The 56,159-nt window shown below is 71.7% G+C and carries 47 protein-coding genes, 1 tRNA gene and 2 pseudogenes (2 of these 50 only partly in view); 27 read left to right on the top strand and 23 right to left on the bottom strand.

What is annotated here, in order from left to right:
• Window positions 1-956: the 3' portion of a lysylphosphatidylglycerol synthase domain-containing protein gene (locus tag ACYVD5_RS08235; protein WP_461000333.1), read on the top strand. 73 nt of this gene lie to the left of the window's left edge; only the last 956 of its 1,029 coding nucleotides appear in the window; the start codon falls outside the window, past its left edge; its stop codon occupies window positions 954-956.
• A gap of 187 nt (window positions 957-1,143) precedes the next feature.
• Here ACYVD5_RS08235 and ACYVD5_RS08230 read toward each other — a convergent pair whose 3' ends face one another.
• The 3 genes from ACYVD5_RS08230 to ACYVD5_RS08220 form a co-directional block, all read right to left on the bottom strand.
• Window positions 1,144-1,776: a class I SAM-dependent methyltransferase gene (locus ACYVD5_RS08230; protein ID WP_461000332.1), complete on the bottom strand. Its 633-nt coding sequence runs from the start codon at window positions 1,774-1,776 to the stop codon at window positions 1,144-1,146.
• A 245-nt stretch (window positions 1,777-2,021) separates the two neighbouring features.
• A complete protein-coding gene (locus ACYVD5_RS08225; RefSeq protein ID WP_461000331.1) occupies window positions 2,022-2,348 on the bottom strand; it encodes a winged helix-turn-helix domain-containing protein in 327 nt (108 codons plus the stop codon).
• Window positions 2,345-2,782, bottom strand: a complete 438-nt coding sequence (locus ACYVD5_RS08220; RefSeq protein WP_461000330.1) for a hypothetical protein — start codon at window positions 2,780-2,782, stop codon at window positions 2,345-2,347. Before ACYVD5_RS08220 ends, ACYVD5_RS08225 begins: the two co-directional genes overlap by 4 nt.
• 998 nt (window positions 2,783-3,780) lie before the next feature.
• Between ACYVD5_RS08220 and ACYVD5_RS08215 the strand changes: the two genes are divergently transcribed.
• Window positions 3,781-4,563: a hypothetical protein gene (locus ACYVD5_RS08215; protein WP_461000350.1), complete on the top strand. Its 783-nt coding sequence runs from the start codon at window positions 3,781-3,783 to the stop codon at window positions 4,561-4,563.
• 369 nt (window positions 4,564-4,932) lie between these two features.
• Entirely contained in the window at window positions 4,933-6,093 is a 1,161-nt protein-coding gene (locus ACYVD5_RS08210) for a macrolide family glycosyltransferase (protein ID WP_461000349.1), read from the top strand.
• A 273-nt stretch (window positions 6,094-6,366) separates the two neighbouring features.
• On the opposite strand, the gene ACYVD5_RS08205 is transcribed toward ACYVD5_RS08210, so the two are convergent.
• Window positions 6,367-7,488, bottom strand: coding sequence for a S1 family peptidase (locus ACYVD5_RS08205; protein ID WP_461000329.1), 1,122 nt, complete (start codon window positions 7,486-7,488; stop codon window positions 6,367-6,369).
• 620 nt (window positions 7,489-8,108) lie between these two features.
• Between ACYVD5_RS08205 and ACYVD5_RS08200 the strand changes: the two genes are divergently transcribed.
• Entirely contained in the window at window positions 8,109-8,378 is a 270-nt protein-coding gene (locus ACYVD5_RS08200; protein ID WP_461000328.1) for a GlsB/YeaQ/YmgE family stress response membrane protein, read from the top strand.
• Window positions 8,379-8,731: 353 nt separating this feature from the next.
• On the opposite strand, the gene ACYVD5_RS08195 is transcribed toward ACYVD5_RS08200, so the two are convergent.
• Both ACYVD5_RS08195 and ACYVD5_RS08190 read right to left on the bottom strand, forming a co-directional pair.
• Window positions 8,732-9,292, bottom strand: coding sequence for a TetR/AcrR family transcriptional regulator (locus ACYVD5_RS08195; protein WP_461000327.1), 561 nt, complete (start codon window positions 9,290-9,292; stop codon window positions 8,732-8,734).
• A gap of 123 nt (window positions 9,293-9,415) precedes the next feature.
• The gene (locus tag ACYVD5_RS08190; RefSeq protein ID WP_461000326.1) at window positions 9,416-9,709 is read right to left on the bottom strand and encodes a hypothetical protein; all 294 of its coding nucleotides are present in this window, start codon (window positions 9,707-9,709) and stop codon (window positions 9,416-9,418) included.
• A gap of 808 nt (window positions 9,710-10,517) precedes the next feature.
• Here ACYVD5_RS08190 and ACYVD5_RS08185 point away from each other — a divergent pair.
• Together ACYVD5_RS08185 and ACYVD5_RS08180 are read left to right on the top strand one after the other, a co-directional pair.
• Complete coding sequence (locus ACYVD5_RS08185) at window positions 10,518-12,068, top strand: LCP family protein (RefSeq protein ID WP_461000325.1); 1,551 nt, start codon at window positions 10,518-10,520, stop codon at window positions 12,066-12,068.
• Window positions 12,069-12,369: 301 nt separating this feature from the next.
• Window positions 12,370-13,632, top strand: a complete 1,263-nt coding sequence (locus tag ACYVD5_RS08180; RefSeq protein WP_461000324.1) for a L,D-transpeptidase — start codon at window positions 12,370-12,372, stop codon at window positions 13,630-13,632.
• A gap of 653 nt (window positions 13,633-14,285) precedes the next feature.
• Here ACYVD5_RS08180 and ACYVD5_RS08175 read toward each other — a convergent pair.
• Together ACYVD5_RS08175 and ACYVD5_RS08170 are read right to left on the bottom strand one after the other, a co-directional pair.
• Complete coding sequence (locus ACYVD5_RS08175; RefSeq protein WP_461000323.1) at window positions 14,286-15,443, bottom strand: hypothetical protein; 1,158 nt, start codon at window positions 15,441-15,443, stop codon at window positions 14,286-14,288.
• 400 nt (window positions 15,444-15,843) lie between these two features.
• Complete coding sequence (locus ACYVD5_RS08170) at window positions 15,844-17,028, bottom strand: hypothetical protein (protein WP_461000322.1); 1,185 nt, start codon at window positions 17,026-17,028, stop codon at window positions 15,844-15,846.
• A 549-nt stretch (window positions 17,029-17,577) separates the two neighbouring features.
• Between ACYVD5_RS08170 and ACYVD5_RS08165 the strand changes: the two genes are divergently transcribed.
• On the top strand, window positions 17,578-19,302 hold the full coding sequence (locus ACYVD5_RS08165) for a sensor histidine kinase (RefSeq protein ID WP_461000321.1): 1,725 nt from the start codon (window positions 17,578-17,580) through the stop codon (window positions 19,300-19,302).
• A 75-nt stretch (window positions 19,303-19,377) separates the two neighbouring features.
• On the opposite strand, the gene ACYVD5_RS08160 is transcribed toward ACYVD5_RS08165, so the two are convergent.
• The 3 genes from ACYVD5_RS08160 to ACYVD5_RS08150 form a co-directional block, all read right to left on the bottom strand.
• Window positions 19,378-20,064 carry a response regulator gene (locus tag ACYVD5_RS08160; RefSeq protein WP_461000320.1) on the bottom strand — a complete coding sequence of 229 codons (687 nt, stop codon included), beginning with the start codon at window positions 20,062-20,064 and terminating at the stop codon, window positions 19,378-19,380.
• Between the two features lie 169 nt (window positions 20,065-20,233).
• Window positions 20,234-21,712: an amidase gene (locus ACYVD5_RS08155; RefSeq protein WP_461000319.1), complete on the bottom strand. Its 1,479-nt coding sequence runs from the start codon at window positions 21,710-21,712 to the stop codon at window positions 20,234-20,236.
• Between the two features lie 107 nt (window positions 21,713-21,819).
• Window positions 21,820-22,833 carry a D-2-hydroxyacid dehydrogenase gene (locus tag ACYVD5_RS08150; RefSeq protein ID WP_461000318.1) on the bottom strand — a complete coding sequence of 338 codons (1,014 nt, stop codon included), beginning with the start codon at window positions 22,831-22,833 and terminating at the stop codon, window positions 21,820-21,822.
• Between the two features lie 493 nt (window positions 22,834-23,326).
• On the opposite strand from ACYVD5_RS08150, the gene ACYVD5_RS08145 reads away from it, so the two are divergent.
• The 8 genes and pseudogenes from ACYVD5_RS08145 to ACYVD5_RS08110 all read left to right on the top strand — a co-directional run bounded on the left by ACYVD5_RS08145 (window position 23,327) and on the right by ACYVD5_RS08110 (window position 31,715).
• Window positions 23,327-23,809 carry a DUF3830 family protein gene (locus ACYVD5_RS08145; protein ID WP_461000317.1) on the top strand — a complete coding sequence of 161 codons (483 nt, stop codon included), beginning with the start codon at window positions 23,327-23,329 and terminating at the stop codon, window positions 23,807-23,809.
• A gap of 102 nt (window positions 23,810-23,911) precedes the next feature.
• The gene (locus ACYVD5_RS08140) at window positions 23,912-24,802 is read left to right on the top strand and encodes a maleate cis-trans isomerase family protein (RefSeq protein ID WP_461000316.1); all 891 of its coding nucleotides are present in this window, start codon (window positions 23,912-23,914) and stop codon (window positions 24,800-24,802) included.
• Window positions 24,803-24,929: 127 nt separating this feature from the next.
• On the top strand, window positions 24,930-25,685 hold the full coding sequence (locus ACYVD5_RS08135; protein ID WP_461000315.1) for a maleate cis-trans isomerase family protein: 756 nt from the start codon (window positions 24,930-24,932) through the stop codon (window positions 25,683-25,685).
• Between the two features lie 112 nt (window positions 25,686-25,797).
• Window positions 25,798-26,448: pseudogene (locus ACYVD5_RS08130) on the top strand (GntR family transcriptional regulator); the annotation flags it as partial.
• Between the two features lie 743 nt (window positions 26,449-27,191).
• A complete protein-coding gene (locus ACYVD5_RS08125) occupies window positions 27,192-28,265 on the top strand; it encodes a 2-keto-3-deoxygluconate permease (protein ID WP_461000314.1) in 1,074 nt (357 codons plus the stop codon).
• A 32-nt stretch (window positions 28,266-28,297) separates the two neighbouring features.
• Entirely contained in the window at window positions 28,298-29,482 is a 1,185-nt protein-coding gene (locus ACYVD5_RS08120) for a four-carbon acid sugar kinase family protein (protein WP_461000348.1), read from the top strand.
• On the top strand, window positions 29,479-30,507 hold the full coding sequence (gene pdxA / locus ACYVD5_RS08115; protein ID WP_461000313.1) for a 4-hydroxythreonine-4-phosphate dehydrogenase PdxA: 1,029 nt from the start codon (window positions 29,479-29,481) through the stop codon (window positions 30,505-30,507). Before ACYVD5_RS08120 ends, pdxA begins: the two co-directional genes overlap by 4 nt.
• 209 nt (window positions 30,508-30,716) lie before the next feature.
• Window positions 30,717-31,715, top strand: coding sequence for a GntR family transcriptional regulator (locus ACYVD5_RS08110; RefSeq protein ID WP_461000312.1), 999 nt, complete (start codon window positions 30,717-30,719; stop codon window positions 31,713-31,715).
• A gap of 100 nt (window positions 31,716-31,815) precedes the next feature.
• Here ACYVD5_RS08110 and ACYVD5_RS08105 read toward each other — a convergent pair whose 3' ends face one another.
• Window positions 31,816-33,285, bottom strand: coding sequence for an NAD-dependent succinate-semialdehyde dehydrogenase (locus ACYVD5_RS08105; protein WP_461000311.1), 1,470 nt, complete (start codon window positions 33,283-33,285; stop codon window positions 31,816-31,818).
• Window positions 33,286-33,668: 383 nt separating this feature from the next.
• Between ACYVD5_RS08105 and ACYVD5_RS08100 the strand changes: the two genes are divergently transcribed.
• From ACYVD5_RS08100 to ACYVD5_RS08090, 3 genes are all read left to right on the top strand, one after another.
• Entirely contained in the window at window positions 33,669-34,934 is a 1,266-nt protein-coding gene (locus ACYVD5_RS08100) for an aspartate aminotransferase family protein (RefSeq protein WP_461000310.1), read from the top strand.
• A gap of 361 nt (window positions 34,935-35,295) precedes the next feature.
• Window positions 35,296-35,371, top strand: a tRNA-Arg gene (locus ACYVD5_RS08095).
• A 308-nt stretch (window positions 35,372-35,679) separates the two neighbouring features.
• Window positions 35,680-35,802, top strand: a complete 123-nt coding sequence (locus ACYVD5_RS08090; RefSeq protein WP_461000309.1) for a hypothetical protein — start codon at window positions 35,680-35,682, stop codon at window positions 35,800-35,802.
• A gap of 122 nt (window positions 35,803-35,924) precedes the next feature.
• Here the strand turns inward: ACYVD5_RS08090 and ACYVD5_RS08085 are convergent, their stop codons facing one another.
• From ACYVD5_RS08085 to ACYVD5_RS08070, 4 genes are all read right to left on the bottom strand, one after another.
• Window positions 35,925-36,623, bottom strand: a complete 699-nt coding sequence (locus ACYVD5_RS08085; protein ID WP_461000308.1) for a type 1 glutamine amidotransferase domain-containing protein — start codon at window positions 36,621-36,623, stop codon at window positions 35,925-35,927.
• Between the two features lie 119 nt (window positions 36,624-36,742).
• On the bottom strand, window positions 36,743-37,330 hold the full coding sequence (locus tag ACYVD5_RS08080; RefSeq protein WP_461000307.1) for a TetR/AcrR family transcriptional regulator: 588 nt from the start codon (window positions 37,328-37,330) through the stop codon (window positions 36,743-36,745).
• Window positions 37,331-37,393: 63 nt separating this feature from the next.
• Window positions 37,394-38,230 carry an alpha/beta fold hydrolase gene (locus ACYVD5_RS08075; protein ID WP_461000306.1) on the bottom strand — a complete coding sequence of 279 codons (837 nt, stop codon included), beginning with the start codon at window positions 38,228-38,230 and terminating at the stop codon, window positions 37,394-37,396.
• 192 nt (window positions 38,231-38,422) lie between these two features.
• The gene (locus ACYVD5_RS08070) at window positions 38,423-38,971 is read right to left on the bottom strand and encodes a TetR/AcrR family transcriptional regulator (protein WP_461000305.1); all 549 of its coding nucleotides are present in this window, start codon (window positions 38,969-38,971) and stop codon (window positions 38,423-38,425) included.
• Between the two features lie 106 nt (window positions 38,972-39,077).
• On the opposite strand from ACYVD5_RS08070, the gene ACYVD5_RS08065 reads away from it, so the two are divergent.
• From ACYVD5_RS08065 to ACYVD5_RS08055, 3 genes are all read left to right on the top strand, one after another.
• The gene (locus ACYVD5_RS08065) at window positions 39,078-39,938 is read left to right on the top strand and encodes an enoyl-CoA hydratase/isomerase family protein (RefSeq protein WP_461000304.1); all 861 of its coding nucleotides are present in this window, start codon (window positions 39,078-39,080) and stop codon (window positions 39,936-39,938) included.
• A gap of 284 nt (window positions 39,939-40,222) precedes the next feature.
• Window positions 40,223-40,660 (top strand): HIT family protein, encoded by a 438-nt coding sequence (locus ACYVD5_RS08060; protein ID WP_461000303.1) that lies wholly within the window; start codon window positions 40,223-40,225, stop codon window positions 40,658-40,660.
• A gap of 406 nt (window positions 40,661-41,066) precedes the next feature.
• Complete coding sequence (locus tag ACYVD5_RS08055; RefSeq protein WP_461000302.1) at window positions 41,067-42,068, top strand: sporulation protein; 1,002 nt, start codon at window positions 41,067-41,069, stop codon at window positions 42,066-42,068.
• Between the two features lie 214 nt (window positions 42,069-42,282).
• On the opposite strand, the pseudogene ACYVD5_RS08050 reads toward ACYVD5_RS08055, so the two are convergent.
• Window positions 42,283-42,465: pseudogene (locus tag ACYVD5_RS08050) on the bottom strand (hypothetical protein); the annotation flags it as partial.
• Between the two features lie 21 nt (window positions 42,466-42,486).
• On the bottom strand, window positions 42,487-43,326 hold the full coding sequence (locus tag ACYVD5_RS08045) for an aldo/keto reductase (protein WP_461000301.1): 840 nt from the start codon (window positions 43,324-43,326) through the stop codon (window positions 42,487-42,489).
• Window positions 43,327-43,585: 259 nt separating this feature from the next.
• Between ACYVD5_RS08045 and ACYVD5_RS08040 the strand changes: the two genes are divergently transcribed.
• Both ACYVD5_RS08040 and ACYVD5_RS08035 read left to right on the top strand, forming a co-directional pair.
• Window positions 43,586-43,951: an ArsR/SmtB family transcription factor gene (locus ACYVD5_RS08040; protein WP_461000300.1), complete on the top strand. Its 366-nt coding sequence runs from the start codon at window positions 43,586-43,588 to the stop codon at window positions 43,949-43,951.
• Window positions 43,948-44,436, top strand: a complete 489-nt coding sequence (locus tag ACYVD5_RS08035; protein WP_461000299.1) for an SRPBCC family protein — start codon at window positions 43,948-43,950, stop codon at window positions 44,434-44,436. Before ACYVD5_RS08040 ends, ACYVD5_RS08035 begins: the two co-directional genes overlap by 4 nt.
• A 180-nt stretch (window positions 44,437-44,616) precedes the next feature.
• Here the strand turns inward: ACYVD5_RS08035 and ACYVD5_RS08030 are convergent, their stop codons facing one another.
• Window positions 44,617-45,315, bottom strand: a complete 699-nt coding sequence (locus ACYVD5_RS08030) for a TetR/AcrR family transcriptional regulator (RefSeq protein WP_461000298.1) — start codon at window positions 45,313-45,315, stop codon at window positions 44,617-44,619.
• 296 nt (window positions 45,316-45,611) lie between these two features.
• Here ACYVD5_RS08030 and ACYVD5_RS08025 point away from each other — a divergent pair, with 296 nt between their 5' ends.
• The 4 genes from ACYVD5_RS08025 to ACYVD5_RS08010 all read left to right on the top strand — a co-directional run bounded on the left by ACYVD5_RS08025 (window position 45,612) and on the right by ACYVD5_RS08010 (window position 50,802).
• The gene (locus tag ACYVD5_RS08025; RefSeq protein ID WP_461000297.1) at window positions 45,612-46,760 is read left to right on the top strand and encodes a PQQ-dependent sugar dehydrogenase; all 1,149 of its coding nucleotides are present in this window, start codon (window positions 45,612-45,614) and stop codon (window positions 46,758-46,760) included.
• Between the two features lie 387 nt (window positions 46,761-47,147).
• A complete protein-coding gene (locus ACYVD5_RS08020) occupies window positions 47,148-47,597 on the top strand; it encodes a (2Fe-2S)-binding protein (RefSeq protein ID WP_461000347.1) in 450 nt (149 codons plus the stop codon).
• A complete protein-coding gene (locus ACYVD5_RS08015; RefSeq protein WP_461000296.1) occupies window positions 47,597-48,574 on the top strand; it encodes an FAD binding domain-containing protein in 978 nt (325 codons plus the stop codon). Before ACYVD5_RS08020 ends, ACYVD5_RS08015 begins: the two co-directional genes overlap by 1 nt.
• Window positions 48,571-50,802, top strand: a complete 2,232-nt coding sequence (locus tag ACYVD5_RS08010) for a xanthine dehydrogenase family protein molybdopterin-binding subunit (RefSeq protein WP_461000295.1) — start codon at window positions 48,571-48,573, stop codon at window positions 50,800-50,802. The genes ACYVD5_RS08015 and ACYVD5_RS08010 overlap by 4 nt, the downstream gene beginning before the upstream one ends.
• Before the next feature lie 160 nt (window positions 50,803-50,962).
• On the opposite strand, the gene ACYVD5_RS08005 is transcribed toward ACYVD5_RS08010, so the two are convergent.
• The 4 genes from ACYVD5_RS08005 to mpaP all read right to left on the bottom strand — a co-directional run.
• Window positions 50,963-51,250, bottom strand: a complete 288-nt coding sequence (locus ACYVD5_RS08005) for a hypothetical protein (protein WP_461000294.1) — start codon at window positions 51,248-51,250, stop codon at window positions 50,963-50,965.
• Between the two features lie 265 nt (window positions 51,251-51,515).
• Window positions 51,516-52,799: a YcaO-like family protein gene (locus ACYVD5_RS08000; protein ID WP_461000293.1), complete on the bottom strand. Its 1,284-nt coding sequence runs from the start codon at window positions 52,797-52,799 to the stop codon at window positions 51,516-51,518.
• Window positions 52,796-55,387, bottom strand: a complete 2,592-nt coding sequence (gene lanKC / locus ACYVD5_RS07995; RefSeq protein ID WP_461000292.1) for a class III lanthionine synthetase LanKC — start codon at window positions 55,385-55,387, stop codon at window positions 52,796-52,798. The genes ACYVD5_RS08000 and lanKC overlap by 4 nt, the downstream gene beginning before the upstream one ends.
• A gap of 76 nt (window positions 55,388-55,463) precedes the next feature.
• Window positions 55,464-56,159, bottom strand: the 3' end of a protein-coding gene (gene mpaP / locus ACYVD5_RS07990; protein ID WP_461000291.1) for a daptide biosynthesis intramembrane metalloprotease. It continues 960 nt past the right edge of the window; 696 of the gene's 1,656 nt are visible here — the last part of the coding sequence; the start codon falls outside the window, past its right edge — the gene reads right to left on this strand; it ends in the stop codon at window positions 55,464-55,466.

The raw sequence follows: 56,159 nt of genomic DNA, 5'->3' as shown, positions 1-56,159 counted from the left end.
GCGCCGAACCCTTCCTGCGCGGGATTGCGATGATCGACGCGCCCGCGCTGCTTGCCGCGCTGGGTATCGGCGCGGCGACCACGGTCGCCACGTCGCTGCGCTGGGTGGTGGTTGCGCGGGGGCTCGGGTTGCGGTTGGGGCCGGTGCGCGCGGTCGCCGACTATTACCGCGCGCTGCTGTTGAACGCGGTCCTGCCTGCGGGTGTGCTCGGTGACGTGCACCGCGCGTTCGTACACGGCCGCCGCGCCGCCTGCGAGCCCGGCGGCGCGGCGGGACGCGCCGTGCGCGCGGTGGTGCTGGAGCGCGCCGCCGGACAGGTTGTGCTGATCGTGGTCGCCACCGCGGTGCTGGCCACGCGGCCGGGGCTGGTGGGCGCCGCGGACCGGGTGCTGCCGTCGGGCGCGGCGGCGGCCGTTGCAGGAGCCGTGGTCGTGGCGGCGGGTGGCGCGGTGGCCGCCTGGCTGCTGCGGTCCCGGCGTACCCGCCACTGGCGCCAACGGATGGCGGCCTGGGCGGGCGAAGCCCGGACGGCGCTGCTGGGACGCGACCGGTGGCCGGCCGTGGCGGGGCTGTCGGTGGCGGCGTTGGCCGGGCACCTGACGCTGTTCGTCGTCGCCGCTCGGGTGGCGGGCGCCGCAGCGCCGACGCTCGAACTGATTCCCCCTCTGCTGCTCGCGCTGCTGGCGATGGGGCTGCCGCTGGGCGTGGGCGGTTGGGGTCCGCGCGAGTCGGCGGCTGCGGTCGGGTTCGCCGCCGCGGGTCTGGGCGCGGAGTTGGGGCTGCGCGCGGCGGTGGTCTACGGCGTGTTGGCACTGGTCGCGAGCCTGCCCGGTGCGGCGCTGCTGCTGCCCAGCGGCCGTGTCGCGAGCGGCCACCGTGCGGCTGAGCGCGCAGTTCAGTCAGGGGCGGGCGGCCTGTCGGGCCCTGCCAAACCCTGCCAACGAAGACGGCCCTGACCGCCGATGCCGCCCTGCCGCCGTCACCGCTCTGCCGGCGGGCCACGACTCGCACACAGGCCGCCATTCACCACAGATGACCCGCCGCCCCCCGGGGCCCCACCCCCACCCCCACCCCCACCCCCACCCCAAGGCAATGGTTAATAAGGTCGCGATGGTCCGGCCGATGGTGGCTCCGGCTCAGCTGCTAGAGGCGGCGGATACGGGCCGACCATGCGACCTGGTCGACGGATTCGCCCGGTTTGCGGTTGAAGTACGCGGCCTCGCTTTCGCCGGTGACGACGCAGCGGTAACGGCTCGCCCGCAGTTCCTCCAGTTCCCAGCCGGCGCCGAACGCTTCGCGGATGGCGGTGTCGCTGATACGCGGACCGATTCCGGGTTCGGCATCGGAGAGGGCGAGCACGTGCACCAGGCCGCCGGGGCGGCAGGCCGCGTGCAGGGAGGCGACGTAGTCGGTGCGATTGGTGCCCTCGAAGACGTGGAAGAGGGCGCTGTCGATCACGGTGTCGTAGCTGCGGCCCTGGTCGGCCAGGGAGAGGGCATCAGCCACCTCGAACTCGACCTCTACCCCGTTGTCGGCGGCGTTGGCGCGGGCCAGGTTGACGGCACGCTCGGAGAAGTCGATGCCTCGTACGTTGTAGCCGAGCCGCGCGAGGAAGATGGCGTGCTCGCCCGTTCCGCAGCCGGGGTCGAGTACAGCGCCGCTGATCCACCCGTCGCGCTCCAGCGCCATGATCTCGGGTTGGGGCTCACCGATCACCCAGGGTGCGGCATTGTTCGCATAAGCGGTATCGAAAACAGATTCGGGAATCAAGGTCATGCACCGACTCTGCCAGGTAAAGCATGGTTGAGGTCAATCCGATTTCCGGCCGCTGGAGCCGGTGGCGGAACCCGCTGGCGGAATCGGTGGCAGAGTCGGCCGCGGAGTCGCTTCCAGGGCCGGGAAGAGTCCGTGCCGCAGTGCGCGGTGCGGCCCTGACCGGGGCGGTCTCGGGGGTTGGTAACGGTCCAGGTGGTCGGGGTGGTGGCGGTGCCCGGTGTTCGCGCCGCGCAGGAGTGCGGGGGTCAGGGGAGTTCGGCGCCGGAGCGGGGCACCCCCGCACCGGCGGCGATGTCGCGCAGGGCTTGGACATGGCGTTCAAACGCCTCGCGCCCCGCAGGGGTCAACGACAGGTAGGTGCGCGGCCGCCGCCCGACAAACACCTTGCGGACCTGGACGTACCCGGCGTTCTCCAGGGTGGATATCTGCTTGGAAAGAGCGGAGTCGCTGACTTCTACCGTGTCGCGGACGAACTTGAAATCGGCCTGGTCCGCCGCCGCCAGCGCCGCGGCGATCGAGAAACGCACCGGAGCGTGGATCGTGTCGTCGAGCTGGGAGCGGGGATGGTTCATGCGCGGGGCTCCTGGAATGCGGCGCGGGCGTAGAGCGCGGCGATCAGCGGCGGCAGGGCACACAGCAGCGCACCGGCAACCCACCACCACAGCATGTTGGGGAAGAGCGTTGTACCCACGAGCATCGTGACGGTGTGCAGCGCACCCCACGAGATGATCATCGCCACGTGCAACCTGCCATAGCGATGCGGCGATACGGGCTGGCGGTAAGCATAGACGGACAGCGCGCAAACGGCCGCGAGGATGATCGGCATGCCGATCGCCACGGTGACGATGGAGGGCGCAAACCCGAGCGCAAGAGGAAAGGAGAGGGCGATCCCCGCGAAGGCGAACGCGTAGCGGTGGTACCACCCGCTGCGGCTGCGCACGCGCGAGGTGATGTCCTGTGCGGTTACCAGTGCTTCGAGGGCTTCTTCGCGCTGTATGGAATCCATGGGACCTCCACATCGGATTGAGCGGCCTTGAATCCATGGTGGCAAGCACTTTCCATATTTGCAAGTATTTTCCACCGCGAATTTCGCCGCGCGCGCCCCGGACGCGCAACCAGCAGGCAGCAAGCACCAGCCGGCGACCGGGGACTCCGACCGCCGGGAAACACCAGGAGCGGTGCACGCGCCGCCCTGCGGCCCGCCGCACACGCCGGTCCATGGCGGCGCAGCCCGGACCCGGCCGGCGGGCCCGCCACCGCCGTCTGCCGACCACTGACCGGGCGGAGACACGCTGTGCGGCCGGAGCGGGCGGACACCGACGCCGCAAGCCCCGGAGCCACACATCCGGCGCCACAGGCAACACTGAACGGCCGCAATCCACTGCAGTCCGCTGCGGCCGACCGCAATCGACCGAACTCAGCAGCAACCAGCAACTCAGGCGCATGAGCCGCATGAGCTGCATCGGCACTACCAGCCGCGATTCGGCGCGATCCGCCGCGGACGGCTGCACAACCGCAGCGGTAGGCGAGCCGCAATACCGCGGTAATGGCCGGCCCCGGACCGAGGGGGTCCGGGGCCGGCCACGAGACCGGAGCGCGGCACGCCCTCCCCTCATCGGCGGCCGGCGCCGGCCCGTCCAAGTGCCTTGCTGCCGTTGTCTCCGGCCGGTGCGGGACCGCAGCATTGGGCAAGGTGGCGGTATGGCGTTGCGGCAGCCAGTTCATATTCATATGGGCTGATGTGTCAAGCCCCCACTGCTTTCGTTCCGGCCACGGCCGCGCATCACCGCGCTCGGCCCGGCGGGCGCGGCCGACCGCGTCCGACAGGTAGGGAAAGCACCCGCGGATACTCCAGCGGCCCCGCCTGGGGAAACTTCCCGCGAGTCCGGACGAGACCGGACGAACTTGACAATGCGCCCTCAGTTCGCGAATGCTCACGGGTCACGCGAGGCCGCGGAACGGCCCGCTTCCCGTTTCCCCCTCGGAGGTCTCCCCGTGTACGACATGCTGTTCGTCCTAACGGGCGCAGCCATCAGCCTGGTGACCAGCGTTGTTGTCACCTGGGTGCAGTCGCGCAACGCCCGCAGGACCGAGCTGCGCATCGCCGCACGCGATTCGACGCGCCAGTTGACCGGCCTGTTCATCGCCGAACGCGAAGGCGCGGCCGAGACCGGCGGCACCGAGCCCACCCCCGCTCTTGCCGAGGCCGAGATGATGTCGGTGGCCATCGCCGACCGCCGCACGCGCGAGCGCATGCGCGCGATCATCCGGCTGCTGCGCGAACTCCCGCTGCAAGAACTGCAGGAACTCAGCGGCGCCAGGCCCGCGGTAGTGCGTCCCCTGCTGTGCGACCACGCCCTGGAGGTACTGGGCGCACACTTCCGCAACGAGCGCCTGCCCGCAGTGCCGCAGAGCGTGCAGAAGATGCTCGACGTCGAGGACGAGGCGCTGAGCATCCACGCCGGAGGCTCCCCGCGCAACGTCGCCTCCGCGATCAAGACCACACCGGCCACCGGAGGAGCCGCGGACACGGCAAAGGGTTCCGGCTCTGCGGCGGGGGCGGCTCCCGCGGCCTCGGGCTCGGGCGCCGCGGCCAAGCAGGCGCCGGCATCAACCAAGACCGGCGGCGAGGACGCCCCGGCTCCCCGCGGGCGCATCCGCCGCAAGCAGGCATCCGACGAGGAGTCCGCCAAACCGGCGGCGCGCCGTTCCAAGACCGGCAAGGGCGGCGGAAAGGATTCCGAGCCCGACGAGCCGCACAGCGCGTTCTGGAACGACGAGGCTTAGTGTTCGCCTGCCCCCGCCGGGCCTGCACCTCCACAGCGCCGCGAGGAACTTGGCGCTCCGATCATTGGACGGTCCATGCGTCCTCTGCGTCATGGAAGCACCCGATGAGAACACCGGCCCTGGTTCGTGTCGCCGCGGAGCGCCGGGGCACCGTCGGCCCGGCGGGCCGGAAAACCGCATGCGCTTTCCGGGAGGCGGCCGATACCCTCCGGGCATGTACTTCCACCAGATCTACGGCTAGCTGCCGGCGCGCCCGGCGCGAAGCACCCGCCCCGGCAGGGGCGCGGTGCCGCTGGGTTCTGCCCGCAGCCCCTTTCCGCAGCTCATGAATCCGGAGAAGTACCCGTGCACCGTCGTGCCCATATCGCCATGGTCGGCAGCGCCGCCATCAGCCACACCCTGCCCAGCCTCGAACTCATCCGCGAGCTCGTGCGGCGCGGACACCGCGTCACCTACGCCAACGACCCCTCGCTGGGCCACATCATCGCCGACACCGGCGCCGAACCGGTCCCCTACACCACCACCTTCCCCACCGGCGGCCAAGAGTGGACCGACGACCCGATCGAGGGCATGGAGATGTTCCTCGACGAGGCCGTCAACAACCTGCCCGCCATCCGCGCCGCCTACGAGAACGACCGCCCCGACCTGTTCCTGTACGACATCGGCGGCTACGCGGCCCGCGTCCTGGGCATCAACTGGGACATCCCGGCCGTGCAGCTCTCACCCTCGATGGTGGCCTGGGCCGGCTACCGCGACAGCATCATGCCGTGGCTGCGCTCGCTGCCGGGCGCCGACCGGCACTTCGAAAAGTTCGACGCCTGGCTGGCCGAGAACGGGGTGCACGAGCTCGACAACCTCGCCTTCTCCGGACAGCCCAGCCGGTGCCTGGCGCTGATCCCGCGCGAGATGCAGCCCGAACCCGACACCGTCGCCGACACGGTCACGTTCGTCGGCCCCTGCCTGGGCGAGCGCGCCGACCAGGGCTCCTGGACCCGGCCCGCCGATGCCGAGAACGTGCTGCTGATCTCGCTGGGCTCGGCCTATACCAACCAGCCCGACTTCTACCGCCGGTGCCTGGAGGCCTTCGGCGGCCTGGCGGGCTGGCATGTGGTCCTGCAGATCGGCAAATACACCGACCCCGCCGACCTGGGGAGCATCCCGGACAACGTCGAAGTCCACTCCTGGGTGCCGCAACTGAACATCCTGCACCAGGCCGACGCGTTCCTCACCCACGCCGGGATGGGCGGCGCCGCCGAAGGCCTGTACACCGGCACACCGATGATCGCGGTGCCCCAGGCCGTCGACCAGTTCGACAACGCGGACCGCCTGCAGGCACTGGGCGTGGCCCGCCGCATCGACACCGCCGACGCCACCGCCCAAACCCTGCGGTCGGCCCTGCTCGAACTGACCACCGCCCCCGAAACCGCCCACCGCCTCACGGAAATCAGCACCCGCCTCCAGGCAAGCGGTACCCCTTACGCCGCCGACCTGGTCGAGGCCGAACTCCCGCAGCCCCCCGCAACCGCCTAACCCGGCTTAGTGTCCTGATGGCCGGCGGGCCACCCGGCCCGCCGCACCGACCGAGCGGAAACGCCCGGTTTCCAGAGCCGGGACCCGGATTTCCGCACGGTCACCGCCATGGGCGGCGAGCACGGTCTGCAGCCCGCGAACGGCGTAGAGGGCGGTCCCGGCGCAGGCAGGTGCGCCGGGGCCGCCCAACTCGGGGTCGGAATCTGGCAGGTTACATATTCGGGTTTCGGTAAGAACCCATCCCGTTCGTGCGGGGGTACGGGTGCGGGCCGGTCAGGCCAGCGTCAGGTTCCACTGCTGCAGGATCGGGTTGACTTCCTGGTAGTAGGTGGTGCCGCCCCACGAGCAGTTGCCGGACCCGCCGGAGGTGACGCCCTGGGCCTGGCTGCCGCTGATGAACGAGCCGCCGGAGTCGCCGGGCTCGGCGCACACGCTGGTGCGGGTGAGGCCGTAGACGGTGCCCTCGGCGTAGCGCACGGTCTGGTTGCGGGCCTCGATGGTGCCGCAGTGCCAGCCGGTGGTCGACCCGGAGCGGCAGACCGACGAGCCGATGGAGGCCTGGCTCGATCCGCTGACCGAGACCGTGCCGCCGGAGTAGTCGTTCACCCGCGCGGTCGGGGTCCAGTTGCTGGTGGCCCGCACATAGCTCATGTCGCTGCCGGGGAACTGCGAGCCCGCGAAGGTCCCGCTGCCGCCGTTGGCCCCGGACGCCGAAGCACCGCGGTTGCCGCAGTGGCCGGCGCTGACGAATCCGCTGGTGACCGCGAAGCCGACCGAGCACCGCGCGGAGTTGTTGATGTAGTAGGCGTTGCCGCCGACGATGTTGGCGAAGGTCTTCGGCTGCTCGGCACTTTCCTTGACCTTCACCGCGCCCTTGGGGACTCCGGCCTCGGCGACCAGTTCCTTGCCTGCCGCGGTCGCGCCCTTGGCGACGGTCATGACCACGGTGTCGGCTTCGATGTCGGCGTACCAGCCGGTCACGTCGGAGCCGGCCGCGGACTCGCTGTCGTTGAGGTCGGCGACCACGTCGTTGAGGGCCGGCTGGCCGTAGGTGACCACCTCGGCCTCCGCTCCGGCGGCCTTGACGGTCTTGACCGCGGCCCGGTCGGTGACCGAGACGGTGAGATCGCCGGCTTCGGTGTCGAAGACGGCACCGCCGAAATCCGAGCCGAGTTCGGAACGGAGCTGGTCCTCCAGGGAACGAGCCTGTCTTTCCTGCTTGAGCAGCTGACCGGCCTCGGCGGAGGACACCCCGAGGTCGCGCTGCATTGCCGTCATCTGTCCGGGCGCCGCCGTCGGAGCGGGTTCTGCCGCCGCGGCGGTGGTTGCGGCGGCGATCAGTCCTGCGGACAGGACGACTCCGCCGAGTGCCATGAATCGGGGGGATTTTCGCACGTGCCTTACTCCTTGAGCGGGGGTGGAAAAGGACAGCTATGCCCGGTGCCGGACCGGGCACCAATCCCCGGCGGTACGGGCCTTGTGGGCCCTCCCACCGCATTCACCGGCGCTTTCGGTGAACGAGATGCAACCATAAGTGAACTTCACGGCAAGCAACAGACCCGGTACCCAGCGGAACCTGGCGCGGGATCCAGCCCCGGGACCGGCCGCGCGATAGCCCACCCGGGCGAACCGGGCGCTGTGACATCGGATTTCACCGACGCGAATCACCTACCGGCTCGCTCGTGAACGCCTTCCCAAGCGCTGACGTTGGCCGGATCCGGCCATTTTTCTGAACCTTGATCAGACAGAAGCGCGCCATGAGTCTGATACGCGAGACGATCGGGCACCTAATGGCCCATCGTTGCTGACAGCAGCGACCCTTCGGCCACGCGGCGGGCACCCGCGGCCCGAACGTCGTGTATTGACCGGCGCGGCCGTTCGTTCACCTGGTCACCTGCTGGCCACCGGGCTCGCGCAGGCGGGAGCGGCCGCGCGGTTACCCATCCGTATGCATCCGTGCGCCCATCCGGGAAAGGAGTACCTGTGACGGACTACCGATCCTGAGGGGGACCGTCATGGAGATCACGGGAATCTTCACCGCCATCATCATCGGCCTGATCATCGGCGTACTGGCGCGCGTCATCCTGCCCGGTAAGCAGAACATCCCCGTATGGCTGACCCTGGTCGTCGGTATCGCGGCGGCGCTGATCGGCACGGCCATCGCCGGCTTCGGCGGCTACGCCGACACTCCCGGTGTCGACTGGTGGGAGCTGATCACCCAGGTGGTACTGGCGGTCGTCGGTGTCGGCCTGGTTTCGGCGCTGCGTACGCGCGACCACTCCTGACCGCAGGCCCGCAACCGGCGAGCCGACCGGTGGCGGGGGTCGGCGGAGCAGCGGTGGCCGGTACCGACAGCGGCGGCGACGCGGTGCCGCCGCGCTCTGCCGGCATGCCCCTCGGAAGAACGGGACGCGCTGTCGCATCCGAAGCGAACGGAATTCGACTCGGCGGGCGGGGGTGCGTGGCGGTCAGCCGCCGCGGGTGAGCCGGCACAGCGCGGCACCCGGCATGCATTCCCCGCTGCTGAAGGGGCGGCGTTTGGGCATGCCCGGGAGGGGCCGTTGCGGGCCGCCGGATCGCACGTTCTGCCGTGCCCGCCTCCTCTGCCGTTCCGGCTCGCAGCCCGCATGCCCGGCTCTCAACGAAGGCGGATCCCGTCGACAATGACCGCCACGACCGTGTGCGCCCGCGTGTCCCACTCCGTTTCGGGTATGCGCGACAACGCGCCCAAGAGCCGGATGACGTCGGAGGCATCGACCTCTTGACGCACCTGGCCGGCCTCCTTGCCCCGATCGAGCAACGTCCCGACCGCTTCGTCGAGGCGGTGGTGCTGGTCCGTGTAGACGTCATGCCACGCGGCCGCCTCGATCGCCGCCATGACACCGCGCTTCACCCGCGCGTACTCCACCAGCCGCTGCAGCCAGCAGGTCAGCGCCTGCAGCGGGGGGTGCTCCGCCAGCAGCGGTGGCACGGCGTCGACAAGCAGGCCCAGCTCGTACCGGTACACCTCGGCCATCAAGTGCTCGCGGGTCGGGAAGTGCCGGTAGAGGGTGCCTTGGCCCACACCCGCCGACTTGGCGACTCCGTGCAGCTTCAGGTCGGCGGAGGTGCCGTTGGACTTGCTCAGCTCGGCCCGCGCGGCCTCGACGATTCGCTCCCGGTTGGCGGCTGCGTCCGAGCGGAGTTCACGACTTGCCACGGCACTCCCTCCCTTTCCCCACACCGCAACCGGATCGCCCGGTCGTCCGGTGCGGTGGAGGCGGCAACCGGATAGCTGTCAGTTTAGGTCAGGCGCGTCCCGCCGGCCGGGTACCGCCCGGACTCACCTCGCGGCCGTGGTCACCTGCACGGAGCCGGTGCCCTCCATCACCTGCCACGACCCCGCCAGCACCTGCGCCAGCGGTGCGAACTCCCGCTCGGCCGGGGTGGTGATCTCCTCGGCCGTGTCCAGCGCCGCGAACACGCACCACCCCTTGCCCACAACGCTGCACGCCCACGGCGCAAGCTCTTCCGGCAGTTCGGGCGGCTGTTCGGGGGCGATCTCCAGGGCGATGCCGCGCCGGTCCGCTTCGCGCTGCATGACGCGGGCGGCGTGCTCAGCCACGGTCAGGCTCATGGGGGACGTCTCCTGTTCGGGGGGTCGGGGCCGGGTGGCCGGGAGGCGGAGCCGATCGGCCCGGGTGACGCCGGCCATGACGCGACAGTATCGGCGATGGGGCGCCACCCGGCGGACAGGGCCGCCGCCTGCCCGCCCCCGCCGCTCGATCCCGCGGCGGCTCCGGAACCGGCCGGGCGACGGAGGCGCGGACCGGGCGAGCGTCCCGGCCGAAAGCCGCGCATAACCTGCCCGCGCGCGGCCACCGGTCGGTTCCGGCCCTGCACCCTGCTTTGCGGCCGAGCGAAGGCCTACCGGTTTTTCGGTATTCCGGTGCTGCACTTTCGCATCCGGTCCTTCCTGCACGCCTCCTGGTGCCGCCGCAGCGGGCATATTGCTCTCTTGCCCCGCTTGCACTGCAGCATTGCCTTTCGCCGACCACTGATGCCGGATCAACGGTAGCCCTTCTGCCACTTGCCGGCACCGAACGGCCGCAATGAGCGGCCGGGACCGGGGGCGCAAAGAATCCACCGCTCTCGACCGCGGCAGCGTCGGCCTATGTTTCGGTCAGGTTTAAGTCGGGCGAGGATCTGGCATAAATCCTTATCTCGATTCCGACATTGAGCGACAAAAGTTCGCAAACCTCCCCTGCGTACCTGCGGTCGATCTCGTAAGATTCGTCCTACATTGCTGCGGCCGCCCCTCTCGGTCCGCCGCAGTCGGACCCGCTTCCGCTCCCCTCGCATTCCCCCGGCTTTCGGTTCCAGCGGGTCCTGTTCAGCGTGCCCGGTTCCGGGGTGCGCCTGCCCTCTTCATGAAGAGATTCCGCATGCCCGACGACGCCCGCGGCGCCGGCTCCGGTGCCGCCGACTCCGACCGGCCGGAGGACTCCGGCTCCCCTGAACCGGCTGCCGCAGACACCGGCACCGAATCCCAGCACGCGGACGGGAGCGGAAGAACCGGCGGGGCCGCTGAAGCCGGCGCGGCCGAACCGCCAGGGCCGGCCGAGACTCCCGAGCGAGCCGAACCGGCCGAACCCGCCCAGCCCACCACGTCGGCCGATGGTTCCGGTCCCCCCGGCGAACAGAGCGAGACCGCCGCAACCTCCCAGGCGAAGCGCCGCGCCACCAGCCGTCGCCGCAAGCTGGCCCGCCTGGCCGGCTGGACCGCGGCCGCCGTCGTGGTCGTCCTGGTCGCGGCCGCCGGAACCGCCTACGGCTACTACCGGTCGCTGCAGAGCAACATCGTCCGCCACGACCTCAGCACCGCCCTCAACGAAGAGGACCGGCCGGAGAAGATCGGCGACGACGTCAACATCCTGTTCATCGGCTCGGACGGACGCGAGGGCGGCAACGCGGCCTACGGCGGGCGCCACTTCGTCGGCGAGCGCTCCGACGCGCTCATGCTCGCCCACATCTCCCCGGACGGCCGCGCCACTGTGGTCAACTTCCCGCGCGACTCCCTGGTGCAGATCCCCGAATGCGAGCCCTACGGCGAGACGGATGGGACGCCCGCCTACCACGGCATGATCAATGCCGCGCTGTTCCACGGCGGCCCTCCGTGCGTCGTCAAAACCATCGAGTCGCTCACCAATGTCCGCATCGACCACTTCGCGCACCTGAGCTTCGTCGGGTTCCGGGAGATGATCGACTCCATCGGCGGGGTGCAGATGTGCATCCCGGAACCCATGCAGGACGAGCGCGCCCAGCTGGATCTGGAGGCCGGGCGCCAGCGGTTGGACGGTGAGGAGGCGCTGTCCTTTGTCCGGGCCCGCTACGAGATCGGCAACGGCAGCGACATCGGGCGTATCTCCCGCCAGCAGATGTTCCTGGGCGCGCTCGCCGACGAGGTCGTCGGCACCGAACTGCTCACCAAGCCGAGCGAGGCCACCGGCATGCTCCGGGCCGTGACCGAGCACGCGGGTACCGACGAAGCCTTCGACCTGCCGACGATGGTCTCGATCGGCTCAACCCTCTCCGGGACCGACCTCTCCGACATCGCCTTTTACACCGTCCCCTGGCAGCAGGCCCCGTTGGACCCCAACCGGGTGGTCTGGGACGAGGACGCGGCGGCGCGCCTGTTCTCCGCCATCCGCCACGACCGGCCGGTGGACGAACGGAACCTGGTCACCGGTGCTGAGGACGACGGTGGTGAAGACGGCGCAGACACGGGCACCGGCGACAGCGGTAGCGGCGCCCCGGACCCGTCCTCGGCACCGGCCGATCCCGAGCAGAGCGGGGAACCGGCCGCCGACGGCGAAAGCACCGCGCAGTCCGGCACGGCACCCATCGAGGGCCGCGATGCGACCTCCAATCCCTGTGCCAACGGCTTGGGCAAGGGCACGCAGGAGGACGGGGAGGGTTCCGTTCCCGAATTGTGACCCAGCCGCTCCGGCGCAACACCCGAACGCGACAACCCCGCCAAATCCGGCGCTTTCCACCGCTCCGCCGCAGCCCCGTGCCGCGGCGGAGCGGTCGGCCGAGCCCCCCACCGGCGGCTTTGCCAGGAAATCTTGGCGTTTATGCGAACCAACCCCCCTGGTTCGCGCGTCAGATTTATCGGGTACCACCGTTCCCGCACCGCACAGTGGCCGACACGCCCCGCCGCCCAGTCCCGGTGGCACTCCTCCCAGCCACACCCGGGATCGTGCCCGCAAACCGACGACCTGGAGGACCCCCGAAGTGACATCCCGCTCTCCGCTCCGGCTCAAGGCCACGCTGGGTGCCGCAGCCGCCTCCCTCTTGATGGCGGCGTCGGCCTGCAGCACCAGCGAAGGAGATCTCGCCAACGAGGAACCCACCGTCGCCCAGGCCGAGGTGACCATCACCCCTGAGGACGGCGGCTCCAAGGTCCGCCCCGACTCCCCCATCGTCGTGAGCGCGGACAAGGGCAAGATCACCGACGTGCAGGTCAAGCAGTCGCTCCCCGAGGACAAGACCGACGACGGCCTGACCGGCACCTACAACGACGACAAGACCGAGTGGTCCAGCGACTCGACCATGCACCCCGGTAGCGACGTCACCGTCACCGCCGTGGCCGAGAACAGCGAGGGCAAGAGCACCGAGGTCATCAGCGAGTTCTCCACAGCCCCGCCGGTCGAGGGCAAGCGGCTGGAGATCGAGAGCGTCAACATCGAGCCCGACAGCACCGTGGGCGTCGGGATGCCGGTGGTCGTCGACTTCGACATGCCCGTGAAGAACAAGGCCCAGGTCGAAGCCGCCATGGAGGTCACCTCCGAGAAACCCGCCAAGGGCGCTTGGAACTGGATGACCGACAAGCAGGCCGTGTTCCGCACCATGGAGTACTGGGAGCCCAACCAGCAGGTCACGGTCGACCTGAACCTGGCCGGCGTCGCGGCCTCCGACGGTGTCTGGGGCATCGAGAACCGCAGCATCGACTTCGAGATCGGCCGCTCCCAGATCACCACGATCGACGAGGACTCCCACCAGATGGTCGTCGAACGCGACGGCGAACAGGTCAAGGAGTTCCCGGTCAGCTTGGGCAACGCCAGCCAGCGGAAGTACACCACGACGTCGGGCACCCACCTGACCATGGCCTTCCACCAGGACTACCGGATGAGCAACGACACGATGGGCGTCTCCAAGGACGACCCCAGCTACTACGAGGAGTTCGTGGCCTACGCGGTCCGCATCTCCAACTCCGGCGAGTTCCTGCACACCGCCGACTGGAACTACCAGCTCGGCGAGGCCAACACCAGCCACGGCTGCATCAACATGAGCACCGGCGACTCCCGCTGGTTCTACGAGAACAGCCTGCGCGGCGACCCTGTCGACATCACCGGCACCGACCGCCCGCTGGAGGTCGACAACGGCTACGGCTACTGGCAGCGCGACGCCGATGAGTGGATCGACAAGAGCGCGACCGGCGAAGCCGACGACACCAGCGAGGCCGGCACGCCGGGATCGCCGCTCCACGAGGCATAACCGCAGATAACCGCCCCCGCATCGGGGGAGCAGGAAACGGCAGCGCAAGAAGAAGGGCCCGTTCCCACCGATCGGAATCGGCGGGAACGGGCCCTTCTTCGCGGGTGCCAACGGCGGTGGCGCAGCGGGGCGGTGCGGCGCAGCCGGGTCGCGGCGGCCGGCGGCCCGGTTGCTTCCCCGGCGTTTCCCCGAGCCCCCTCCGACTCGGGGAGCCGCCCGAAACGGGCCGCCCGGTCCGCCGCTACCCTGCCGCTGCGCATCCGGGCACCGCTGCGTGCCTTCTGCGCCGCCGGCGGCCGCCCGCAGCAGTCGGCGGACGATCCGGCGTTCCCCCGCGGGCGTCCCCAAGGCCCCCGCCATCACGGGGACACCGCGGCAGCGGGAACCACCGGATCGTCCGCGTTACCACTGCGGAACGGCCCCGCGCACAACGCTGCGGAGCCGGGCGGCTCCGCAGCGCCCCCGCGCTGCGGTGGTACGCAGCGCGGACGCAAAGGTGGCTCCGGGCGGCGACCGGGACGGCGGTGCGTCCTGGGAACCCCCACAGTTCCCAGGGCGCCGCCTGTGCCCGGGCCCCGGCCGCCCGGAGCCGGCGTGTACCCCGGCCCGGACGGAAGGGCCGGGGTACACGGTCAAGCGGCTCCGATCAACGATCAGAGCGCGGGGGTGCCGATGCCGTCGACGACGTCCAGGACACCGGTCGCACCGGCACCGCTGGCAGCGGCGTCGGTGACGTCGCCCACCACGGAGCCGGTGTCCACCTGGCCGGCGGTCTCGTTCACCGAGGGGGCGCCGACCGCGTCGGTCGCCTGCTCGGCGCCGGGAACGGCGGACTCGACCGCGTCAGCGTCGACGCCGTCGAGGGAGGCCTTGGCCTCGGGCACCTGGGCGGCGGGCTTGGACAGCTGCTCGTTGGCGAGAGCGGCCGCGTCCGCGCCGTCGGCCTCGGCGGAGGTCGCCGCCGAACCGTCGGCGTCGCCGGAGACCTCTGCCGACGGGCCGTCGACGGAGCCGTCGGTGTTGGCGGAGGCATCAGCCGACGGGCCCTCGACAATGTCGGCGGGGGCCGGCGCGGGCAGCTCGTTGCTCAGCGGCAGCGAACCGGTGCCGCCGCTGGGGATGGGCACCACGGAGGTCGCGCCGCCGAGCAGGTCGGTCACCGCGCCCGTGGGCAGCCCCCCGGTGGGCAGGCCCTGGCCGGGCAGCACGTCGTTCGCCGGCAGGGTCGAAGCGGCGCCGCCGGCGTCGGCCGGCAGGGTCGATGCGACATCGTCGGGCGCCGCCTGCGGAACCACACCGCTGTTCAGCGGCAGGGTCTCGGTGATACCGCCGGGAACCGCGGAGGTCGCGCCGCCGAGCAGGTCGGTCACCGCGCCCGTGGGCAGCCCTCCGGTGGGCAGGCCCTGGTTGGGCACGACGCCGTTCGGCGCCGCCTGCGGAACCGCGCCGTGGCGCAGGCCGACCGTGTTCCGGACCCCGTTCAGCGTGCCCTGGAGCCCGTTGAGCTGCCCCTGGGTCTGCGGCCCCAGGTGCGACATGTCGCCGCCCGGGGTGACCATGTTGACGGTGCTCGGCGCAGGCTGGATCTGGCTCAGGTCGGCCTCGGTCAGCTTGCCGACCAGCGACGTCGCGCCGCCGCCCAGCCCGGCCGGCAGGCCGGCCGTCACGGGGGTCGACTGCGGCAGGGAGTCGGTCGCGTTCAGCGCGCCGAGGTCGTCGGCTCCGGCCGCACCCGCGCTGAGGGCGGCGATGCCTGCGGCACTGGCCGCCACGAAAACGGCCTTGGCGGACTGGCGAGCGAACTGGAACATGGAGCGTCCTTCCGGATCTTCGAATGCTTCGGAGTATCGGTTGTTCAGGGATGGACTCGAATGCGGTCCGTTATCCGCGGTCACGCCCTGGCCGGGGGCGCCGACCGCGGGATTCAAGATGACTTCGGGGACTTCTCCCCGGCCTTCCGCGTCCGTGCGTGGCGGGTTCGGACGGTGGATGCCGGGACCAACCTGAGGATCTGGCGGACCTCGGGCTGACGTGAACCTCGTGCCGGAGCGAGCGGGGTCGCTTATCCGTGCACGGGCACGGGGCTCACGTCAGCCCCCAGAGGGCGGATGCCGCTGACCGCTGGGGTCGGGCGCCAGGCCGGATGGGGTGTGCGCGACGCCGCGCCGCAGAGTGCGGTCGGGCAGGCGGTCGCGTCCCGGGTGGGCGGCCCTAGTCGGGGCAGACGGTCGGCTGCTCGCTCAGGTCCTTGGGGACCTCGGCGAGGGCCTTGCGGGCGCTCTGCAGGCTGCCCGCGGCCGGGGCGGCCGAAGCCGCCGCGGGGAGGTATCCGGCACACATGCCGGAGCCGGATCCGGACGTGTTCACGGCCGAGCCGACGGAGGCCGCATCGGGGCGGTCGATGCCGTCGGGCTGCGGTTCCGCGGCGTGCTGGTCACCGGAGGCCGCGGAACCGTCAGTGCCGGAGAAACCGGTGTAGTCGGCGGTTGCTGCCGAGCCGGTCTGTGCGGACGAGCGCCCGCCGGGGTCGGCGGCCGTCTTGGCGCCCGCGATGCTGGAACCCGCCGTGCGCGCCGCACCGGCAGTATTTGCGTTGGCGCCGGCGTCGGCACCGGGGTCCGTGCCGCCCTGCAGGGCGGCGTCGAGGTCGGGCAGCGTGGCGACGCCGTCGATGGCGACCGGCCCGAACCCGGGCAGGTGCCGGGTGCCGTCGGCTGCCATGCCGTTGGACACGGCTCCCGCGGCGCCGGGCGCTCCAGGTGCCGCGACGTGGATGGGCATCGTGCGGCCCGCTTCGCGGCCGACCTCGCCGATGGCGGCGACCGCATCGCCGAGCGGGTCGGCGGCCGAACCGCCGCCGTCCTGCGTTGCGTTCGGTGCGGTGGCGGAGCGGTCCGCGCGGTGCTGGACCGTGCCGGTGGGCGTTTCGCCGCCGGACCCGGCCGCGGACTCGGTAGCGGAGCCGACCGGATCGGGCGCCGCTTCGCCGGCACCGTGCTGGACAGCGGCATCGGTTGCGCCGCCGCCGTTTGCGGCGGTGCCGCTCGTATTGGATGTGCCCGCACCGCCCAGGTCGGCTGCGCCGCCCGTGCCGTTCAGGTCGGCTGCCGCAGCCGCCGGCTCCGGGGCAACATCGGCTGCATCGGTGGTTTCGGCCGTGTCGGCGGCGGGTGTTCCGGCGGCGTCCTGTTGGGCTGCCGCGGTCTCCGCTAGTCCGGCAACGGGCTGGGCTTCGTCCGCCGCCGCGCAGGCGGCTCCGGCGAACCAGGCGCCCGAAACCAGGCCGACGACAACCAGCCACCGGCGCGCCGAAGGCCACACACCCGAGGGGCGCCGTGCATTGCGCACACCCGCGGCGGCGACGCGTTCGCGTCCCGAGCGGTGTGTGCGCGGCATGTCGGTTCCCTTCCAACAGCGGGATGCAGGTCAGCGAGGCTAACAGACGGACACCCGGATGGTCTGCGGGGTGCGGCAAGCCGATTCGCCGTACCACCGGATATTGGGGCGGGCGGTTGGCCGACCGGGAGCTTCCGCAAATACGGACACAATGCCCCGCGCCGATCTGCTCGCCCGAAACCCGAACTCGATCCGTTAGAACGCGACCGTAGCATGATCACTACTGGAAGCAACCGCCGAACCCGGAATTAACTCTGCGGCCATCCGCAATACCCAATACACACGGTTGGCACCCCGCGCGCTTCCCGCCCCGCCTTGCCCCCGAATCCCAATCCCCGTCCGGTTTGTGATGGCAGACGAATTATCACGCCGGGTGCACGGTGCGTGCCGTATCCTCTCTGGGACCGGGCTTCCGCTCCTTGCAATGGCCGCGGGCGCCGATCGGTCACCACCGGTCGCGGTGACGGGAAACCCCCTTCCCCGTTTCGCGAACCCGGCCACGACGATCGCCCTCCGCGATAACGTATGCACTCGGAGGTGTGCATCCGAATGCCTGACTTCCCGGAACGTTCGCTGCTCCCCAAGATGCGCCTTGACGAGCTCATCTCCGAACTCCACGTGCGCCTGGAGTCCGCGCTGTCCACCCGCGACCGTGTGCACTCGCTGCTTGAAGCGGTCGTGTCCATCGGCAGCGACCTCGACCTCGCCACGGTGCTGCGCCGGCTGACCGAGGCCGCCGCGACCCTGGTCGACGCGCGTTACGCGGGCCTGGGCGTGTTGGACGAAGAGGGACGCTTCGCCGAGTTCATCCCTGTCGGACTCAGCTCCGAGCAGGCCGAGAACATGCGGTCGTTCCCCTTCGGCAACGGCATCCTCGGCGCCCCCACCCGCGACCGGACGGCCCTGCGGCTGCGCGACCTCGCCGAGCACCCCGACTTCCAGGGGTTCCCCGAGGGCCACCCGCAGATGCACTCGTTCCTCGGCGTGCCCATCCAGGTGCGCGAGGAGGTCTTCGGCAACCTCTACCTCACCGAGAAACGCGGCGGCGGGGAGTTCGACGAAGAGGACGAGGCGGTCGTGACCGCGCTGGCCACCGCCGCCGGCGTGGCCATCGAGAACGCGCGGCTGTACGAGGAGACCCGGCTGCGCGAACGCTGGCTGGCCGCGTCCACCGAGGTCACCACGCGACTGCTCTCCGGCGCCGACAGCGGCGAGGTGCTCGGCTACCTCGCCCAGCAGTCGCGCGAGATGTCCGACGCCGACGTCGCGGTCGTGCTGCTGCCCGAGCCGCGCGAACGCGACCTCATCGCCGAGATCGCCGACGGCCCGGTCGCAGAGCAGATCATGGGCAGCCCGGTCACCATGTCCGACACCAAGTGCGGCTGGGTGTACCGCAACGGCGAGCCCGCCACCATCCCCGACCTGCGCCAGGCCAACTGCCCGATGCTCACCCACCGCGGTTTCGGACCCGGTCTGCTCGTGCCGATCGGTACCCCCGAGCACACGCGCGGAGTGCTGCTGCTGGGCAAGATGAGCCCGCGCTCCCCGTTCAACCAGGCCACACGGCGGATGATCGACGCGTTCTCCGCGCAGGCCGCGGTCGCGCTGGAGCTCGCCGAGGCCCGCCGCGACGCCGAGCGGCTGGTGGTGCTGGAGGAACGCGACCGCATCGCCAAGGACCTGCACGACGTGGTGATCCAGCGGCTGTTCGCCTCGGCGATGACACTGATGAGCACGGTGCGGCTGATCGGCGACGCCGAGGCCGGCGGCCGGGTCCAGCGCACCATCGACGACCTCGACGAAACCATCCGCGAGATCCGCTCCACGGTCTTCGCCCTGCAGTTGCCCTCGCAGCCGCAGCAGGCGTCGCTGCGCGACCGCGTCCTCACCGCGGCCGAGAGCGCGGCCCGGTCGCTGGGCTGCCAGCCCGGTGTGCGGCTGGACGGCTCCATCGACACCTCGGTACCCGATGAGGTCGCCGAGCAGCTGCTGGCCGTGCTGGGCGAGGCGCTGTCCAACGTCGCCCGGCATGCCGACGCCACCGAGGTCCACGTCTCGGTGCAGGCCGACGACCACCTCACCCTGCACGTCGACGACAACGGCCGCGGCATCTCCGGGAACGGCCGCCGCAGCGGCCTGCGCAACCTGGCCGAACGCGCGTCGTCACTCGGCGGCGAGTTCAGCGTGGAGCCGGCCGCCACCGGCGGCACGGCGCTGCGCTGGAGCGTGCCGCTGCAGAGCCGGCGCGAAGGCGGCGCGCGCGTTCCCGCCTGAGCCGCCCGGGGCCGCCGTCCGCCCTACCGGCCTACCGGTCTTGTCCGCCTGCCGGGCCTACCGGTCGCGCAGGTTTCAGCGGCGCCTGCCGCGCATCTCGGCGACAAGGATCGCCGCCTGCGTGCGGCGCTTCATGTCCAGCTTGGACAGCAGGCTGGACACGTAGTTCTTGACGGTTTTCTCGGCCAGGTAGAGCTGCTCGCCGATCTGCCGGTTGGTCATGCCCTCGCCGATGAGGTCGAGAATCTGCCGCTCCTGCGGGCTCAGCTCGGCCAGCGGGTCGGGATCGGGCGGGCCCTCGCGCAGGCGGTCGAGCATCCGCCCGGCGCTTGCGGGGTCGAGCAGCGAACCGCCCGCGGCGACGGTGCGTACCGCGCCCACCAGGTCGGCTCCGTGGATCTGCTTGAGCACGTAGCCCGCCGCACCGGCCATCACCGCGTCGTAGAGCGCTTCGTCGTCGGCAAAAGAGGTCAGCATCAGACAGGCGATATCGGGCCGGTCGGAGCGGATCTCGCGGCACACGCTCACGCCCGAGCCGCCGGGCAGCCGGACGTCGAGCACCGCCACATCGGGCGAGGCGAGCGGTATGCGGGCGAGCGCCTGCTCGGCGGTGCCGGCCTCGCCGACCACCCGCATATCGGGTTCGCCCTCAAGCATCGCGGCCACGCCGCGCCGGACGACCTCGTGGTCATCGACCAGGAAAACGCGGATGGACCCGGGTCCGGGCCCGGGCTCCGCACCCGGCTCGCCTTCCTTCGACATCGGCGCCTCGTTTCGCTCGCGATACCTGCCCGCATACGACGTTAGCTGCCCGCGGGGGCACAAGCATCGCCGAAAGCCACGAATCGCGCGGGCCGAAGGTCCCGAGACCGCCCGGGATGCCGCGGGCGGCGGGCGGCGGGCCGCTGGAACGCGCGCCGCCCGCCGCAGGTCAGGGGCGCGCGTGCGCCCACGGCCGGGCGGCCTCGAAAGCGCTGGAGGCCGCCATGACCAGCGGGTCGCCGTGGCGCGGGCCGACGATCTGCAGGCCCACCGGCAGCCCGTCGTCGGTGAAGCCGCACGGCACGCTGGCGGCGGGCTGCTGGGTCATGTTGAACGGGTAGCAGAAGCCCGACCAGCTCGTCCAGCGCCGCTCGCCGGAACCGGGCGGGACCTCCAGCCCGGCGTCGAACGCGGGGATGGGCATGGTCGGGGTGAGCAGCAGGTCGTAGTCCTGGTGGAAACGCCCCATCGCCTCGCCCATCGCCATGCGGGTGGCCATCGCGGTCAGGTAGTCCTGCGCCGAGTAGGTCAGCCCTTCCTCGATGATCTCGCGCAGCCCGGGGTCGAGCAGCTCGCGCTGAGTGCCGGTGAGCTTGTCGGTCGCCTTGGCCGCGCCGGTGTACCAGAGGATCTGGAAGTGCTCCAGCGACTCCGGGATCGGCGGGTCGGTCTGCTCGACCACTGCGCCCAGGTCCTCGAACACCGCGGCCGCTCCGGCGACGATACGCGCCACCTCGGGGTCGACGGACAGGTGGCCCAGGGCCGGGCTGTAGGCGATGCGCAGCCCGCGCATCGGGGTGGCCGGCGACTCGGCAAAGGAGACCGCGGGCGCGGGCAGCCGGGCCCAGTCGCGGTAATCGGGGCCGGAGATGACGTCGAGCATCAGCGCGGCGTCGGCGACCGTGCGGGTCATCGGGCCGGAGTGGGCGAGGCTGCCGAATGCGCTGGCCGGGTAGTGCGGAACCAGCCCCCAGGTGGGCTTGATCGCGAAGATCCCGGAGAAACTCGCGGGGATGCGCACCGACCCGCCGCCGTCGGTGCCGGTGGCCAGCGGGCCCATGCCCGCGGCGACCGCGGCCGCCGCGCCGCCGCTGGAGCCGCCGGGGGTCTTCGCGAGGTCCCACGGGTTGCGGGTGATGCCGGTGAGCGGGCTGTCGGTGACACCCTTCCAGGCGATCTCGGGTGTGGTGGTCTTGCCCACGAAGACCGCACCGTCCTCGCGCAGCCGCGCCACCACCGGGGAGTCCTCGGACCAGGTCTGGTTCTGGTCGGTGGTCACCGAGCCGCGCAGGGTGGGCCAGCCGCGGGTGAACATGATGTCCTTGATCGAGGCGGGCACGCCGTCGAGGCGGCCCATTGGCTCGCCGCGCCGCCAGCGGTCCTCGGACGCGCGCGCGGCGGTGCGTGCCTCGTCCGGTTTGACCAGGCAGAAGGCGTTGAGCGCCGGGTTTTCGCGCTCGATGCGCTCCAGCACGGCGTCGGTGGCCTCGACCGGAGACAGCTCACCGCGGCCGTAGGCGTCCAGCAACTCGGTGGCCGACAGCCGGTCCGGGGAGTCGGCGGAGCCGGTCCCGCTCCGGGGCGGGATACCCTCGTCCCGCGCCGCGTCAGCGTCCGCGTTGGCCGGCCCCTCGAACTTGGTACTCAATCTTGCGTCCTTCCTGATGCGTTGGCGCGTGGTGGACCGAGCGGGGATCTGCGGCCGTGCGCCCGTCCGCGGGTGCGGGCGGGCGCAACGCGGCCGGTGGGCGGGTGTCAGGGTCCGGAGACGTAACCGCGCTGCTTGTCGACGACGTTGAGCAGCGGGCCGTCGTTGAGGAAGCGGTCCAGGTTGTCGGTGAACAGGTCGACCAGTTCGTCGCGCCAGCCGACCACATCGCCGGACATGTGCGGGGAGACGATGACGCCGGGCAGGTCCCACAGCGGCGAGGAGCCGGGCAGCGGTTCGGTCTGGGCGACATCGAGCGCGGCGCCGGCGAGCTCGCCCGCTTGCAGCGCGCGCACCAGGGCGTCCTCGTCGACCAGCTGGCCGCGGCCGACGTTGATCAGCCGGGCGGTGTCGCGCATGCGGGCGAGGAACGCGGAGCCGGCGAGTTCGCGGGTGGCGGCGGTGAGCGGGGCGGCCAGCACCACGTAGTCGGCGCGCGGCAGCGCCGCGGCCAGCCCGGGGGCGGCGGTGTCGAGCGACGCCTCGACCACCGTGCCGAAGTCGGGGTCTTCGGGTCGCGCGGTGCGGCCGGCGCCTTCGACGCTCATGCCGGCGGCGCGGAGCTGGCGGGCGATGGCGCGCCCGATGGGGCCGGTGCCGATGACCAGGGCGTGCCTGCCGCCGACGCGCTCGGTCTCGCGGTGGCGCCATTCGCGGCGGCGCTGGAGGTCGACGGTGGTGGGCAGGTCCTTGGCGAAGGCGGTCACCAGGCCCAGCACGTACTCGGCGATGGGCTGGTCGAAGACACCGCGGGAGTTGGTGACGGCGGCGCCGCTGCGGACCAGGCCGTCGAACATGAGGTTGTCGACCCCGGCGGTTGCGGCGTGCACCCAGCGCAGACTGTCGGCGGCGGGCCAGGCGGCCTCAAGCGCCTCGGAGAACAAGTCCCAGACGAACAGGGCGTGCGCGCCGGGCAGGGCCTCGCCGAGGCGGTCGGCCGTGGCGTAGCGGACCGAGGCGAGCCGGGGGTCGGCGTCGAGGCGCTCGCTGCCGGGCGGCCGGTCGTCGCCGAGGACGACGAGGTTGGTCTGCGGCGGGGTCGGCGGGGTGGGCGGTGTCACTGCGGGCGGCTCCCGGTTCACGGACGTGGACGTGGACGTTGGTGTCGGTGCTCTGCCTACCCGCGATCGCCCCCGGCCAACGGTCGGGCACCGCGAAGCGGTTGAAACGCTAGGCAGGCACCGTAGGATTGTCAACAATATCCCGCTAGGTCGCCGTTGCGGGTGTGAAACGGCGGAAACAGCGGCTCCGGCGGGCCGGAATCGCACAGCCGGACTTGCCAAGCCGGACTTGCGTAACCGCCGGACACTCGTCACAAACCCTTAACACGCCGCCCACCGCGCGCGTTGCTCCACCCGGCCTGAAAATCGTACGATTGTCGACAATCAACGACGTTGCCGTACCACCTCCCCCAGGGAGGATCCGCGCCCCGGCACCGCGCCGGCCCGCGCCCCACCCGTTCCCGCCGCACAACGCCCCACCGCCCCGCCGCCGCTGCGGCGGTGTATCGCGGTGCCCACGCTAGAAAGGCCCGGATCGATAATGCCCAGGTACATGACCATCAGCCTGGAGAAGCGCGGCGTCTCCTGCGTGGCAGAGCTCCTCGACAAGGACGCCCCCCGCACCTGCGATGCGGTCTGGGCGGCGCTTCCCCAGGGCGGCGACATCTACCACGCCAAGTACGCCCGCAACGAGGTCTACGCCATGGTCCCCCGGTTCTCGCCCGAGGAACCCGGCCAGGAAAACCCGACCGTCACCCCCATCCCCGGCGACGTGGTCTACTTCTCCTTCCCCGGCGGCATGCTCGACCGCGGCTTCAAGGAGGAGAAGGGCATCGACCACCTCCCCGGAGTCATCGACCTCGCGATCTTCTACGGCCGCAACAACCTGCTGCTCAACGGCGACGTCGGCTGGGTGCCCGGCAACGTCTACGCCACGATCGTCGAGGGTCTGGCGCCCATGGCCGAGGCGTGCAACGACGTGTGGCGCTCCGGCAGCGCCGGCGAGCGCCTCGTCTACGAGCGCTTGGAAAGCTGACCGGCACCGCCGTCCGCCCCGAACAGCATCCCGTTCACCGAGGACCGCGTTCCCTCCGCGGCTTGGAAACCGAAAACACGCAGAGAAGGAGGTGAGTGACCAATGCGGACCGATCAGACCGCCGGCGAACCGGTGACCGGCGGCGACCAGGAAGAGCGGGTCCTCCTCAGGCGCCCCGAAGCAGCATCCCTCGCCGGCCGGGCCGAAACCGAGGGCTCCCCCTCGGCTGCCCCCGGAGTGGTGGAGCTCTCCGCCGTGGCCGAGACCCCGTGGCAGTCCGGTGTCGGCGTCGTCGCGCCCTACGACTTCGCGCTCGACCGCGAACTGTGGCGCTGGGCGCCCGACGACGTCTCGCTGTACGTCACGCGGCTGCCGTTCGTACCCGTGCCGGTGACCGTCGACCAGGCCTCGGCGCTGAGCGACGGCGACAACGTCGCCCGCGCCACGCGCGACCTGCTGGCGCCGGAACCGCTGGTGGTGGGCTACGCGTGCGCGTCGGGCAGCTTCGTGCACGGCGCCGACGGCCAAGAGCGGCTGCGCCGATCCATCCTCGCCGCCGGCGCGCCAGCGGCGGTCACCACCTCGGGGGCGCTCATCGAGGCGCTGGAGGCGCTGAACCTGGGCCGGATCGCGGTGGTCACCCCCTACGTCGACAGCGTCACCGATCGGCTGCTCGACTTCCTCGGCGAGCACGGGATCGAGACCACCTCCAGTGTGGGGCTGGGCCTGCTGGGCCACATCTGGAAGACCACCTACTCCGAGGTCGTCCAGGCGGTGCGCGACGCCGACCACCCCGATGCCGAGGCCGTGTTCATCAGCTGCACCAACGTGCTCACCTACGACATCATCGCTCCGCTGGAGCAGATGCTCGGCAAACCGGTGATCGCCGCCAACCAGGTGACCATGTGGGCGGCCCTGCAGGCGGCGGGCCGCACCGCCGTGGCGCACGGCCAGCACCTGGTCGACGCCACCGCCCGCAGCACCGCCGCATGACCGGCGCGTGCGCCGACGGCCGCGGCGGCCGCGGCGGCCGCGGCGGCCGCGGCGGCCGCGATTCCCGTGTGTCCCGCGTGTCCCGCATTCCCCGCACCACGACTCCCAGAAGGGGTGGCCTGCGCAGATGACCAGTGTCGGATTCCTCTACCCCGGCTACAGCGCCGAGGACGACTACCCGGCGTTCAATGAGCTACTCGGTCCCGGCGTCCAGCTGCACCTGGTGCACACCCTGATGCGCGAGGACGCCCACCGCGTCGACGCGCTGCTGGACGTGGGCGGCTCCGATGTGCTCGGCGAGGGCGCGCGCGAGCTGCGTGCGCTCGGTGTCGACTCCGCCGTATGGGCCTGCACCAGCGGCAGCTTCGTGTTCGGCTGGGAGGGTGCGCGCGCCCAGGCCGATGCGGTGGGCGAGCAGGCGGGGGCGCCGGCGTCGTCCACCTCGTTCGCGTTCGCAAACGCGGTGCGGGCGCTGGGGATCGAACGCGTGGCGATCGCCGCCAGCTACCCGGACGAGGTCGCCGAGCGGTTCGTCGGCTTCCTCGGCGCGGCCGGGATCGGCGTGGCGGCCTGGGCCGGGCGCGGCATTATCACCGCGGCCGAGGTCGGCACGCTGGAGCCGGCCGACGTGCTGGAGTGGGTGGCCGCCGGCGACCATCCCGACGCCGAGGCCGTGCTGGTGCCCGATACCGCGCTGCACAGCGCGTCGATTCTGGAGGCGCTGGAGGACCGGCTGGGCAAGACCGTGCTGACCGCCAACCAGGTCAGCGTGTGGGAGGGGCTGCGCCTGGCCGGCGCCGCCGTCCCCCGCGCGGGCATGGGGTCGCTGTTCCGCGCAGGGGCCGGAACAGGGGCCGGTGCGGGGGCCGCGGCCGAACGCTGATCCGCGGCGCCCGCCGCACTCGCCGCACCAGGCATCGAGCAGCGGCGTTGCGGCGGGCGCGGGTTGGGGCGCACGGTGAAGGAGGCAGCAGAACGAGAGGAGAACGGATGCCATGAACTCCCCAGGCCGACTCGAACCCGTGCCGCGGAGGTCCACCGCCGCCCTGATCGCCGACCAGATCCGCTCGGCGATCATGTACGGCCACCTGGCGCCCGGCGACCAACTGGGCGAAACCGATCTCGCGGCGCAACTGGGGGTGAGCCGCGGCCCCTTGCGCGAGGCGATGCAGCGACTGGTCCAGGAAGGGCTGCTGCGCAGTGAACGGCACCGCGGCCTGTTCGTCCGCGAGCTGGCGGCCGAGGACGTCCGCGACATCTACGTGGCGCGGCTTGCGGTGGAACGCGCCTCGTGCGAGCTGATCATGCGGGGCAATCGGGGCGAGGCGCTCGCCCGGCTGACCGCCTCGCTGGAGGACCTCGTCACGGCCGCCGAAACCGGCGACCGCACGGCCATGAGCGACGCAGACCAGGCGTTCCACCAGACCCTGGTGAGCTGCTCGGGCAATCGCCGCCTGGAGCGCATGGCCCAGACCCTGCTGGTGGAAACCCGGATGTGCCTGACCGTGATGCAGGACGTCTACCCCGAGGCCGCCGAACTCGTCGACGAGCACCAGAAACTGCTCGACGCCATAACGGAGGGCAACGAAGCGCTGCTGCTGCGCCTCATCGAGTCGCACATGCTCGACACCGTTGACCGCATCAACCACACGGGGACCGTCGGTGCCTCCGGCGCCTCGGAGCCTGTTGAACAGGCCGTGCCGGCCGGCGCAGCCGACACGGAGGGCATGGCCGGTCGGGACGGCGCCGGCAGCACGGACGCCACGACCGCGGCCGCCGGCGACGCCGGGACCGCCGCTGCGCCCGAACAAGGCGGGCCGTCCAGGCCGTCTGGCCCATCCGGGCCGTCCGGCACCTCAGTGGAACGCTCCTCGGCCGCGCAGCCTTGACCACTGCGCAGGCCTGACCGCTGCGCGGCCCCGGGCACCCGCATTGCCGTGCAGACCCGCGGCGCCCTCCCCCGAGTCGGCGCCGCGGGTCTTCGCCGTGAACGGGGTGCGCGCGGGCCGGCGCGGCGCGTTCACCCGCGTGCCCGGCGCGCACCCCGTTCACATCCGCCGCACACCTCCGGGCGGCGGCGCGCTTTCACCTGCACCCGCTCGGCCGGAGCCGGAGCGCCCGGCTCCCGTGCCCGCCGATCGCGCCGGAAGGCCCGGTGGCCACCGGTTCCGCGCGGGTCACCCGGCCCTTGGGCGGCCGCTTCCGCGTACCGCAGCCCGGCGCCGCCCGAGGACCGTGCGGGCGTTGACCGGGGCGCTGACCGGGATGTTGTCCGATGTGAACCCAGGTGACAGACACTCACAATTGTACGTACACTCTGTCCGTACAATCATTCGTGTGACACCAGTGGGGTTCGGACACGCACCCCACCTCCCGGAGAGGAGCGGCCATGCGCGGAGGCCATGGCACCCTGGTCCCGCTGTTCGGGACCATGAACCGGCTACCCGGGGGGCTCATGCTCATCCCGCTGCTGCTGGGGTCGCTGCTGAGCACCTTTGCCCCCAGCGCCCTGGAGATCGGCGGGTTCACCACAGCACTCTTCAAAGACAGCGCGCTCCCGCTCATCGCGCTGCTCATCTTCGCCACCGGCACCCAGGTCACTTTGCGCACCGGCGGACCCGTCCTGGCCACGACCGGCGTGGTCCTGCTGGGCAAGAGCATCATCCCCGGCCTGCTCATCATCGGCCTGGGCGCGGTGACCGGCCCCGAAGGGCTGTTCGGCGTGTCGATCCTCGCGCTGCTCGCGGCCGGGACCAACTCCAACGGGGGCCTGTGGCTGGCGCTGACCGGCCAGTACGGGCGCGCCCGCGACCGCGGCGCCTACATCGCCGGCGCCGTCAACGACGGGCCGTTCTTCGCGCTGCTGTTCATCGGCGCCTCCGGGCTCGGCGAAATCCCGTTCACCGCGCTGCTCGCCGCCATCATCCCCTTCCTGCTGGGCGTGGTCGTCGGCAACGTCGACACCAAGTGGCGCGAGACACTGCAGCCGGTGCCCTCCATCGTCATCCCGTTCTTCTCGTTCGCGCTGGGAACCGGCATCGACCTCGCCGACGTCGCCTCCGGCGGCCTCAGCGGCATCGTCCTGGGTGTGCTGATCACGCCGATCACCGGCACGCTGGTCTACCTGGGCTACCGGCTGCTGCTGCGCCGCGGCGCCGAGAGCGGGATCGGCTTCGCCGCCGGCACCACCTCGGGCAACTCCATCGCCACCCCGGCGATCGTCGCCGCCGCCGACCCCGCCTTCCAGCCCTACGTCGGCGCCGCCACCTCCCAGGTGGCGGCCTGCGTGCTGGTCACCGCGGTCCTCGCGCCGATGCTGGCCTCCTGGGCGCTGAAGCGCAGCGGAGGGACCGGCGCCCGCGCGGCCGAGGAGGCGGCCGAAGCGGCTGCGGCCGGGGAGGCCGCGGTACAGGACGGGGGCGGCTCCGGCGCCACCGCGGAGAAGGGGGCGGACAAGCCGTGACACCGGCCGAAGGCACAAACCCCGCGATCGCGATGGTCGCCGACGACCTCACCGGCGCCAACGACACCGCCGTACGCTTCCTGCGGGCGGGCTGGTCCACCGAACTGCTGCTCGGCGACCGCCCCGGCGCCGGTGCCGCCGACGTGGTCGCGGTCAGCACCGACTCGCGCGCCATGAGCGCCGAGGCGGCCGCGTCCGCGGTCGCAGCGCAGGTCCGGCGGCACAGCGGGGCCCGCCACCTCTTCAAGAAGGTCGACTCCACGCTGCGGGGGCGGCTCGCCGCCGAGGTCGAGGCCGCGCGCAGCGCGTGGGGCCCCGACGCGATCGCCGTGGTCTGCCCCGCGTTCCCCGAAGCCGGGCGCACCGTCGCCGACGGCGTGCTGCTGGTGGACGGCGTGCCGGCCGACCGCACACCGGTCGGCGACGACCCGGTCACGCCCGTGCGCGAGAGCCACATTCCGACCCTGCTCGGCGCCGCCCACGTTCACCTGGACGGCGTAGCCGGAACGGACGGCGGCACGCACGACGCGGCGGCCGACGCCGCGCGCCTCGCCGCCGCGGGCCCGGTCGTGGTCGCCGACGCCGGTACCCAGGAGGACCTGGAGCGCCTCGCCGCAGCGGTCGCCCACCTGGGACGCCGCGCGATCCCCGTCGGCTCGGCCGGCCTCGCCGCGCCGATGGCCCAGGCCTGGGCCGCCGCCGAGACACCCGCGCCGGCGCTGGTCGTCGTGACCTCGCTGCATGCGGCCACCCGCGGCCAAGTCGCCCGGCTCGCCGAAACCGTGCCCGTCCGCTACTGCAGCGCAGCGGACCTGGCCGACGCCGCCGCGTGGCAGGAGTGGTGCGCACACAGCGAGCGGCTGTTGGCGGGCGGCGGCGAAGCGCTGGCGATCGTCGCGCCCGACGACCGCGGCGGCGGGCTCGACCCCGCCGACGTCGCCCGCCGGTTCGGCGCGCTGGCCGCCGACCTCGCCGCCCGGCAGCCGGTATCGGGCTTCGTGGTCACCGGCGGCGACGGCGCCCGCGCCCTCGCCGATGCGCTCGGCGCCACCGCCATCGCACTTACCGGCGAAGTCGCACCGGGCATCCCGGCCGGGACCCTCTCGGGCGGGCGGCTGCACGGCCGGCCCATCGTCACCAAGGCCGGGGGATTCGGCGCCCCCAACGCACTGATCACCGCCGTCGAGGCGGTCCGAAACAGGAGGTACCGGTCATGACCCCACCCACGCTGGCGATCACCCTCGGCGACGTCGCCGGGATCGGCCCGGAGATCACCGCGAAGTCGCTGCTGGACCACCCGGAGGTCCGCGACATCTGCCGCCCGGTGGTCGTGGGCGACGCCGACTCGCTGCGCGCCGGAGTCCGGCTGGCCGGCGGCGACCCCGACCGGGTGCGTGCCATCGACTCGCCCGAGCAGGCCGGCGCCGACCCCGCCGGCATCGACGTCGTCCAGGTCGGCCCGTCGCTGGGACACCTGCCGTTCGGCGAACTGAGCGGCGAAGCCGGCGACGGTGCCGCCCGCTTCGTGATGGCCGCCTGCGACCTCGCCCGGCGCGGGCTGGTCGACGGCATCGTCACGCCGCCGCTGAACAAGGCCGCCATGCACCTGGGCGGGCACCCCTGGCCCGGGCACACCGAACTGCTGGCCCACGAGTTCGGCGTGCAGAACTTCAGCCTGGTGCTGTCGGCCGGCGACCTGTACTTCTTCCACCTGACCACGCACGTTTCGCTGAACGACGCGATCCGGCTGGTCACCCCCGAGCGCACCGACGCCGTGCTGCGCCTGGCGGGCGCGTTCGCGACGGCGCTGGGCACGCCCGACGAGCCCATCGGGGTGGCCGGGCTCAACCCGCACGCCGGTGAGAACCGGCTGTTCGGCGACGAGGACGCCGACGTGCTGGAGCCGGCGGTGCAGCGGGCGCGCGAAGCCGGGATCAACGCCGCGGGGCCGCTGCCGGCCGACGCGCTCATCCCGCAGGCGGTTAAGGGCAAGTGGAAGCTGATCACCGTCTGCTACCACGACCAGGGACACGCCCCGTTCAAGGCGGTCTACGGCGACGACGGCGTGAACATCACCGTCGGACTGCCGGTGGTGCGGGTTTCCGTCGACCACGGCACCGCTTTCGACATCGCCGGGCAGGGCATTGCCCGCGAGTCCAGCCTGGTGCTGGCCATCCGCCGCGCGGCGGAACTGGCTCCCGGCTGGGGCCACGTGTGGGAGACCGCCCAAGCCGCCGCCTGATCCCTGCCCAAGCCGTGTCCGGGGCTCGCCGTCCTACCGCTACCGAGCGGTAGGCACGGCCGCCCCCATTCGGCGCCGATGGCGGGCCCGCCGAGGGGGGCGGCCCCGCCGCAGCACACCCGCGCCGCAGCGGCGCTTCGCGCAGCGGGCGCGGGTCACAGGGGTGCGCCGCCTGCCATGAGCGGCCCACCCACCGGACACGACCTAGAATGCCGACCATGTCCGTCGACCGGTCCGATCCCCGCCCGCTGTACGCGCAGATCGCGGCCGAGCTGCGCGCCGAGATCCGCGACCGGGCGATCTCGCCCGGCGACACCCTGCCCAGCGAGGCCGCGCTGCAGGAGCGCTTCGGCGTCTCGCGCAGCGTCATCCGCCAGGCGCTGGGCACCCTGGAGGAAGAGGGCTCGATCCGCCGCGAGCCCGGCCGGGCGGCCGTGGCCATGGGCGGGGTCGAGCACCGGCGGCTGGTGCAGCGCGTCACCGGGTTGTTCGACCAGTTCTCGCGCAGCGGGCTGGAGCTGGCCACCCGGGTCGTCCGGCTGGAGGAGGCCGCCGTGCCGCCCGCCCACGTCGCCCGGCATCTGGGCACCCGCGCGGTGCTGCGGCTGGAGCGGGTGCGCTCGGTCGAGGGCGACCCGCTGTCGTACGTGCGCACCTGGCTGCCGACCGACCGGGTGCCTGGCCTGAACGCCGGCATGCTGACCGACTCCTCGCTGCACCGGCTGCTGGAGTCCCACTTCGGCGCCCGGCCCGTCACCGGGCGGCGCCAGGTCCGAGCGGTGCCGGCCGACCCCGCCATCGCCGAGGCACTGCGCGTGGGCGCCGACGCGCCGCTGCTGCTACTGGAAGGCAGCACCTTCGACCAGGACGGCGGGCCGCTGGAGTGGTTTGAGAGCTGGCACCGCTCCGACCGGGTGGTTTTCGACATCGAGGCCGACGAGTCCACCGAGCAGTTGCGGCTCCAGCCCGGCACGGCCTTTGCCGGCCCGCCGGGAGACACGCCCGGGCGACCGGCGGGCGGCGGCTCCGCGGGCGGCGGCGGTCCGGAGCGCGGCGCGCCGGCCGGGGCGGCCGAGTCACGTGGGGCGGCGGCCGAGCCGCCGGAATCCGCTGAGCCGGCCGGGCCGCCCGCGCGGCTGCAGCGGGCCCGCGATCTGGCGCGCGACCTGCACACCGAGCTGGACCGCCTGGCGTCCGAAGACCGGTAACGGGCGCCCGCCGCGTGGGCGGGCGCCCGGATCAGCTGCGGCGCACGGACGCCGGCCCCGTCAGCTGTCAGAGCTTTCAGCTGTCAGCTATCAGCCGGTGTCAGACGCCGCCGATGCCGATGTACTTCGTTTCGAGGAATTCCTCGATACCCACGGTGCCGCCCTCGCGGCCCAGGCCGGACTGCTTGACCCCGCCGAACGGTGCAGCGGGGTTGGAGACGATGCCCTGGTTCAGCCCGACCATGCCGGTCTCCAGGCTCTCCGACACCCGCAGCGCACGGTTCAGGTCGCGGGTGTAGATGTAGCTGACCAGACCGAATTCCGTGTCGTTGGCGGCGCCCAGCGCCTCCTCTTCGGTGTCGAAGGGGATGATCGGCGCGACGGGGCCGAAGATCTCGGTCGACGACAGCTCGCTGGCCTGGGGGACGTCGGCCAGCACCGTCGGCTGGTAGAAGTAGCCGCCGCCCCCGCCTGCGGCGCCGCCCACAAGCACGCGGGCGCCGCGGCCGACGGCGTCGTCGACCAGGCTCTGCACCTTCTCGCGGGCCTTGGAGTCGATCAGCGGGCCGACCTCGGTACCGTCCTCGGTGCCGCGGCCCATCCGCAGCGCACCCATGCGCTCGCTGAGCTTGCGGGCGAACTCGGTGGCGATCCCCGACTGCACGTACAAGCGGTTGGCCGCCGTGCATGCCTCGCCGATGTTGCGCATTTTGGCCTGCATGGCGCCGTCGACGGCGGCGTCCAGATCGGCGTCGTCGAAGACCAGGAAGGGGGCGTTGCCGCCCAGCTCCATGGAGCTGCGCAGCACCTGCCCGGCGCTCTGCTCCAGCAGCTTGCGGCCGACACCGGTCGATCCAGTGAACGACACCTTGCGAATGCGGCCGTCGCGCAGCAGCGGCTCGGTGACCCCGCCGGCATCACCGGTCGGGATGACGCTGAGCACGCCCTCGGGCAGGCCGGCCTCGTGCAGGATGCCGGCCAGGGCGAGCGCGGAGAGCGGAGTCTGCTGGGCCGGCTTGAGGATCATGGTGCAGCCGGCGGCGATGGCCGGGCCGATCTTGCGCGTGCCCATGGCCATGGGGAAGTTCCACGGGGTGATCAGCATGGAAGGCCCGACGGGCTGCTTCATGACGAGGAAGCGCGCCTGGCCGTTGGGCGAGACGGAGTAGCCGCCCCCGATGCGCACGGCCTCCTCGGAGAACCAGCGCAGGAAGTCGGCCGCATAAGCGATCTCGCCCTTGGCCTCAGCGAAGGGCTTGCCCATCTCCAGGGTCATCAGCAGCGCGAGGTCGTCCTGGCGCTGCATGAGCAGTTCGTAGGCGCGCCGCAGGATCTCGCCGCGCTCGCGGGGCGCGTGCTTGGCCCACGAGGGCTGGGCCTTGGTCGCGGCCTCCAGCGCCGCGAAGCCGTCGTCGGTGCCCGCGTCGGCGACCTCGCACAGCACGGAGCCGGTCGAGGGATCCTCGACCTTGAACGTCGCGCCGCTGAGCGCATCGCGCCACATGCCGCCGATGAAGAGCTGCTTGGGCACTCGGTCGACGACCTGCGTCTCCCATTCGGCCAACGTCATTGCGGTACATCCCCTTCTGGGCTGGTGGATAGCGGTGCGTCCGCCGGACACGCGAAGGCGCCTCGACACCTACGCGCCTTCCCATCTGCGCATGCGGCCTAACAGCCGCCGGCTGTGTGTTCGCGGACGTTTGCCGGTCTTCGCGGTTCTTTCGGGGGGTGTTGGCGGAGGTGTTTCGGGAGGTTTGCGAAAGCCTCCGGTCGGGACTGCGGGCGGGGCTCGGCGGCAGGGCTTCGGGCAAGGCTCCGGTCAGGGTTCCGGACAAGCGGCGATGCCCGGGCCCATACGGGGGTATGCATGGACCTGGACACCGCCTCCTGCTGGATGATTCCATAGCTTTGTCGATTGTCAACAATCCTACGGAAGACGGAAGAGGTCAGAGTATGGCTGAGCAGTCGGCCGCGCTTTCCCCTTTGCTGAAGCAGGCGACCCCCGTGCTCGCCGCTCGCGGCGAGGGCGTCTACATCTACGACGAGGACGACCGCCGCTATCTCGACTTCACCGCCGGCATCGGCGTCACCAGCACCGGCCACTGCCACCCCCGCGTCGTCGACGCAGCGCAGCGCCAGGTCGGCACCCTCGTGCACGGGCAGTACACCACGGTCATGCACCGGCCCCTGCTGCAGTTGACCGAGCGGCTCGGCAGCGTGCTGCCCGCAGGACTCGACCGGCTGTTCTACGTCAACTCCGGCAGCGAGGCCATCGAAGCCGCGCTGCGCCTGGCGCGCCAGGCGACCGGCCGGCAGAACGCCATCGTGTTCCAAGGCGGTTTCCACGGGCGCACCATGGCGGCGGCGTCACTGACAACCTCGGGCACCAAGATCAGGGCGGGCATCGGACCGCTGATGCCCGGCGTCGTGGTCTCACCGTTCCCCTACGCCTATCGGCTGGGCATGAGCGAGTCCGAGGCCACCGATTACGCGCTGCGCGAGCTCGACTACCAGTTGGCCACGGTCGCCTCCCCCCAGGACACCGCGGCCATCTTCATCGAGCCGGTGCTGGGCGAGGGCGGCTACGTGCCGGCGCCCGCCGCATTCCTGCGCGGGCTGCGCGAGCGCGCCGACAAGCACGGCATCCTGCTGATCGCCGACGAGGTCCAGACCGGCTTCGGCCGCACCGGCAAGTTCTGGGGCCACGACCACGCGGCGGTACGCCCCGACATCGTCATCACCGCCAAGGGCTTGGCCAGCGGCTTCCCCCTGTCGGCGATCGCGGCGCCCAACGCCCTGATGGAGAAAGCCTGGCCGGGCTCGCAGGGCGGCACCTACGGCGGCAACGCCGTCTCGTGCGCGGCGGCGCTGGCCACCATGGACGTCATCGAGGACGAAGGCCTGGTCGACAACGCCGCCCTGATGGGCGAGCGCCTGAAGCAGGGCCTCGCGGGCGTAGCCGCCGACCATCCGGTGATCGGCGACGTGCGCGGCTTGGGGCTGATGATCGGCAACGAGTTCACCGCCCCCGACGGCTCCCCCGACACCGCCGCCGCCACCCGCGCCCACAAATCCGCGGCCGAAAAGGGCCTCCTCCTACTGACCTGCGGCCCGCACGGCAACGTCGTCCGCATGATCCCCCCACTCATCGTCACCGCCGACCAGATCGACGAAGCCGTCAACCTCTGGTCCCAGGCAATGAAAGAGGCCACCGCCTAACCTCCACCCAGCAGGGCCGGGGTGCGGGGCGTGGTGCGGGCGAGGCCGTCGGCCGTCGGCCGCACGCACCACGCCCCGCTCACCCTCACGGAAGGCTTCGCGCATCGGGGGCTGTCACCGGCCCCGCCCGCAAGTGGCGGGGCACCGGCGCACCAAAGTGATCATGCGGAAGTGTCGGGATCCGGCGCCGGATCCCGACACTTCCGCATGATCGTTGCCGCACGTTGTTGATTGCCCGAGGCGACTCTCCATGATCGGTCTCACGCGAATAATGCGCGCTAAGCCCCCTGTGCGCCGTGGTAGAGTCGGAGACGTCGGAAGGCAAACCCCCTCCCACCAGGAGGGAAACGCCCGATGACCTGCGCTCGTAGCTCAATGGATAGAGCATCTGACTACGGATCAGAAGGTTGGGGGTTCGAATCCTCCCGAGCGCACCACCTGTAAGCGCGCAACAGAAGCCCTGACCTGCATCGACAGGCCAGGGCTTCTGTTGTTACAGGCGCCTGTCGTGGCTTTGGCGGCCCCGGGGCGCGGTGGGTTTCACTCGGCCGGCCGGCGACCTGCGGATCGCTTCGTGCTCCTTTGGGAACGCAGCACGTCGGAAGGTTTCCCCGCTATTCGACGTGCGGGTCCCGTGTGGACCCCGGTTGGGGCGGCCGCGGCTCGATCCGGGTGCCGACCGGGCGGCACTCGGCCGGTATCCGACAACGGCCGAATGTCCCCGTCGTGCGGCACGCTGGCCGCCATGGACAGTTTGCAGGAATACCGCGACTCGGCGCGCCAGGACGAGGTTCCCGAGCGCATCATCGACTGGTTTGTGGGGTTCGCCCGCCGCCGTGCCGGCAGAAAGAAAGTCCGACCTGCGTAGGCAGGCCGGACTTTCTTCGTGCTGTGGTACCGGTCCTCCGCCTCCGAGTCGCGCATCAGCTGGGCGGCCCATCGGCGCTCGCCGTAGAAGACCGGGTGCGGGTTGTGCCCGCTGCGAGGGCGCTATGCGCGGGCCTTGCCGACCTCGGTGGCGAGAGCGCGGAGGGTGTCGGCGGCGGGGCCGGAGGAGGCCGGGCTCTGGCCGGTGACGAGCAGGCCGTCGGTGACGACGTGGGGCTGCCAGTTGTCTGCCTTGGAGTACTTGCCGCCGAGCCGCTTCAGCTCGTCCTCGACGAGGAAGGGGACGACCTCGGTCAGGCCGACGTCGGCCTCTTCCCCGTTGGTGAATCCGGTGACCCGCCGCCCCTGGACCAGGGGGGTGCCGTCGGGATTCGCGGCGTGGCGCAGCACGCCGGGGGCGTGGCAGACCAGGGCGATCGGCTTGCCCGCGCGCAGGGTGGCCTCGATGAGCCGGTTGGATACAGGGTCTTCGGCCAGGTCCCACATTGGGCCGTGGCCGCCGGGGTAGAAGACGGTGTCGAAGTCCTCGATGGAGACGGAGTCGAGGCGGACGGTGTGAGCGAGGGCGGCCACGGCTTCGGGGTCGGCCTCAAAGCGGCGGGTCTCGTCGGTCTGGAAGTCCGGCTCGCTGCTCTTGGGGTCGAGCGGCGGCTTGCCGCCCTTGGGGGACGCGAGTACGAGTTCGGCGCCGGAGTCCTTGAAGCGGTAGTAGGGGGCGGCGAGTTCCTCCAGCCAGAAGCCGGTCTCGCGGCCGGTGGTGCCGAGCCGGTCGTGCGAGGTGAGGACGATGGCGACCTTCATGGTGGCTCCTTGGTGTAATAGACCGGTCGTCTCAGTCGAGGCGAATGGAATTGGCGGCACGGGTGCGGGATGCAACGGGCCCCGTGCACGGTCGGGTTCGGTCGGGCCGGGTCGGGTTCTTACAGGTGCAGGAGTTGGCGGGTGGCCCTCGTCGTGGTGTCCAGCGGGCCGATGTCGCGGTGGATCTTGGCCATGACACTCGCTCCGAGCCACATGTCGTACAAGACCTGCGCGGTCTCCCGGGGGGTGTGGTCGACGGCGATCGATCCGTCCTGCAGGCCGTTCGCGATCGTCCGTTCCAGTCGGTCGACGATGGCGGTGGTACCTTCCTTCAGGGCCAGCCGCATCGACTCCGACAGGTCGGCGACCTCCGCACCGAGCTTGACCGCCAGGCACTTGCCCTGGCACTCGTCGACGCTCTGCGTCTCGCGCCAGTTCCGCCAGTAATTCATCAGCCGCTCAGCCGAGGTCAGGTCCGGTTCGGCGAGGGTGCGGTCCATGTCCGCCAGGTAGTCGGCGAAGTAGGCCCGCATCATCGCCTCACCGAAGGCGTCCTTGGAGCCGAAGAAGTGGTAGAACGAGCCCTTCGGCACCCCGGCTGCGGAGAGGACTTCATTGATGCCCACCGCGGAGAACCCCTTGCGGGACATGATCCGCTGTGCGGCGTCGAGAATGCTGCGACGAGTGTCGCCGTGAACAGTTGGCACGGTATCCAATTGACCATCGATTAGACCAGCCGTCTACTTCGGGCCGCCGGCCGGCCCGGTGCGTCACCGGCCGAGGAAGTCCAGGAGCTTCTCCGTGACCTCGGCGGCGTGGGTCGTAAGCAGCCCGTGCGGCGCACCGTCGATCTCGACGTACTCGGCGGTGGGCAGGGCCGCGGCGAAGCGGCGGCCGGTGGCGTCGATGGGCAGGGTGCGGTCGGCCGTGCCGTGCACGATCAGGGCGGGCACGTCGATCCGGGGGATGTCCGCCCGAAAGTCGGTGGGCCAGGTCAGCGGGGCGGCGGCCGAGGCGATCGGACCGGCGCCGGCTGCCACGTTCCAGGCGTTGCGCACGGCCTCCTCGCTTACCCGGGTGCCCAGGTTCTCGTCCAGGTTGAAGAAGTCGGCGTAGAAGCCGGTGAAGAAGGCGTAGCGGTCCTTTTTCACCGTCTCGGAGATGCCCTCGAAGAAGGAGATCGGAGCGGCGCCGTCGGGGTTGTCGTCGGTGATGGCCAGGTACGGCTCCAGCGAGGCGAGGAAGGCGGCCTTGGCAACCCGCCCGGAGCCGTAGGTGGACAGGTAGCGGGCGACCTCACCCGTGCCCATGGAGAAACCGACCAGGACCGTGTCGCGCAGGTCGAGGGTCTCCATGACGGTGTTCAGGTCGGCGGCGAAGGTGTCGTAGTCGTAGCCGGTGGAGGGTTGAGCGGACTTGCCGAAGCCGCGCCGGTCGTAGGTGATGACCCGGTAGCCGGCGGCCAGCAGAGCCGGGAGCTGCCCCTCCCAGGAGTTGCCGTCCAGCGGGTAGCCGTGGATCAGGACGACCGGCTGCCCCGCCCCCTTGTCTTCGTAGTGCAGTTCGATGTCGGTGCTGTTCTCCGTGCCGACCTTGATGCGTCCCATGATGCCTGCCCCTTCAAGAAGTCGATGCCTGCCGTGTTCTGAGATCGACTATACGACCGGTCTACTCCGAACACAAGCCCTGCCGCCGACGGTCTCGGCCGGCGAGTGCCGCCGCACGGTCCGGCGGCGCCCGCGAGCCCACCACCCTTTGGGCCGAGGCGGCCGCCTCGGCCCGATCAAGCCCGGGACCCGTTACGCGGGCCAGGCCCGGGCCGCGTACCGGGCCGCATCCAACAGCCGGGTCCGGTCGGCACCGTCGCGAGCCTGCGCGGCCATGCCGGTCAGTACCGTGTCGACGAACGCCGAGAGTTCGTCGGCCTCGGCGACGGACGCGAGTTCCCCCTCGGCGGCGGCCCGGCGCAGACGTGCCCGGATCATGCCGCGTGTCTTGCCGCGCCGCTCGACGAGCCGCGGCTCCCCCATGACGAGGCAGCCGGGGGGCTGCCCAGGCGCGGTGAAGTGCTCGGCCGACGACCGAAGCAGGCGTTCGACCGCCTCGCGGGCCGTGGGCGCCGACAGGTCGCGCTCCAGGTCCTCGTCCAGGTGCGCGGCGTAGAGCGCGCACGCTTGCTCGAACAGCGCGTTCTTGTCGCCGAAGGTCGCGTACAGGCTCGGTGCGGCGATCCCCGCCTCCGCACACACCTGCGCGACGCTCACTCCGTCGTAGCCGCGCTCCCAGAAGGCGAGCATCGCCATCCGGAGCACCGCGTCCTTGTCGAAAGTTCTCGGTCTACCGCCCATACCCAAACTGTATCGCGCGTTAAAGAACATGCTACGGTCATTTTGTAACGCCCACTAAACAACGCCGGGCGGACGGCATGCCGAACCTGCCCAAAGGAGCACAGCAATGAGCTACAGCGGTTACAAGTCCCTGGTGGTCCGCGCGGAGGACCAGGTCGCCTGGGTGACCATCGACAACCCGCCGGTGAACACCCTCGACGCCACGCTGGCCGGTGACCTCAAGGCGTTCGCGGACACGGTGGCGACCGACGAGGGCATCGCCGTGATCGTCTTCCAGTCGGCCAACTCGGAGTTCTTCTCGGCCCACGCGGACTTCGAGTGGTCGTTTGATCCGAGCACCCTCATGGCCCTGGCCGACCCCGGCGCCGACCCCGCCCTCAACCCGCTGCAGCAGCTCAACGAGCGGCTGCGCACGCTGCCGCAGGTGACGATCGCGAAGCTGCGCGGTTACGCCCGCGCGGGCGGCGCCGAGTTGGCGATGGCCGCGGACATGCGGTTCGCCGCCGCGGACCGGACCTGGCTGTCCCAGCCGGAGTCGCTGATGGGCATCTTCCCGGGCGGGGGCGGCACCCAGTACCTCAACCGGCTGGTCGGCCGGGCCCGTGCGCTGGAGATCGTGCTGGGGGCGGAGTTGTTCGACACCGCCGTCGCCGAGCGCTACGGGTGGATCAACCGCGCGATGCCGGACGAACACCTCGACGCGTTCGTCGACGGTCTCGCCCGCCGTATCGCCGGTTTGCCCGCGGGCGTGGCGGCAGCGGCAAAGGAGGCACTGGACGCCGCAGAGACAAGCGGATCCGTCCCGAACCTGGCGGAGGAGGCGGCCGCCCACGCGAAGGTCTACCCCTCCCCGGACGACGTCGTCGACCGGCTCCGCGTGGTGATGGACCACGGCGGGCAGACACGCGACGGGGAACTGCGGCTGGAGCGCCTGCTCGACTCCGTGCCCTGGGCTCACCGCTCCTGAACGACCTCCGCCTCGCCGGCGGAAACAGATTTGTTACGCGATATGCCGCGCACATAAGTGAATGTGAATTCCACTGCCTGGAGCCGCTGGCCAAGTCAAAGCTGAAGCTTAGGCCGGCGGCTCTCAGGTGAAGGCGCCCCCAGCGCACCGAAACCGACCGCAAGGGACGCCGGAAAAGCGGATACCGAACCCGATGGTGCCCTCACCGGCGAGCCGGCCGAGCATTTTTCACCGGAATCCCCTTTCCGACGGGACCGCTCGCTATATATGACAAAATTGCAGGTATGGCTACTCTGTTTTCTCGTATCATAGCTGGTGAGCTGCCTGGGCGCTTCGTCTGGCACGATCCTGAAATCACTGCATTTCTCGACATTTCGCCGCTCCGGCCTGGCCATACTCTTGTTGTGCCTCGGCGCGAGGTCGACCGGTGGACGGATGCCGACGGGGCCCTGCTGGCGCGTTGCATTGAGGTGGCCCAAGCCGTTGGGCAAGGAGTTCAGCAGGCTTGGAACGCGCCGCGAGCGGGCCTCGTCATCGCAGGCTTCGGTGTTCCGCACCTGCATATACATGTCGCTCCCGTCTGGGGTATGTCCGACTTCGATTTTACTAAGGCCAAGCCGGAGGAGGACCAGTCGGCTTTGGATGATGCCGCGGAAAAGCTGCGCGCCTCCTTGCTTGATCTCGGTTATGAACAGGCCCGTGGCACCGACCCCCTAGTGTAAAAAAGCACTGGCTCGAATCCCCGCCTCAATTGGGCATATCGATCGCCCGTCGCTTCGCGCGCCGGGGCTTGGGTCGCGATGAGGTGGTGAGCCCGGGCGGGGACCGCCGGAACCGGTCCGGCTCTATCCTGCGGCGGATCGGGAGCGGGGATCGCCCCGGCCGTTGCCGTTGCACCCCCGTGAACCGCGGTGCGAGGCCATGAACTGGGGCCCTGCGCCCGGGGCATGGGCGCGACCGCGGGGCCGCTTTGCGGGACGCCGGTTCCGGACGCAGCAGAACGCCCGATCGCGCCGGAGCCGCGGCTGTGGCGGGGAACCGTGCTCCGCTCCGGGGCGTTGGCCGCGCGGGCGCCGCCGAGCGTAGCGGCGGCCCCGGCCGTGCACCTACTCCCGAAAGAGGAAAAGTATGGGCTTCAAGCGTCTGCTGTCGGTCTTCGGCGTCGGCGCCCCGAGCATCGACACCGTGCTGGTGACCCCGCACACCTATCCGGGCGCGGCTCTGGAGGGGCATGTCGAACTCACCGGCGGCGACGTCGATGCCCACATCGACGAGATCGTGGTCGCCTTGGTCGCCTCGGTCGAGTTCGACACCGAGGAGGGCGAGGAGACCTCCGCCGCCGAGTTCGCCCGCGTCCCCCTCACGGGACCGTTGGACCTCCCGGCGGGTGACCGCCGCTCGATCCCCTTCCGCTACCCGGTGCCGTGGCAGGCACCCATCACCGACGCCGGCGGCGGGCCGCTGCCCAACGCGGGGCTGGGCCTGCGCACCGAGGTCGTCATCGACCGCGCTCCGGACAAGGGCGATCTCGATCCGGTCCACGTCCACCCGCTGCCGTCCCAGGACCGGATCCTCGAAGCGTTCGCCCGGCTCGGCTTCGGGTTGAAGCACACCGACATCGAGGCGGGCCACCTCGCCGGAACCCGCCAGGAGTTCCCGCTGTTCCAGGAGATCGAGTTCTTCCCCGCCGAGCGCTACGCCCACGAGATCAGCGAGGTGGAGGTCGGCTTCATCGCCGACCCCCACGGCATGGACGTGATCGTCGAGTTCGACAAGCGCGGCGGACTGTTCACCCAGGGCGGCGACCTCTACGGCCGGTTCCACGTCGACCACGCCGATGCCGACCGCGTCGATTGGGCGGCGCAGGTCGAGGCATGGGTCGAAGAGGCGCTCTCCCGCCATCGCGGGCTCTTCGGCGGATTCGGCATGGCCCACCACGGCCACGAGCAGCACGGGTACTACGAGCACCACGAGGAAGGAGGGGGCGGCATGCTCAGCGGTGCCGCAGGAGTCGCGCTCGGCGTGGCGGGCGGTGTCGCGGCCGGCTATGTCGCCGCCGAGGCCGTCGATGAGATCGGCGACTTCTTCGAAGGCGACGAAGAAGAGGAGGCCGAGGAGGAGGAAGCGTAACGGAGCGGCCCGCATCCGCGAGCGCGCCCGATGACCGCGGCGGCACGCGCGCTCGCGAAAACGGCACCGGTCCTGCCTTGGCCGCCGGCATCCGCGCATCCGCGCGTCCGGCCGGAGTCGGACGGCGGCGCTTCAGGAGAGCGTCTTCCGACCCCGTACCAAGCCCGCGATGCGCGCAGCGGCCACGGCTGCGCACCCCGGCGCGACTGCGGCCCTACTGCCGCGGCCTGTGCAGCGCCGGCACTTCGCGGCGGAGCGCCTCATGCAGCCGTGCCGGCGAGTGCCCGCTGCGCGCCTCTTCGTGCTGGGCCCTGTCCAGCGCCGACCACAGGTGCTGCTCGTTGCGCTCAGGCGGGAGTACGGCGAACCAGCGGTAGCCGGAAGGCCGGCGCGGGACCCCGGCTTGCGCCGCCGGTGGCTACATCTCCTCGTGGGTGTCGGGGTCGCCGCCGAAGAGGCGGCCGTCGGACCGGGCCAGTCCGCTGATCGCGGTGATCTCGGCGCCGGTGAGTTCGAAGCCGAACAGGTCGAGGTTCTCGCGCTGCCGCTGGGGACTGGTCGACTTCGGGATGGCCAGGGCCCCGAGCTGCAGGTGCCACCGCAGGATGACCTGTGCCGGAGTCACCCCGTGCGCGGCCGCCGCTTCGGCCACCGGCTGCTCGGAGAACGGCGCGCTGTGCTTGCCCAGCGGGCTCCACGACTGGGTCAGGATGCCCAGCCCGGCGTTGACCTCGCGCATCGCGGCCTGCGGGAAGTACGGGTGCAGTTCGATCTGGTTGACCGCGGGGGTGACCCCGGTGTCGTCGATGACGGTGCGCAGGTGCTGCTCGGTGAAGTTGCTGACCCCGATGGACCGCACCAGCCCCCGTTCCCGGAGGTCGACCAGGGCGCGCCAGGCTTCGGCGTACTTGCCGACGCTCGGGTTGGGCCAGTGGATCAGGCACAGGTCGAGGTGGTCGGACCCGATCCTGCGCAGCGAGTCTTCGACCGACTCCACGGCCAGGGAGTACTCGTGGAACCGGCCGGGGATCTTCGTGGTGATGAGCACGTCGCCGCGGTCCAGGCCGGACTCGCGTACCGCCCGGCCGACCTCCTCCTCGTTGCCGTAATTAACGGCCGTGTCGAGCAACCGGTAGCCGGACTCCAGGGCGGAGCGCATCGCCGCCACCCCATCGTCGCCGCGCAGCGAAACCGTGCCGAAGCCCACCGCGGGCAGGGAGTTGCCGTCGTTCAGCTGATAGTTCTTGACCCCGATCATCCCCTCAGCCTAACGCGGCCCGCCCGGCACAACCGGGGTTGCGGGTTCCCGCGGCGGCGCGGGGCCGGGCGGACCCGCAGGTCCGCCTCGCCGTGGGCCGATGCCGCGCACCGGTGCCGACGGTCAGGTGGGTGGGCCGCCGCAGAGCCCCCTGGTGCGGTTGCGCGGCAGCCGTTTGCGCCGCCTTTTCAACCAGTTGGTTGCACACTCGGCGGTAGCGGACTAGGTTGTTATTCAACCGAAAAGTTGAGGACACCAGTTGGCAGAAAGCACGGAGCCGCTCAACCGGGCGTTCGCGGCACTGGCCGATCCGACCCGGCGCGACCTGGTCGCCCGGCTGGCCGATGCCGACGCGACAGTGGGCGAGCTGGCCGAGTCCTACGACATGAGCTTCCAGGCGGTCTCCAAGCACGTGAAGGTGCTGGAGGAAGCCGGACTCGTGACCCGCAGCAGGGACGCCCAGCGCCGGCCCGTCCACTTGGACGCCGACGTGTTCGACCTGATGACCACGTGGATCGAGCGTTACCGCCGCAAGGCCGAAGAACGCTATCAGCGCCTCGACGCCCTGCTGGCTCGAATGGCCGACGACAGCGAACAGCAGCGAACCGACAAGGACGGACCATGACCATGACGAACCACGAGACCGCGATCACCGCGGACGAGGCGGCACCCACCATCGAGATCACGCGGGTCTTCAACGCCGCTCCGGAACAGGTGTACCGCGCCCACGTCGACCCCGTGCTCTACGCGCAGTGGGTCGGCCCGCACTCGCTCACCACGCGGGTCACCAAGTGGGACGCCCGCACCGGCGGCGCGTGGGCCTTCGCCAACGACCGCGACGGCGAGGAGATCGCCTCCTTCTTCGGCAGCTTCCACGAGGTGCGCCCCAACGAGCGGATCGTCTGGACCTTCACCTACGAGGGCGAGCCGGACGGTGTCGCGCTGGAGACGCTGACCTTCGAAAACGCCGGGGGCGGACGCACACGGCTGCGGGTGCTCAGCGTGGTGCACGACTTCCCGACCCGCGACGCAGTCCTCGCCAGCGGCATGGAGACCGGCGTCCGCGAGGGCTACGAGAAACTCGACGCACTGCTCGCGAAGGAGGGCTGACACGGCGCCCACCGGATCGCGTCCTGCCTGCAGCGGTCCGGTGGGCGCGCTCGCCGCCGGAACCCGTCAACCGCGCCGCGCGAAGGCGGCTTCCGCCGGTGAGTGCGCTGCGGCCGAAGGGGGCCGGTGCCAGCCGGTGCCCCGCCCGGATGGTCGGGCAGGCGGGTCAGTGTGTGTCGGCTATGCGGGCGGCGCGGTGGCGATGCGGTCGAGCCATTCCGTTAGCAGTGTCCGTTCTCCCGCCGAGAGGGCGGTGAGATCGGGGGCAGCGGCCCGCAGGGCTACGGCCGGGCTGACCGGGTGCTCGTCGGCCGCGGGTGCGCCGGTGTCGGTGGTGACCGCGGCGATGGCGGCCTCGCGGGCCAGGGGGGACAGGGCCGGGTCGCGCTCGTGTTCGGGGATGGCGATGAGGGTGAACGTCATCCCGCATCCGGCGGAATGGATCAGGTGGACGGCCCGCTGCTCGCTGACCCGCAGCCGGCCGGCCTCGGCGATGCGCTTGACCCGCTTGGCAAGCTGCTTGCCCGCCTGCTGCGCCGCCGGGCTTTCGGCGCCGGGCCGGGCGTCGCCGTAGATCAGCGAGTACAGGGCCGGGTTCGCCAGCCCGAAGCCGACGTGCATATCCCAGCCCCGGCGCAGGTCGGCCACTGGATCGTCGGTCTCACCGACCGACGCCTTCTCGGCCAGGTAGGACTCGAACCCGTGGCCGGCGACCGCGTCGATGAGGCCCTGCTTGTCGCCGAAGATCCGGTAGATGGCGGGTGACTGCACCCCTGACTCGGCACAGATCGCGCGGGTGGACAGCGCATCGCGGCCGCCGTCTGCGAGCAGGCGCAAGGCCGCTTCAAGGATGCGCTCACGCGTCTGGTCTCGCTTCATGGTGTCAACGATAACAACCCCCACCACGCTTTACGGTATCGCTAACACAAATTTGTTGCCACCGTTGACATGACAGCGTCACCATGATTGCGTTATCGGCATCAACAACCGCGTGGGGCGACCGCGGCCGGACGGCCTCCGGCCCCGGATCCGCCGGGCACCGCCGTACACACGGCCCGCCCTGCCCCGCCTCCCGCCCCTGCCCTGCTGCACCGCCGCCCCCTTCCACAGCCGGAACCGAGGCAGACATGCAGACTTTGCCGACCTTGCCCTTGCCGATCTTGCGCTTGCCGCCCATGCACGCCCCGAACCGCCCGCGTGCCCTTTCCGTCTTGGCGCTCACCGCCGCCTTGTCCGGTGCGACGCTCACCTCCTGCACCGCCGCGCCTGCACCGCAGACGCCCGGCGCCGGTTCCGCCGGCCCGGAGCAGTCCGGAGCGGCGGCCTCCGTCGTGCCCGGCGAGGTGACCGAACTGGCCACCGGCCTGCACATGCCGTGGGGCCTGGCCTTCCTGCCCGACGGTTCCGCCCTTGTCGCCGGGCGCGACTCCGGCCGGATCCACCACGTCCCCGCCGAGGGCGGGCGGGCCGAGCCGGTGGGCGAGGTCCCCGGCGTCGAGGTGAGCTCCGAAGGGGGCCTGCTCGGGCTCGCCACCTCACCCGACTTCGCCGAGGACCGCACCGTTTACGCCTACGCCTCCGCTGCGCCGACCAACCGCGTCGTCGCGCTGCGCATCTCCGCAGAGCTGGACTCGCTCAGCCAGGCGCGCGTGGTCCTGGACGGCATCGAGACTGCTGACCGGCACCACGGCGGCCGGCTGCGTTTCGGCCCCGACGGCAACCTGTGGATCGGGACGGGCGACGCGTTCGAGCCCGAGAACGCGGCCGACGCCGACTCCTTCAACGGCAAGATCCTGCGCGTGCGCCCCGACGGCTCCGTCCCTCAGGACAACCCCGGCGACTCGCCCATCTACTCCTCGGGCCACCGCAACGTGCAAGGGATCGCCTTCGGCCCCGACGGCACCGCCTACGCCTCCGAGCTGGGCCACCGCACTTGGGACGAGCTGAACGTGCTGCAGCCGGGGCTCGACTACGGCTGGCCCGAGACCGAGGGGACCGAGGGCGCCACCGGCGAGGCCCCGCTGTTCACCATCCACCCCGATGAGGCATCGCCCTCCGGCATCGCCTACGCCGAAGGCTCCATCTGGATGGGGGCCCTGGGCGGGCAGCGGCTGTGGCAGCTCCCGGTGGACGGCGCCGAAGCCGCCGGCGAGCCGATCGGCCACTTCGCCGGTGAGTACGGCCGCATCCGCACGGTCGAACCCGCCCCCGACGGCTCCCTGTGGGTCACCACGTCCAACACCGACGGCGCCACCTGGGGAGGCACCGCCCCCCGGCCCGGCGACGACCGCATCCTGCGCATCGAACTGGTCCCGCGCGGCTGAGCCCGGGCCTCCCGGCGGGAACGCGGCGGCCCGAGCCGCGTTCCAGAGTCCCCGCGTTCCCGCGTTCCGGTTCCCGCTTCCACCGCCTCGGCCGCGGGCCGGGAGCGCCGTCCCACCACCGCGTCCCCACCACCGCACTGGAGACAGCAGATGGCACCAACAGACCACCACGGCCACCACCAACCACCGCCGGCATCGCCCGGACCGCCCGGATCACCCGAACCGGCCGCCTCCGCCGGCACGGCGCTGCCCCGCCGCGGGTTCCTGGGCGGCGCGAGCGCTGTCGCGGCCGCGGCGACCACCGCACGCTTCCTGCAGGTACCGCGTGCCGAAGCCGCGGCGGCCACCGCCGAGCAGCCCGCGGGCGAGAACCTCGTCTCCGTGGGCATGCGCGTCAACGGCGAAAAGACCCGGCTCAGCGTCGACCCGCGCTCGACCCTGCTCGATACGCTCCGGGAACGCCTCGGCCTCACGGGCACGAAAAAGGGGTGCGACCGGGGCCAGTGCGGCTCCTGCACGGTCCATGCTGACGGGCAGCGCGTCCTGGCCTGCCTGACCCTGACCGCCTCGGCCGGCGGGCGCGAGGTCACCACCATCGAAGGGCTGGCCGGCGGCGACGGCCTGCACCCCATGCAGCGGGCCTTCATCGACCGCGACGGCCTCCAGTGCGGGTTCTGCACACCGGGCCAGATCATGTCCGCGGTCGCGCTCGTCGGCGAAGGCCGCGCGCAGTCCGACGCGGAGGTCCGCGAGGAGATGTCCGGCAACATCTGCCGGTGCAGCGCCTACCCCTTCATCGTCGCCGCTGTGCAGGATGCCCGGGAGGCGATGAGCTGATGAGGCCCTACGAGTACGACCGGCCGCAATCGGTGCGCAAGGCCGCACGCCTGGGAAGCTCCGGCACCGCGTTCCTGGCCGGCGGCACGACCTTGGTGGATTTGATGAAGCTGGAGGTCATGACGCCGAACCGGGTTGTCGACATCAACGACCTGCCGCTGGGCGGCGTGACCGCGAACCGCTCGGGCCTGCACATCGGCGCGTTGGAGCGGATGAGCGCGGTCGCCGCCGATCCCCGCGTTCGCGAGGACTTCCCGGTCATCGCCCAGGCGCTCGACCTCAGTGCCTCCCCGCAGATCCGCAACATGGCCAGCATCGGCGGGAACCTCATGCAGCGCACCCGGTGCGGCTACTTCCGCGATGTGGCGGCGCCGTGCAACAAGCGCTCGCCGGAGAGCGGCTGCTCGGCCATCGAGGGACACAACCGGATGCACGCGGTGCTGGGCACCAGCGACGCGTGCATAGCCGCGCACCCCAGCGACCTGGCGGTTGCCCTGGTCGCCCTGGACGCCGAGGTGCACCTGCAGGGCCGCTCCGGAACCCGCACCCAAAAGCTGGAGTCGTTCTTCCGGCTGCCCGGCACCGAGCCGCACCGGGAGCACGAACTCGGTTCCGACGAACTGATCACCGGCGTGACCGTCCCGCGGCTCGACTGGGCCAAGAACTCCGCCTACGTGAAGATCCGCGACCGCCGGTCGTTCGAGTTCGCGCTCGCCTCGGCCGCCGTGGCGATCCGCTGGGACGGCGGGCGCGTCGCCGAGGCCCGTGTCGCCGCGGGCGGTGTCGCCACCCGCCCCTGGCGGCTGCCCGCGGTCGAGGAGGCTTTGGCGGGCCAACGCGCGGGAGAGGCGACCTACGAGGCCGCCGCCGCCCACGCTGCCGACGGGGCGCGGCCGCTGGCCCACAACGCGTTCAAACCCGCGCTGCTGCGCCGCACCCTGGTGCGTGCGCTGTCCGAACTGGAGGCGAGCCGATGATCCCCGCCGAACCGCAGCCCGGCTCGCCCGCAGGAAACGCGGTCGACCGGATCGACGGGCGGGCGAAGGTGACCGGCGCCGCCCGCTACGGCGGCGACCACCCCGCCGAACGGCTCGCCCACGCCCACGTCGTGGTTAGTACCATCGCCCGCGGACGCATCTCCGCCCTGGACACCGCCGAGGCCGAACAGGCCCCCGGGGTACTGGCGGTCTACTCCCCCGACAACCGGCTGCGCCTGTACAACCCGGCCGGGCACCTCGGCGAGAACCACGCGCCGATGCAGGACCACCGGGTCCGCTACCGCGGCCAGATCATCGCGATGGTGGTTGCCGAGACCCCGGAACAGGCGCGCGACGCTGCGGCCCGGGTGCGGGCGGACTACGCGGCCGAAGAGCCCCGGGCCTCGCTGGAGGCGGGCTCGCCCGGCGAACCGCCGAGCGGCGGGCTTCCGGGGTCGCCGCCTGCCAGCTCGACGGTCCTCGCGCCGGGCGTGTCCTCGATGGAGAACGCGTTTGCGGCCTGCGCCGTGGAGATCAGCACGACCGTCACCGCACCCGCGCAGCACCACGTTGCGATGGAGCCGCACGCCACGACCGCGGTCTGGCGCGACGGCCACCTGACCGTCCACACCGGTGCCCAGGCACCCCAGTTGCAGGCCGCGGCGATCGCCGACCGGCTGGGTGTGGAGGCCGACCGGGTACGGCTGGTCTGCCGCTACACCGGCGGCGGGTTCGGCAGCCGGGTGGCGGTGTGGAGCGACGGCACGCTCGCCGCGGCGGCCGCGCGGAAGCTGGGGCGGCCGGTCCGGCTCGTCCTCACCCGCGAGCAGGTCTTCTCCGCGACCCCGCACCGCTCCGCGAACAACCAGACCGTCCGCCTGGGCGCTTCGGCCCGGGGCAGGCTCAACGCGCTCTCCCACGAGAGCGACGCCGCGATGCCGGCCGTCGGCGGCTGGGTGCTGTCGCCGGCGCAGGACATGTCCACCGTGCTGTACCGCGCACCCAACCTGGCGGTCGACCAGCGCCAAGTCACCCTCGACATCGGGCCGTCCTGGTCCATGCGCGGGCCAAACGAGACGCCCGGGTCGTTCGCGCTGGAAACGGCCATGGACGAGCTCGCCGCCGAGACCGGCACCGACCCGCTGGAGCTGCGCCGGCGCAATCTCGCCACTGAGGTGCCGGGCTCCGGCCTGCCCTTCTCCAGCAAACACCTCGACGACTGCTACCGGATCGGGGCCGAACGGTTCGGCTGGTCAGAGCGCCCGAGCGAGCCCGGCAGCAGAACCGACGGCGACCGGCTCGTCGGAATGGGCATGGCGACCACCGTCTACCCCGGTCCCCGCGAAGGGGGCAGTGCGCGGGTCCGGTTCCGCGACGACGGCAAGGTCGTCGTCAGCTCCGCGATCACCGACATCGGCACCGGAGCGGGCACGATGCTGGCCATTGCCGCCGCCGACGCCGCCGGGGTCCCCGTGCGGCGGGTGAAGGCGGTGCTGGGCGACTCCGCCCTGCCGCCCGGCGGCTCTCCGGCTTACGGCTCCCAGACGACGCTGAACACCGTGCCCGCAGTGCGCGAGGCCACCGGCGCCGCGCTGGACAAGCTGGTCAAGCTGGCGGTCGACGACTCCCGTTCGCCGTTCCACGGCCTGGACTCCGGCGACGTGGACTACGACGGGGGGCACCTCTCCGCGGCGGACCGCTCACTGGGGTTCGGCCGGCTGCTGAGCATGCTCGGCACCTCGGCGGTCGAGGCGACGGCCGAATCCCTCCCCGGCGATGAGGCCGACCGGTACGCGTTCTACAGCTTCGGCGCGCACTTCTGCGAGGTCCGGGTGAACCGTTTTACGCGCGAACCGCGCATCAGCCGCTTCACCTCGGTGTTCGACATCGGCCGGGTGGTCAACGCCAAGACCACCCGGAGCCAGCTCGTGGGCGGCGTGGTGTTCGGCATCGGTGGCGCCCTGTTGGAGGCCGACCACCTGGAGGGCAACGGGCGGTTCGCCAACGGCAACCTGGCCGACTACCTGGTGCCGGTCAACGCCGACGTGCCCGAAATCGACGTGCACTGGCTGGATCGGCCCGACCCGGTTATCAGCGGGTTCGGCGCCCGCGGAGCCGGCGAGATCGGCACCGTTGGCGCGGCCGCCGCGATCGCCAACGCCGTCTTCAACGCGACCGGCACCCGCGTTCGGGACCTGCCCATCACCCTCGACAAGCTCCTCGGCTGAGCGACGCCGCCGGGGCCGCGAGCACACCTGCGGCCCCGGAGCGGTGCGGCGCTGGGCGGAGCCCCCGTCCGGCACGCCCAGCGCCGTCACCACGCGCGGCCGCGCGGACACCCGTCCCTGCGGCACGCCCCCTCGGCGGCCGTTGCGGTGCGGGCGGTGGTCACTCGCCCACCGGGATCGTCAGCATGGAGCTGACGACCAGGAGGAAGAGCAGGATATAGGCCGCGATCATGCCGATGCGCGCCACCGTGTAGGAGCGGCGGTGCGGGAAGCACCAGACCGCGACCACCGGCACCAGGCTGAACAGGGCGGTGCCCCCGCTGGCGTTGTACTGCTGCTCGGTACGCGGGCAGCCGCCCGGGCTGCACGGGTCGAACGCCATTCCCCCCAGCGCCATTAGGAAGAACAGCACAACCGAACCGGGAACGGCCAGCACGGTCAGGACCACGGGCGCGATCCACCACTTCGGACTGTGCTGGTCGCCGCGGGATGGTTGCGGTTCGTGCGGTTCTTGCGGTTGCTGCGGTTCGTGCGGCAAAGGGGAATGTCCAGGAGCCATGCCCCGATTCAAGCGCACCGGCAGGCCCGGGGGCGTGAGTGGCCGTACTCAGATCGGCGCGCCACCGCCCTGCGTCCGGTCGGGTGCCGGGGCCGCGCGGGTACGGCAGGTCCGATGGCCGCGGCCGGAGGGGCCGGACCTGCCGGGCGGCGGTTCACGGCAGCGGGTGGGGCCGCGAGCCGTATCCGCCGGTGAACCGGGCCGCAATACCGGTGCGTTGCGGTGTCCGCTCCAGCCTGGGCAGGTTCCAGCTCCAGTCCGGCCGCTCGTCCATCCGCAGCTGCTGGTATCCGGCCGGAACCACCTTGACGACGCACCAGCCCATGCGCCGCAGGCGTTCGGGCAGCCGCGGGGTGAGGTCCACGGCCAGCGGGTCGCCGCCGTCGGCGACCATCGCGCGCACCGCGTCCTCCGCCGATACCAGTGCCGCCGCGGCCTGCAGCGGCTCGGCGGGCACGAACCCCGCCAGCCAGTCGCGCGCATCGGCCTTGCCCGCAGCAGAGGCCAGGTGGCGGATCCGGTCGTCCTCGTCGACGATCGGGGCGCCGGCGCGCGGCTCGGAGGTGCCGCTGGCGGCGCTGCTGTTCAGCAGCACCTCCCGCACCTGCCACGCCTCCCGCAGGGCGCCGACAACAGCGGACCAGGGATGGGGCGAGGCCTTGCAGCCGACGCTGACCGGGCCGGCGCCCGGTTCGTCGTACAGGCCGGCGAGGAAGCAGTACACGCCGGGCAGGGCGGTCGGGATCGCCGCGAGGGTGGGGACCAGTCCCGCTGCGCGCGCCCGGTCCCACAGTCCCAAGGCGGTCTGCCGCTGTTTCTCGTCGCCCTGCTGCGTTGCGGCCGCTTTGTCGGGATCGTCGAATGCGGGCAGGCGCAGACCGCGGGTCCAGGCGGTCAGCACCGCGTCGCGCTCAATGGTCTCGAACAGGGCCGCGCTCAGCGCCATCTCGTAACCGTGCCCCGATGCCGCACCGGAGGGCCCGGGATCGAACCGGGCGGCCTCCGGAGCCGTGCAGGGCGAGTCCACCAGCGCTGCAGGGACCATGGCGGCGGTGCCGTCGCCCAGGCGGCGCGCCGGATACCAGTCCAGCTCGGCACCCCAGGATTCGGGCGGACCCAGCGCCGTATCCGGCCGGTGGTACTCCAGGGCCGGTGCGCCGAGCCGATCGGGGCGTCCGCGCACCGCGGCAGGGCGGGCTGCGGGGTAGAGGGCGAACCGCTCGACCGCCTCCCCCGCTCCGCGCAGGAGGGCGTCGGCGCGGGTGGGGCCGACCGCGCCGCAGAAACGCGCCGACAGCGGCAGCTCGTGCGCTGCGTGGTCGCCCGGCTCCACTTCGACCATGGCCTGCCACAGGGGGCAGGTGCCACCGGGCGGGACCAGGGTGGCGGCCCGGGCGATGCCGGCGCCGGGGTGCAGTGTCCGGGCGACGTCGATCACGCCACGGCCCCGCTTTCGCCGGCCGCGGCCGCTGCGGCGGCCGGCGGCCGGGCCTGTGCGGCGCCGAAGAACGGCAGCTCGCCGGGGCGCTGTTCCACCGCGGCGTCGATCGCCACGAGTACCCCGGCTGTTCCGGTCGCCAGGTCGGTGGACAGCCGCAGCCCCTGGTCGCCGAGGGTGTGCAGTCCGTCGCCGGTGTCGACGGTGTCCCAGCCGAAGTCGGCCAGGTGGCGGTGTACCGCCGCGCTGGTATCCGGATCGGCCATGCCGGCCGCGCGCAGCGCGAACAGGGCCCCGGCGCGTCCGCTGAACAGCCCGGCACCGTTGAGGATCGGCCGGCGGGCGGCGTCCAGCAGCCTGCCGCGGATGTCCGCCAGCCACTTGTCCGGGCGGTGGGCGAGCAGCATGTCCAGCGCCACCGCCATCCCGTGGCTGCCGGCCAACCCGCCGGGGATGTTGGCCGCGACGTGGTCGAGGGACTCGGCGGCGCCGAAGACGGTCACCATGTCGGCGCGGACCGCCCGTTCGGCGGCGTCCAGCAGCGCCGGGTCGCCGGTGCGTTCGAAGAGCCGGATGAGGAACACCGCCTGCCCCGAGCCGCCGCGCAGCAGGCCGGGGCGCGGTGCGGGGGTGCCTTCCGTCCAGAGCGCGGCCAGCCGCGCGCCGATTTCGGCGGCCTCCCGCATGCGGGTGCCGGACCCGGCGGCCTCCTCGGCTGCGTCCCCGGAGAAGCGGAGCAGCGTCATGCCGAGCCCGGCCAGCCCGTCGATCAGGCCGGGCCCCGTGCTTTCGCGGGGTTGGGCAAGTGCGGCATCGAGCGCCTCTTCGGCGGGCCCGGTGCGGCCCAGGTCCGCCAGGGCATGGGCGATACCGCTGTAGCCGGCGCCGAGCCCGGGCCCCAGGCCGGTTGCAGCACGCGACCGCGAGACCAGCCACTGCACGTGTTCCTCGGGCACCGGCTCACCGACGGTGTGCAGCGCCCACAGCACGCCGGCCGCCCCGTGCGCGAGGCCGAGGCCGCCGCCGTCGTCCAGGAACTGGGCGATGTCGCCGGGGTAGAGCCGGTCGTTGCGCTCGGGAGCCGCTGCACCCAGGGCGGCCGACGCCAGCCGCGCCCGCGTTTCCGGCCAGGTCGCGGGCTCGGGCGCGGACCAGAGCGGCCGGGCCGGCGCTGCGGCGGGTTCGGGGGCGCCGAAGGCGGCCCGGATCCCGTCGATGAAGTCGGCGGGCACGGGGAACCGGTCGGCGACCAGTTCGATGACCTGCTCGGTTTTGGCGCTCCCCCAGGACATGAGGTGGGTGAGGGGCGCGAACACCGACAGCCGCACGCAGTTGAGCGCGAACAGGTCCACGTCGGTGCCGTACAGGTCCGGCGGCGCGGTGAACCCCAGGGCCGCGAGTGTCTGGGGTGCCGGTTCGCTCACGGGTGTCGACGTCTCGAAGTCGATGAACGACACTTCGCCGTCCGGTCCGATGAGGATGTTGCCGGGGTGCAGGTCGCCGTAGACGACCCCCCGCTCGTGCATGTCCCGCACTCCGCGTTCGATGCGGGCGAGCAGATCCAGTGCCCAGTCGGTGTACTCGCGGTGGTCCTGTGCCGTGCCCCGGCCGGTGAGCAGCGGGTTGCGTTGCGCGAAGACCTGGTTGAGCGGGGTTCCCTCGACGAACTCCCGGACCAGGAACATGTGCTCGTGGCCCTGCCGGTAGTCGATCAGCTCGGGTACGTGCGACAGGCCGGCCAGTTTCTCCAGCGCCCAGCGTTCGCACGCCAAACGCTCGGTCGCCTCGCGGCCGAGGCTGTCCAGCCCGGCCAGGGGGCGCGCCTCCTTGAGCAGCACCTCGGTGCCGGATTCGGTGTGGACGGCGCGGTAGACCCCGCCCCCGTTGGAGAAGTGCACCGCCCGGTAGGGGCGGAACGGGAACCCCTGCAGCGAGCCCTTGGCGCGGTCCGCAACCGCCTCATTGAGGAAGTCCGGGATCGTCACCCACGGCGGCACCCGGAAACCGGGTTTGCGCTCGTCGGGGACCAGTTCGCCGTCGGGGGCCTCGATGCAGTGCACGAGTTCGCCGTTGGCGTTGCGCGCCATGACGACGGCGAAACCGCCGTAGCGGACGTAAAGGGGGCCTGCGCGCCAGCGCAGGTCGGTGAGGACGTAGGGGCCGGCCTCGCCGCCGATGGCGGCGTCCAGGTCGGTGAGGATCCGCTCCAGTTCCGCTTCGTCGCGGGAATAGATGGTGATGAACTTGCCGCTGGCTCCCCGGTCGGCGTATTTGCTGCTGCGCTGGTGCAGTAGCGCCAGGCTGCGGATGAACTTGAACGGTATGCGCCGGTCGCGGCAGTAGTCGTGTACCGTGTCCAGAATCCGCGGCGCGTTGTCGAGCGTGGCCGAGACATGGATCTTCCAGCCTTGGGCGGGAAGGCGGCAGCCGACCGGGATCCGCACCGCCCAATCGCCGCCGGCCCCGGTTTCCCAGCCCTCGGGGACGGACTCGGCCTGCGGGAATTCGCTCTCGGAGGGCCCGGTCGACGGGCGGTCGTAGAAGAGCTCGCCCGCGTGGCAGAAATCAAGGTAGCGGAAGTCGAGCACGTCGGTGGTCCTTAGCTGTGTAGTCGGCGGCCCGGGCCGCCGGAGGGAGATACCGCGGATCCGGTGGCGCGGATGGTCACCAGTCGCTCAGCGGCAGGACGTAGCTGCGGTACAGGAACCGCCAGAGCGGCATTTCCCCCGCGTCCACCCGCGCCGTCCCCGCTGGGTGCTCCACTTCGCCCTGCACCGTGATCGGGTAGGCGGTGACCGGCACTTCCGGATCCGCGTCGAGCAGCACGGGCACGAAGACCGAGACCGGCGCCGTGGTCCGGTGGCCGGAGCCGCTGTCGACCTCCGCCGCGGCGATCCGGGTCTCGGTGACCATCCCGCCGCGCACCAGTTCCACCTGCCGGCCGGCGGCGACCAGCTCCTGGTCGGCGCCCGGGGCCAGCACCAGCATGGTGCCGTCCCCCTCGCTGACGTAGCCGCCCGCAAGGGTGTAGGGAACCGGGAGGAACGCCGCGCCCGCAGCGCAGCCGGCCAGGGCGGTCGCCACCGCGGCGATGCGCCAGAGCGGGGCGCCGCCGGCCCGCGCCTCCGACACCAGCTGCCGCACACTGCGCACCGCGTAGAGGACGGCGTAGCCCAGACCGAGCACGATGAGGGACGCGCCCAGCGCCCCGCTGCGGTTGAACAGGTCCAGCCACAGCACGGCGGCCGTCGCGACCAGGTAGATGGGCAGGCTCAGGCAGGCGAGGCCGTAGGGCACCGACCAGCGCTGGTCGAGCCGGCGCCGGTAGGTCCCGCCGAACAGCACCCGCGCCAGGAAGGA

The organism is Streptomonospora sediminis, from assembly GCF_054778995.1.
Note: the sequence above shows the minus strand (reverse complement) of the source record. Positions and strands in the feature narration are given on the sequence as shown.

What these genes read in the sequence shown, in the direction of transcription:
- ACYVD5_RS08090 (WP_461000309.1), top strand. Translation starts at nt 35,680, where the DNA reads ATGGACAGTTTGCAGGAATACCGCGACTCGGCGCGCCAGGACGAGGTT.
- ACYVD5_RS08175 (WP_461000323.1), bottom strand. Translation starts at nt 15,443, where the DNA reads ATGTTCCAGTTCGCTCGCCAGTCCGCCAAGGCCGTTTTCGTGGCGGCC.
- ACYVD5_RS08145 (WP_461000317.1), top strand. Translation starts at nt 23,327, where the DNA reads ATGACCATCAGCCTGGAGAAGCGCGGCGTCTCCTGCGTGGCAGAGCTC.
- ACYVD5_RS08135 (WP_461000315.1), top strand. Translation starts at nt 24,930, where the DNA reads ATGACCAGTGTCGGATTCCTCTACCCCGGCTACAGCGCCGAGGACGAC.
- ACYVD5_RS08025 (WP_461000297.1), top strand. Translation starts at nt 45,612, where the DNA reads ATGCACGCCCCGAACCGCCCGCGTGCCCTTTCCGTCTTGGCGCTCACC.
- ACYVD5_RS08085 (WP_461000308.1), bottom strand. Translation starts at nt 36,623, where the DNA reads ATGAAGGTCGCCATCGTCCTCACCTCGCACGACCGGCTCGGCACCACC.
- ACYVD5_RS08125 (WP_461000314.1), top strand. Translation starts at nt 27,192, where the DNA reads ATGCGCGGAGGCCATGGCACCCTGGTCCCGCTGTTCGGGACCATGAAC.
- ACYVD5_RS08185 (WP_461000325.1), top strand. Translation starts at nt 10,518, where the DNA reads ATGCCCGACGACGCCCGCGGCGCCGGCTCCGGTGCCGCCGACTCCGAC.
- pdxA (WP_461000313.1), top strand. Translation starts at nt 29,479, where the DNA reads ATGACCCCACCCACGCTGGCGATCACCCTCGGCGACGTCGCCGGGATC.
- ACYVD5_RS08230 (WP_461000332.1), bottom strand. Translation starts at nt 1,776, where the DNA reads ATGACCTTGATTCCCGAATCTGTTTTCGATACCGCTTATGCGAACAAT.
- ACYVD5_RS08070 (WP_461000305.1), bottom strand. Translation starts at nt 38,971, where the DNA reads ATGGGCGGTAGACCGAGAACTTTCGACAAGGACGCGGTGCTCCGGATG.
- ACYVD5_RS08035 (WP_461000299.1), top strand. Translation starts at nt 43,948, where the DNA reads ATGACCATGACGAACCACGAGACCGCGATCACCGCGGACGAGGCGGCA.
- ACYVD5_RS08165 (WP_461000321.1), top strand. Translation starts at nt 17,578, where the DNA reads ATGCCTGACTTCCCGGAACGTTCGCTGCTCCCCAAGATGCGCCTTGAC.
- ACYVD5_RS08075 (WP_461000306.1), bottom strand. Translation starts at nt 38,230, where the DNA reads ATGGGACGCATCAAGGTCGGCACGGAGAACAGCACCGACATCGAACTG.
- ACYVD5_RS08100 (WP_461000310.1), top strand. Translation starts at nt 33,669, where the DNA reads ATGGCTGAGCAGTCGGCCGCGCTTTCCCCTTTGCTGAAGCAGGCGACC.
- ACYVD5_RS08030 (WP_461000298.1), bottom strand. Translation starts at nt 45,315, where the DNA reads ATGAAGCGAGACCAGACGCGTGAGCGCATCCTTGAAGCGGCCTTGCGC.
- ACYVD5_RS08065 (WP_461000304.1), top strand. Translation starts at nt 39,078, where the DNA reads ATGAGCTACAGCGGTTACAAGTCCCTGGTGGTCCGCGCGGAGGACCAG.
- ACYVD5_RS08200 (WP_461000328.1), top strand. Translation starts at nt 8,109, where the DNA reads ATGGAGATCACGGGAATCTTCACCGCCATCATCATCGGCCTGATCATC.
- ACYVD5_RS08010 (WP_461000295.1), top strand. Translation starts at nt 48,571, where the DNA reads ATGATCCCCGCCGAACCGCAGCCCGGCTCGCCCGCAGGAAACGCGGTC.
- ACYVD5_RS08210 (WP_461000349.1), top strand. Translation starts at nt 4,933, where the DNA reads ATGGTCGGCAGCGCCGCCATCAGCCACACCCTGCCCAGCCTCGAACTC.
- ACYVD5_RS08215 (WP_461000350.1), top strand. Translation starts at nt 3,781, where the DNA reads ATGCTGTTCGTCCTAACGGGCGCAGCCATCAGCCTGGTGACCAGCGTT.
- ACYVD5_RS08160 (WP_461000320.1), bottom strand. Translation starts at nt 20,064, where the DNA reads ATGTCGAAGGAAGGCGAGCCGGGTGCGGAGCCCGGGCCCGGACCCGGG.
- ACYVD5_RS08170 (WP_461000322.1), bottom strand. Translation starts at nt 17,028, where the DNA reads ATGCCGCGCACACACCGCTCGGGACGCGAACGCGTCGCCGCCGCGGGT.
- ACYVD5_RS08015 (WP_461000296.1), top strand. Translation starts at nt 47,597, where the DNA reads ATGAGGCCCTACGAGTACGACCGGCCGCAATCGGTGCGCAAGGCCGCA.
- ACYVD5_RS08225 (WP_461000331.1), bottom strand. Translation starts at nt 2,348, where the DNA reads ATGAACCATCCCCGCTCCCAGCTCGACGACACGATCCACGCTCCGGTG.
- ACYVD5_RS08190 (WP_461000326.1), bottom strand. Translation starts at nt 9,709, where the DNA reads ATGAGCCTGACCGTGGCTGAGCACGCCGCCCGCGTCATGCAGCGCGAA.
- ACYVD5_RS08020 (WP_461000347.1), top strand. Translation starts at nt 47,148, where the DNA reads ATGCGCGTCAACGGCGAAAAGACCCGGCTCAGCGTCGACCCGCGCTCG.
- ACYVD5_RS08045 (WP_461000301.1), bottom strand. Translation starts at nt 43,326, where the DNA reads ATGATCGGGGTCAAGAACTATCAGCTGAACGACGGCAACTCCCTGCCC.
- ACYVD5_RS08140 (WP_461000316.1), top strand. Translation starts at nt 23,912, where the DNA reads ATGCGGACCGATCAGACCGCCGGCGAACCGGTGACCGGCGGCGACCAG.
- ACYVD5_RS08220 (WP_461000330.1), bottom strand. Translation starts at nt 2,782, where the DNA reads ATGGATTCCATACAGCGCGAAGAAGCCCTCGAAGCACTGGTAACCGCA.
- ACYVD5_RS08110 (WP_461000312.1), top strand. Translation starts at nt 30,717, where the DNA reads ATGCCGACCATGTCCGTCGACCGGTCCGATCCCCGCCCGCTGTACGCG.
- ACYVD5_RS08060 (WP_461000303.1), top strand. Translation starts at nt 40,223, where the DNA reads ATGGCTACTCTGTTTTCTCGTATCATAGCTGGTGAGCTGCCTGGGCGC.
- ACYVD5_RS08105 (WP_461000311.1), bottom strand. Translation starts at nt 33,285, where the DNA reads ATGACGTTGGCCGAATGGGAGACGCAGGTCGTCGACCGAGTGCCCAAG.
- ACYVD5_RS08120 (WP_461000348.1), top strand. Translation starts at nt 28,298, where the DNA reads ATGGTCGCCGACGACCTCACCGGCGCCAACGACACCGCCGTACGCTTC.
- ACYVD5_RS08055 (WP_461000302.1), top strand. Translation starts at nt 41,067, where the DNA reads ATGGGCTTCAAGCGTCTGCTGTCGGTCTTCGGCGTCGGCGCCCCGAGC.